The organism is Arthrobacter sp. 05N428_2 (genome assembly GCF_056397065.1).
The window spans coordinates 113,353-168,506 of the sequence record NZ_JBFTMR010000001.1 but is presented as its reverse complement, the minus strand read 5'-3'; the positions used below and the strand labels follow the sequence as shown (position 1 = coordinate 168,506).

Sequence of the window (55,154 nt, the reverse complement as noted above, 5' to 3'; positions counted from 1 at the left end):
TCAAAGGTTAAATCCGGCGCGGCTGCCGCGCTGCAGGACGTGCTGCAGGACGGCATGACCCTCGCGGTCGGCGGCTTCGGCCTCAGCGGAATCCCAGCGGACCTGATCGAGGCCGTGAGGGACTCCGGCGTCAAGAACCTCACGGTCGTCTCCAACAACATGGGCGTGGACGGCAAGGGCCTCGGCGTGCTGATCGAGGCGGGCCAGGTCCGCAAGGTCATCGCCTCCTACGTCGGGGAAAACAAGCTCTTCGCCGAGCAATACCTCGCCGGCAAACTCGAGGTCGAGTTCACCCCGCAGGGCACCCTCGCCGAACGCCTCCGCGCAGGCGGGGCCGGTATCCCGGCGTTCTATACCAAGACCGGCGTCGGCACCCTGGTCGCCGAAGGCAAACCGCTGGCGGAGTTCGACGGCGAGACCTACGTCCAGGAACGCGCCATCAAGGCCGACGTCGCTTTGGTGCACGCGCACACCGCCGATACCGACGGCAACCTGATCTACCGCTACACCGCGCAGAACTTCAACCCGGTGGTCGCCACAGCCGGCGCCGTCACCGTCGCGGAGGCCGAGGTGATCGTAGAACCGGGCCAGCTGGACCCGAACCACATCGTCACCCCCGGAGTCTTCGTCCAACGCCTGGTCCAGGCCAGCGACCGGATCAAGGACATCGAACAGCGCACCGTCCGGCCCCGCGCCGAAGCGATCGAAACGAGCGACGCGGCCGATGCCGCGTCCGTCGTCGCCGTCTAAATCCGGCCTGAGCGCCGCCCCACAAACTGTCAGGAGAAACACCATGGCTTGGACCCGGAATGAAATGGCTGCCATCGCGGCCGAAGAACTCAACGACGGCGATTACGTCAACCTCGGCATAGGCATCCCCACGCTGGTCGCCAACAACCTGCGTGAGGGCGTCCGCGTCGTGCTGCAGAGCGAGAACGGCCTGCTCGGCATGGGCCCATTCCCGTTCGAGGGCGAGGAGGACGCCGACCTGATCAACGCCGGAAAGCAGACCGTCACGGTGCTGCCCGGCGGCAGCATCTTCGACTCCGCCACCTCTTTCGGCATGATCCGCGGCGGTCATGTCAAGGTCGCTATCCTGGGCGCCATGCAGGTCTCCGGAGACGGCGACCTCGCCAACTGGACCATCCCCGGCAAGATGGTCAAGGGCATGGGCGGGGCCATGGACCTGGTCGCCGGAACCCCCCGCGTCCTGGTCCTCACCGAGCACAACGCGAAGGACGGAACCGCCAAGATCGTCAAGGAATGCACCCTTCCGCTGACCGGGTTGAGCTGTGTGGATCGCATCATCAGCGACCTTGCGGTGTTCGATCTGGCGAAGCCGGAACACGAAACAGGCGCCGGCCGCCGGCTCACGCTCACGCGCCTCGCCCCCGGCGTCACAGTGGCGGAGATCCGCGAGAAGACGGAGGCGGAGTTCGACGTCGACCCCTCCCTCGAGGGCAGCAGCCTGGAAGGAGCCAGGGCATGAGCCTGAAGGACCAGTTCGGCAAGGATGTGCTGCTCACCGGCTGGGGCCACAGCCGGTTCGGCAAACTCACGGAGGAGACCCTCGAGTCCCTGATCGTGCAGGTCGCGACCGAGGCGATCGGCAACGCCGGGATCGAAGCGGGCCAGATCGACGAGATCTACTTGGGCCAGTTCAACTCCGGCATGATGCCGCTGGCCTTCCCCTCCTCGCTGGCGCTCCAGGTCTCCGAGCAGCTGGCCAACGTGCCGTCCACTCGGGTGGAAAACGCCTGCGCGTCCGGCTCGGCCGCGTTCCAGCAGGGCACCAAATCGCTGCTGGCGGGAACCGCCAGGACGGTCCTGGTGATCGGCGCCGAGAAGATGACCCAGGCCGGCGCCGACGTCGTGGGCGCCGCGCTGCTCGGCGCGGACTACGACATGGCCGGCAAGCCCTCCACCACCGGGTTCACCGGGCTGTTCGCCGAGGTGGCCAAACACTACGAGAAACGCTACGGCGCCGGCGCTGGGAACCTGGGGGACGTCCTCGGCACCATCGCGGCGAAGAACCACCGCAACGGCGTGGACAACCCTTACGCACAGCTCCGCAAGGACCTCGGCGAGGCGTTCTGCCAGACGGTCTCGGAGAAGAACCCGATGGTCGCCGATCCGCTGCGCCGTACCGACTGCTCGCCGGTCTCGGACGGCGCCGCCGCCGTCGTGCTCAGCGTTGCCCCCACCGGCGGCGCCACCGCGCCGGTCCGCCTCGCCGGCTTCGGCCAGGCGAACGACTTCTTCCCGGCCGACCGCCGCGACCCGACCGCCTTCGCCGCGACCCGCGTCTCCTGGCAGCGAGCCCTGGGCATGGCCGGCGTCGGGCTGGAAGACCTGGACTTCGCCGAGGTGCACGACTGCTTCACGATCGCCGAACTGCTGATGTACGAGGCGATGGGTCTGACCGAACCGGGCCAGGGCGCCCGGGCGGTCCAGGAAGGCTGGGTCTTCAAGGACGGCAAGCTCCCCATCAACGTCTCGGGCGGGCTCAAGGCCAAGGGCCACCCGGTCGGCGCCACCGGCGTGTCTCAGCACGTCGTCGCCGCGATGCAGCTCACGGGCACGGCCGGCGCCATGCAGCTGGCCGCCCCGCGCCGCGCCGCGGTGCAGAACATGGGCGGCGTCGGCATCGCGAACTACGTCAGCGTGCTCGAAGCGCTCTGAGAAGCAACGCGAGGTTAGGAGTAGTCGTTGTAGAAGCCGCGGCCGCTCTTGACTCCCAGCCAGCCCTTGTTGATGTATTCCTGCAGCATGGGGGCCGACTTGTTCTCGACCCCGGCCAGCTCGCAGTAATGGTTTTCGATGTCCAGGACGACGTCCAGGCCCACCTCGTCCATGAATCGGAACGGGGTGGTTTCGGACTTGAAGATATCGGAGAAGAGGGCGTCCACGTCCTGCGGGTCCGCGACGCCCTCGGCGACGACCTGCAGGGATTCACGCTTGATCGCGGCCCAGATCCTGTTGAAGATGAAGCCGGTGCTCTCCTTGCGCACCAGGTGCGGTTTCAGCGCGTACTTGGGCAGCTGGGCCATGAGCAGTTCGATGACCCGCGGATCGGTGTGGCCGCTGGACATCAGCTCCACCGAACGCACCGCCGGCGGCATGTAGAAGTGCATGTTCAGGACACGCTCCGGGCTGCTCACGCCGCCGATAAATTCGGAGGAGGCAAACGAGGAGGAGTTGCTGGCCAGCACGGCGTCCGGGGCTGCCAACTGGTCAAGGTCAGCGAAGATCGCCTGCTTGAGCCCAAGCTTCTCCGGGACTGCCTCGACCACGAGCCACGAATCCCGGAGGGCGTCGGCGAAATCGTCCTTCGCCGCGAGCCGGACCGCCGGAGTGCCGCCGAGCTCTTCCACGGCGCGGTGGCGCTGCGTCGCGATGAACTCCACGGCGGCCTTGGCCACGGCGAGGTCCGTGTCGTAGACGCGGACTTCGCCGCCTTGGAGCGAAAGCATCAAGGCGATGCGCCGGCCCAGGGTGCCGCCGCCGATGACGGTGATGGGCCGGTCCCCGATGTTGGCGTGGGGCGTGTAAGTCATATGGATTCCTTTCAGGAGGCGGCTGATGGTTCAGCTGCCAGATGAGGGCGGTTCGTGCGCGTGCCCTTGGCGATCAATACAAGGACAGGGACGGCAGCGAGCACAAGGGCCACCCCGCAGATCAGGCAAGTGTTCTAAACTCGATCCCAGCCCATCCACCACCATGCGAGGAGCCCCCATGCGCGCCACCATCATCCACGGCCCCGGCGACATCCGAGTCGAAGACCGCGACTACCCCACCATCCAGCAGCCTACTGACGTGGTCGTGAAGGTCACCGCCGCCTGTGTCTGCGGCTCCGACCTGTGGCCCTACCGCGGAGTGCGCCCCACCCACAAGCCCTCCGCGATCGGCCACGAATTCATCGGCCTGGTCGAAAGCATCGGCGACGCGGTGACCGAATTGGCCGTGGGCGACCTGGTAATTGCACCGTTCGTGGTCAGCTGCGGAAAATGCCCGCAGTGTCTCAACGGCGTGACCGTGGCTTGTGACCACCTGGCCGGCTGGGGCGGCAAGGACGACGCCGGACTGCCGATCGACGGCGGCCAGGGCCACGCGGTCCGCGTTCCGCTTGCCGAGTCCACCCTCGTCAAGGTGCCGGGCATCACCGATCCCGACGACGCCCTCCGCGCCAGCCTGCTCACGCTCTCCGATGTGATGGCCACCGGCCACCACGCGGCCCTCGCCGCGCAGGTGGGCCCGGGCCGGACCGTCGTGGTCGTCGGTGACGGCGCCGTCGGCCTCTGCGGCGTGCTCGCCGCCAAGCGGCTGGGTGCGGAGCGGATCATCGCAATGTCCCGGCACGCCGACCGGCAGGCCATCGCCCGGGAGTTCGGCGCCACGGACATCGTGGCCGAACGCGGGGAGGACGGCGTCGCTAAGGTCCGGGAACTGCTCGGCGGGGTGTTGGCCGATTCCGTACTGGAATGCGTTGGCACCCAGGAATCGATGGACCAGGCGCTGCACAGCGTCCGCCCGGGCGGCGCCCTCGGCTTTGTGGGCGTGCCGACCGGCGCCGGCGGTGTTCCGCTGCGCTACCTCTTCGACACCAACATCAGCATCGGCGGCGGCATGGCCCCGGCCCGGACCTACATCCCGGAGCTGCTCGCCGACGTGCTTGACGGCACCATCAACCCGGGCCGTGTGTTCGACGTCGTTATGCCGCTTGAGGAGGCGGCCGAAGCCTACCGGGCAATGGACGAACGGCGCGCCATCAAGGTCCTGCTGACCCCCTGACCGGACATCCCGGGCGGCCCCCGGGCGCCAGCCGCGCGGCTGGCACCCGGGGCGGCCGCGGCGGGCCGCCCCGGGGCTTTCGCGAACTCTTGCACCGCCGCGGGAGCGGGTCTAGCGTGATGCGCATCAGCACCCGCAGCCCTCAAGGAGCCGTCATGGCCAGGTTTGTGCAGATCATCGAATACCAGTCCTCCCGCATCGACGAGATCGAGGCCCTCGGCAGACCCTCCCGGACCGAAGGGGAGACCACGCCGACATTCCGCCGGATCCTGAACACGGCGGACCGCGACCGGCCCGGGACGTACCTCACCATTGTCGAATTCGACTCGTACGAATCGGCCATGGAAAATTCGCGGCGGCCGGAGACCTCCGAGTTCGCGGCGCAGATGGCCGCGCTGTGTGATTCTCCTCCGGTGTTCCGCAATTTGGACCTGCAGTGGGAGGACACCGGTGACGGCACGACCGCCTAGGCGGTAGGCGATGCGCTCGGACCCGGATGTCTCCCCGCCCGACGGCGACGCGCCCGACGGCTCCCCGCCCGACGGCTATGTGTTGGACCTTGCCCGGGCCGGCTCCGAGTCCCTGCGGCTGGTCGGCGGCAAGGCCCTGAACCTCGGGAAGCTCATCGCGGCGGGCTTTCCCGTGCCGCAGGGCTTTTGCCTGACCACAGACGCGTACCGTCTGGCGGCGCCCGCGGACCTGGACGTAATGGCCGCCCGCGGGCTGATCCTCGCCACGGCGGTGCCGCCCGACGTCGAGGCTGCCGTCCGGGCGGCCTACGCGGCGCTGGGCCCACAGCCGGCCGTGGCGGTACGCTCGTCCGCCACCGCCGAGGACCTGCCGTTCGCCAGCTTCGCCGGCCAGCAGGATTCGTACACCGGCGTCACCGGCGCGGATGCCGTCATCGATGCCGTCCGCCGCTGCTGGGCGTCGCTGTGGAGCGACCGGGCCGTGGCCTACCGTTCCGCCAACGGAATCAGCAACCGCGAGGTGGGGCTCGCCGTCGTCGTCCAGGTCATGGTGGACGCCGCCGCCGCCGGCGTGCTGTTCACGGCCAACCCGGTGACGGGTACACGGACCGAGACAGTGATCAACGCCAGTCCCGGGGCGGGGCAGGCCGTGGTGTCCGGCGCCGTGAATCCGGACCAGTTCACCGTGGACACGGCGACGGCAACGGTCGTTCGCCGCGTCCCCGGGGACGACAATCCGGTGCGGGGCTGGAGCCTGAACGACGCCGAAATTACCGAGTTAACCCACTTGGGCGACGCCGCCCAAGACCTTCTTGGCATGCCGCAGGATGTGGAGTGGGTCCTCGACGCCGGTGGGAAAGCCTGGCTGACGCAATCCCGCGCAATCACCACCCTGTATCCGTTGGACGATCCGTTCTCCGGTGGACCGTCCGCGATCGGCGCCGATCCTTCCGCCGGAGTCCGGGTCTATCTGTGCGGAACGCTAATGCAGGGGCTGACGCGCCCGATGACGCCGATGGGGCTTACGGCACTCGGCCTGGTGGGAAACCGGAAAGGCCCCTGGCGCTACGTCAATCCCGGGCTGAGGATGTATGTGGATATAACGCCGGCCGTGCGGAACAAATGGGGCCGGCGCTACCTGGCGCGGATCCTGCCGCTGGCGGACGGCAGATCGGCCGCCGTCTTTCCCGAGCTGCTGGCCGACCCGAGGTTCGCGGTCATGAAGCGACCCCGGAAGGACACGCTCGAGGCACTGAAGGCCGGCCGCAGAGAGCGGTCCCGCAACCCGGCGCCGGGCGCCGGACCGGGAATCTTCCTGCGGCTGCTCCCGTCGCTCATCGGGGCCGCGCTCCGGCCCCACGCGGAGCTCCGCCGGGCCGAGGCCTACGGACAGCGCCTCGAAGCAGAGTTGCTGCTGTCAGAGCCGGCGTCCGCCGTGCAGCGCCTCGACTACGCCGAGCAGCTCCTGAACCGGAAGGTCGACGGGCTGATGCGCGCCACCCTGGCCGGACCGTCCGTGGGCTACATCATGCTGGCGGTGGGCCGCCGGTTGCTGCGCGGCATCGCAGCTCCCCGCGAGCTCGAGGCGGTCCTGCGCGGACTGCCGCACAATGTGACCACCGAAATGGACCTGGTTCTCTGGCAACTGGCGGTCCGCATCGGCGCCGATCCGGCGTCTCGGGACGCATTCCTGTCGCAGGACCCGGACCGCCTCGCGGCCGCCTACCGGGCCGGCACGCTCCCCGTGGCGGCGCAGGCCGGGGTTCAGGATTTTCTGGCCAGGTACGGCCACCGCGCGGTGGCTGAGATCGATCTCGGCATGCCGCGCTGGTCCGAAGATCCGGACCACATCCTCGGCATGATCTCCAACTACCTGCGCGTGGATGACCCTGAGCTGGCACCGGACCGGCAGTTCCGCCGGGCGGCCGAGCATGCAGAGCACAGGATCCGGAGCCTGGTGGACCTAGCCGGCGCCCGCAGCCGATGGCGCGCGCGGCTGCTCGAACGCTGCCTGCGGCAGGTCCGGGAACTGTCGGGCCTGCGCGAACTGCCCAAGTTCCATGTGGTGAAAATCCTCGGCGAAATGCGCCGCCAGTTGCTGCTGGTCGGCGCCGAACTGGTGCGCGCCGGCGTCGTAGCGGCCGCCGGAGATGTGTTCTTCCTCGACTTCGACGAGCTCCGCGTGGGCCTCCGCGGAGCCGAAATGCAGGGCCTCGTTGCCCGCCGCCGCCGCTTGTACGACGTCGAACTCCGGCGCCGCCGCATCCCGCGACTGCTGCTCTCCGACGGGACCGACGTCGAAGCCGCCATGATGGCGCCGGCCCCCTCGACCGGTGCCCTGGCCGGGACGCCGGCGTCGGCCGGCACCGCCACGGGGACAGTCAGGGTGATCCTGGACCCGGTGGGCGCGCGCCTGGAGCCCGGGGAAATCCTGGTGGCGCCCTCCACAGACCCCGGCTGGACCCCGCTCTTCATGACGGCCGGCGCCCTGGTCATGGAGATGGGCGGCGTCATCTCGCACGGCGCCGTGGTGGCGCGCGAGTACGGGATCCCCGCCGTGGTGGGCGTGCCGGACGCCACCGTCAGGCTCCGCACCGGCCAGCGCGTCACCGTGGACGGCGCCGCCGGAACCATCCGCGAGGTGCCCGGCTGGGGCCCGATCACGGCCCTCCGGAACCCCCTGCCTCAGCGTCATCAGGATTAACTCCAGCGCTTAGACCCTTGCACCCGAGGCCGCCGCCCCGTACGTTGGGGACAGCGGACGAATGTCTCCGCAGCCGTTGGCCTCCGTGGCCGTCGGAGATCAGCAGCGTTTCAGAAGGATAATGGCATGGCTACAGGCACAGTTAAATGGTTCAACGCCGAAAAGGGTTTTGGCTTCATTGCCCCGGATGACGGGTCAGCCGACGTTTTCGCCCACTACTCGGCAATCGCCTCCAGCGGCTACCGCTCGCTGGACGAGAACCAGAAGGTCGAGTTCGACGTCACCCAGGGCCCGAAGGGCCCGCAGGCTGAGAACATCCGCCCGCTCTAGACTTTCAGGAAAGCCCGGCCTGCCGGAAAACTTCTCCTAGAAGACACAGCAGCCCCTCCGGAATTTTCCGGCGGGGCTGCTGCTGCGTTCCGAGCCTTGCGCCCCGACAGCCCGGGCTACACTTGGCCGAAGATCCATTCCTCCGGAAGCAGTCCTTGATGGTCGAACAACTGATGGCCTTTGCCTTGACCTGTGTTGTCGTGGTCGTCGTCCCCGGCCCTGATTTTGCGCTCGTGTTGAAGAACGCCCACGGCGGCCCCGGGTCAGCGGCATCAACGGCGATCGGGATCATGGTCGGCAACACAATTCTTGCCCTGCTGGCAGTGCTCGGTATCACGGCGCTCTTAGGGGCTTCAGAAATACTCGGCGCCGCGATCAGGATCGCCGGTGCCGCCTACTTGCTGGTCCTTGGGATTAGCGCCCTCCGGGAGGCCTTTGGGCGTCCCCGCAGTCAGCCGGCGGCGGCCGAACCCAGGCTGCGGCTGGGCGGAGGGTCCCCGTTCCTGCAAGGGATGGTGAGCAACTTGCTCAACCCCAAGGTCGCCGTCTTCTATCTGTCCCTTTTCCCGCAGTTCAATCTCGGCCCGCTCCCTCCTCTGGAGCAGCACGCTTTGATGGCCGGCATCTTTCTGCTCACCGCGTTGGCGTGGTACATCCTGCTGGTACAGGCGCTGAAGAAGGTCTCCACGGCGCTGGCCCGTCCGCAGGTGAAACGGATCGTCACCGGCGGATCCGGTACCGTCCTGGTCGGGGTTGGCGGGACAATCCTGACCAAATCCCTGATGTCCGCTTAGAGGGCCACGATTTGCCGGCCGCTGCAGCCGGCGCGCCCGTCGGGAATTGCCACTGGCTCCTCCGCTCCGGGTGAGCGGGATCCAGCGAGTGCCCCGCGTCGTGCACATTAGGATTACGCAAACTTTGGGCCCTCATGCGTAAGGAATTCGTTAGGGCCCGTTCCGCTGAGACCCGGCGGGTGGTGTCATGAAGGAAGAGGACCCTGCGGCTACCGTGGCGGCAGTCCGGTCCTCGGCAGGAGCCAACCACAATGAACACCACCCCCCGCCCGCAACCGGACACGCCAGGCAGTCCGGCGAGCGCCGGTGACATCCGTGATTTCGTCGCCGTCGATGACAGCGGGGACTTTTCCTTTCACCGGTCCGAACAGGATCTTTTGGCGGCCTTTGAGTACGTCGCGGAAGCTGCGTGCATCATCGACCGCAGCGGCGGCGCCTACCGCCTGGCCCTCGATCCGAACCGTCACCTGATTCTTGCCCCCTCGCTCGGACCAGTGGAGTTCCACTGGCTCCGCCAGGCATGGCTGGACGCCCAAAATGCCCACCCCGAATCCCACCGGCTCCGGCGCTTTTTTCCCATCACTCTGGTACAGGTGGTGTCGGCACTATTCGAAACTCTCACCCTTGAGCACGGGCCGGGGGCAGCCGCAGGTTCATGGACTCTCGAGATGAACGGCAGCGCATCACACCCAGCGAACCTGGATGRCATCGACCGGATGCTCGCACACCAGGACCTTACGAAGCATGTCCGCGTGAAGGACCCCTTCGGACACACCTACCGGCCGGTGCGGCACCGCAGGCACTGGTACCTGCCCGAATCCGCGGGATCCAACCTCTATATGGAAATCCCGGCCACGGCCGTGTCTACCTGACGAAAACGCCAACTCGGAGCTGCGGCCCGGCCCCTGCATCGATCAGGCGTTAAGGATCCATCAAGATCGGCGCAGGACTGCGATCAACGCGAGAAGCCGCTGTTAGTGTCGCAGTGGACGCGATGGCTGGCATCGTGTGGAGAGGCACGAATGACCACGATGAGCAGGCCGCCGGCGGATCCTTCGGCCGCACGCCCGGCCGCCGGTGACAACTTCAAGAGCTGGCTGCTGTTCGGACTTCAGGATGCCAAGGGCTCCCATCAGGGGCCCGGAGCGGTGGGCGACTCGCACCTGAAGAAGCATCAGTGGTGGCAGGTGATGTGCCTGACCGGCGTCGACTACTTCTCCACCCTCGGGTACCAGCCGGCCATCGCCGCCCTGGCCGCAGGCGTGATCTCCCCGCTGGCGACCATGGTCCTAGTGGCTGTCACCCTGCTGGGCGCACTCCCGGTCTACCGCCGCGTGGCCGGCGAAAGCCACCGCGGCGAAGGGTCCATCGCCATGCTGGAACGCCTGATGCCGCGATGGGGCGGAAAACTCTTCGTCCTGGTCCTGCTGGGCTTCGCCGCGACGGACTTCATGATCACCATGACGCTATCGGCAGCCGATGCCACCGCCCACGCGCTCCAGAACCCGTTCACCCCGGGCTGGTTGCAGGGCCAGAACATCCCGGTCACGCTCTTCCTGCTCGCGATGCTGGCCGCGGTGTTCCTGCGCGGATTTAAGGAGGCAATCGGCGTCGCCGTCGTCCTGGTGGGGCTCTACCTTGGACTGAACGTCATCGTGGTCGTGACCACAATCCTCGAGGTCATGGGCCGCCCGGTCGCCGTCGGGGACTGGTGGCAGGCCCTGTCCACCTCCCACGGCAACCCGCTGATGGTCGTAGGCATCGCCTTGCTGGTGTTCCCCAAACTCGCCCTTGGCCTCTCCGGATTCGAAACCGGTGTGGCCGTGATGCCGCAGATCAAGGGCCGCCCTGGTGACACTGAAGAGCACCCTGCGGGCCGGATCGACGGCGCCCGCCGACTCCTAACAACCGCCGCCGTTATCATGAGCGCCTTCCTCATCACCACCAGTTTCACCACGGTGATCCTGATACCGGAGCAGGAATTTCAGCCGGGCGGCCAGGCCAATGGCCGGGCTCTGGCGTTCCTCGCCCACGAGTATCTCGGCACCGGCTTCGGCACGGTCTATGACATCAGCACTATCGCCATCCTGTGGTTCGCCGGCGCCTCCGCCATGGCGGGGCTGCTGAACCTCGTGCCCCGGTACCTGCCCCGCTACGGCATGGCCCCGGGGTGGGCCCGGGCCGTCCGCCCCCTGGTGCTGGTATTCACCCTCATCGGATTCCTGATCACCTGGCTGTTCAACGCCGACGTCGATGCTCAGGGCGGGGCCTACGCCACAGGCGTCCTGGTGCTGATGACCTCCGCCGCGGTGGCCGTGACATTTTCCGCGCGGCGGGGAAAGCAGCACAAGCGCACAGTCGGTTTCGGTGTCATCGCCGTCGTGTTCATTTACACCACCGTAGCCAACGTCATTGAACGGCCCGAAGGCATCCGGATCGCGGCTTTCTTCATCGTCGGAATCATCGTGATTTCGCTGCTTTCACGAATCCGGCGTTCCTTTGAACTCCACGCCACCCATGTCCATCTGGACCGGCAGGCGCTGGAGTTCGTCTCCGAGGTACTCGACGGACCTCTGGGCATCATCTCCCATGAACCTCTCCGCCTCACCGCGGAGGCGTACCGGAACAAGCTGGACTCTGCCATCGAGGTCAGCCACCTGCCCCTGGACCAACAAGCGTTGTTTCTGGAAGTGATCGTGGACGATTCCTCCGACTTCGAAACCGAGCTCGAAGTGAAGGGCGTAACCCGGCACGGGTACCGGATCCTGGAAGTGCACGGGCCGGTCGTGCCGAACACCATCGCTTCCGTGTTGCTCCATATACGGGACGTCACCGGGCTGATGCCGCACATCTACTTCCGCTGGACCGAAGGAAACCCCGTCACCAACCTGCTGCGCTTCCTCGCCTTTGGGGAAGGCGAGATCGCACCCGTCACCCGCGAAGTGCTCCGCGAAGCCGAACCCGATGTAACCAGACGCCCCTGGGTCCACGTCGGCTGATCGCTCCCGGGCCCTCTGTGCCGCCGACTTCTGTTGCCGGGCCCCGCCACTTTCCGCGCGCGTTAGGGCGGCGTCAAGGTCGTCCCACAAGGTGTTAAGAATCCATCAGGAACCGGCTATTCGACTCTGGAGGGGAGTTGACTGTCTGTAGTCCCGCAAACGGGGCGCAGACGAAAGGAACCTGCAATGGCCGATCTGGCTGTTATCGGAATCCTCATGGTATCCATGGGGTTCGTCATGTGGATTGGCCACATCCTGGCCGGGATGGTCGGCGCGGCCGGGGACCGGCCCGAGGGCGGGCGATGAGCGCCGACGCGATCATGTGGCTTGTCCTGCTGTTCGCCGGGCTGGCCCTTTTCGGCTACCTGCTCGCGGTCCTGATCCACCCGGAAAAGTGGTGAGCGGATCATGAGTTTCAACACCGTGTCGTTCGTTGTCCAAGCGGGCACAATTGTCATTGTCCTGGCCGCCATCCACAAACCCTTCGGGATCTACCTGGCCAGGGTCTTCGAGGGCACGGCCTCCAGCCGGCCCGAACGTCTGTTCTACCGGCTCTCCGGGGTTGACGCCGCCACCGACCAGACTTGGGCGGTGTACCTGCGCAGCGTGCTGGTGTTCTCCGCCGTCTCGATCCTGGCCGTGTTCGGCCTGCAGCGGTTCCAGGGCGTCCTGCCGGGCAGCGGATCGCTGCCCGGCGTTGACCCATGGGTGGCCATGAATACGGCGATTTCCTTCGTGACCAACACGGACTGGCAGACCTACGTACCCGAGACGACAGTCGGGATCTTCGTACAGATGACCTCGCTGGCCGTGCAGAACTTCCTCTCCGCCGCGGTCGGCATCGTCGTCGTCGTCGCTCTCATCCGGGGCATTGCCCGCACCAGGACGCAGCGGCTGGGCAATTTCTGGGTGGACCTGGCCAGGACCTCCTTCCGGATCCTGCTGCCGATCGCGTTCGTCGCGGCAGTGGTGCTGGTCCTTGGCGGCGTGGTGCAGAATTTTTGGCCGACCAACCTCACCAACCAGGTTTCCGGGGTCAGCCAGAGCATTCCCGGCGGACCTGTCGCGTCCCAGGAAGCCATCAAGGAACTCGGGACCAACGGCGGCGGCTACTTCAATGCCAACTCCGCCCACCCGTTCGAGAACCCCAATGCCTTCACCAACCTCTTTGAGGTAATCCTGCTCCTGCTCATCCCCTCGGCGCTCCCCTACGCCTTCGGCCGGATGGTCGGGGACCAGAAACAGGGCTACACGGTCGCCGCTGTCATGGGCACCCTGTGGCTGGCATCGGTTTCCCTGATGGGTTGGGCCCTCTCCACCGGCCAGGGAACCGCGACGACGGCGGCCGGCGGACTGGGCGAGGGCTTTGAACAGCGCTTCGGCCCCGCGCCAAGCGCGATCTTCGCCACCTCCACCACGCTGACCTCCACCGGGGCGGTCAACGTCGCCCACGATTCGCTGCCGCCGCTGGCTGGCGGGGTGGCCATGGTCAACATGATGCTCGGCGAAATCGCCCCCGGCGGGACCGGATCCGGGCTCTACGGCATGCTGATCCTGGCCATCATTTCCGTGTTCATCGCCGGCCTCATGGTCGGGCGCACCCCCGAGTACCTGGGCAAGAAGATCGGCCCGATGGAAATGAAGCTGGCCGCGATGTACATCCTCGTCACCCCGACCGTTGTCCTGGCCCTGTCCGGCATCACCGTCCTGTTACCGGATGCCATGGCAAACGCACCAGCCACGGGGCCGCACCAGTTCAGCGAAGTGCTCTACGCCTTCACCTCCGGGGCCAACAACAACGGCTCCGCTTTCGGCGGCATCACCACGTCGGGGCCCTTCCTATCCACAATGATGAGCCTGGCGATGCTCCTGGGCCGCTTCCTCCCGATTGTCCTGGTGCTCGCTCTCGCCGGCTCCCTCGCCCGACAGGGCAAGATTCCCGTCTCCGCCGGCACCGTCCCCACCCACGGCCCGCTGTTCACCGGATTGCTGCTCGGCGTCACAGTGATCCTGACCGCTCTGAGCTATTTTCCGGCCGTCGCCCTTGGACCCCTTGCAGAAGGACTCGTCAAATGACCCCGTCCCGGACGGACACCGCCGCCCAAACCTACGCCGACGGCAACCCGCTCGGCACCCCCGGCGAACACAAACACCACACCAAAGCCCCGGCGAAACTGACGCTCGCGTCCGTCGCCGCGGCGCTGCCGCTGGCCGTAAGGAAGCTCGCGCCCCGGCAGATGGTCCATTCCCCGGTCATGTTCACCGTATTGGTGGGGGCGGCCCTATGCACGGCGATTTCCCTGTACCAGCCTTCAGTCTTCGGCATCGCCGTCACCGCGTGGCTGTGGCTCACCGTCCTCTTCGGCACTCTGTCCGAGGCCATCGCCGAGGGCCGCGGCAAAGCCCAGGCTGACAGCCTCCGCGCCAGCCGCAAGGGTGTGATGGCCCGGCTCCGGTTGCCCGACGGCACTACCAGGGACGTCCCGGGGACGGAGCTGAGGCTCAATGACGTTGTAGTCTGCGAAGCCGGGGATGTCATCCCCTCGGACGGCGAAATCATCGAAGGCCTGGCCAGCGTCGATGAATCGACCATCACCGGCGAATCGGCGCCTGTCATCCGCGAATCCGGCGGCGACCGCTGCTCCGTCACCGGCGGCACGAAGGTCCTCTCGGACCGGATCGTTATCCGGATCACAGCGGCCCCCGGCGAGACGTTCATTGACCGAATGATCAAGCTGGTCGAGGGCGCAGTCCGGCAGAAGACCCCCAACGAGATCGCGCTTCACGTGTTGCTCGTATCCCTGACCATCGTGTTCCTGGCCGTGAGCATGTCGCTGGCCCCGTTTGCCGCCTTGGCCGGCGCCACGCCGTCCCCGATCGTGCTGGTGGCCCTGCTGGTCTGCCTGATCCCCACCACCATCGGCGCGCTGGTCCCGGCAATCGGCATCGCCGGGATGGACCGGCTGGTCCAGCACAACGTGCTCGCCACCTCCGGCCGCGCCGTGGAAACCGCCGGAGACATCACCACCCTCCTGCTCGACAAGACGGGGACCATCACGTACGGCAACCGCCGCGCCGTCAATTTCTTCCCCGCCGACCATGTCGAGCGGACCCGGCTCATCGAAGCGGCCCGGGTCTGCAGCCTGGCCGACGACACCCCCGAGGGCCGTTCGATCGTGGACCTTGCCGCCGACAAGGGCGTAACGGGGCAGGATCTGGCCACCCTTGAACGCAGCTCTGGCGATTTTGCGGTGGTTGCGTTCAGCGCCAGCACGCGCATGAGCGGGCTGGACCTGGACGGGCTCCAAATCCGAAAAGGCGCAGCCTCCGCGGTGATGGCATTCGTTGCCGAATACGGCGGACACTCCCCGGCGGAGGTCGACCACAGGGTCAACGAAATTTCCGCCCAGGGCGGCACACCTCTGCTCGTCGCCCAGGTGGGCAAGGATGGCCGCGCGGACATCCTGGGAACCATCCACCTCGCCGACGTCGTCAAACCCGGCATGCACGCCCGCTTCGCCGAACTGCGGCAAATGGGCATCCGGACCGTGATGATCACCGGCGACAACCCCATCACCGCCAAGGCCATAGCCGCCGAGGCCGGGGTGGACGACTTCCTGGCCGAAGCAACTCCGGAGGACAAACTCGCGGTCATCAAAAAGGAACAGGCCGCAGGCCGGCTCGTGGCCATGACCGGAGACGGCACCAACGACGCCCCGGCCCTGGCCGCGGCCGACGTCGGCGTCGCCATGAACTCCGGCACCCCGGCCGCCAAGGACGCCGCCAACATGGTGGACCTCGACTCCGACCCCACCAAGCTCATCAACATCGTCGGCATCGGCAAGCAGCTCCTCATCACCCGCGGCGCCCTGACCACGTTCTCGGTGGCCAACGACGTCGCCAAGTACTTCGCGATCGTCCCGGCCCTCTTCACGGCCACCTTCCCCGGGCTCGGGCTGCTGAATATCATGGGCCTCGCCACACCGTCCTCAGCCATCCTCTCGGCGGTGATCTTCAACGCCCTGATCATCATCGCCCTGGTGCCGCTCGCGCTCCGCGGCGTCAAATACCGTGCCGTGTCCGCCAACCAGGCACTGGCCCGGAACCTGTTGATCTACGGGCTCGGCGGGCTCATCGCCCCCTTCATCGGCATCAAGATCATCGACCTCCTGATCTCCCTCATCCCCGGAATTGGCTAGGAGCGTCCCATGAACATTCTCACCGGCTACCTCCGACAGCTCGGAACAGCCGTCCGGTTCCTGCTTTTCGCCACGATCGTCCTTGGCGTGGCCTATCCCTTGGCCGTATTCGGCGTCGGGCAGCTGATCGCCCCCCACCAGGCCAACGGCTCCATCATCAAGGACAGCGCCGGCGCGCCGGCGGCCTCCGCCCTGATCGTCCAGGCCTCCGCCAACGATGCGGGAGCCCAGGACCCTCGGTGGTTCCACGCCCGGCCTTCCGCCGTCAAGTGGGACCCGGCGTCGTCCTCGGCGTCGAATCTGGGCCCCAACGATCCGACACTGCTCGCCGCCGTGGCCGCGAACCGGGCCGCCGTCGCCGCCGCCGAACGGGTCAGCGAGGCCGAGGTGCCCGCAGACGCCGTGACGTCCAGCGGGTCAGGACTGGACCCTGACATCTCCCCTGCGTACGCCCGGCTTCAGGTTCCGCGGGTGGCGGCGGCACAGGGCCTGAGCACCGACGTCGTCGGGTCGCTGGTCGGCCGGCACACCAGCGACGGCCTTGAGGCCTTCCTCGGCCAGCCATCCGTCAATGTGACCGCCTTGAACCTCGATGTGGCCGCTGCCGCCCAGGCGTCGAAGTCGCCGCGATCCAAGTGAAAGAATGACGGCATGGCACGTGGAACGCTGCGCATCTTCCTAGGGGCAGCGCCTGGGGTCGGCAAGACCTACGAGATGCTCGAAGAAGCGCATCGGCTGGGCAAGCGCGGGACGGACGTCGTCGTCGCGTTCGCCATGGACCACGGGCGCAGCGAAACGCGCGCGCTCCTGGACGGTCTCGAAGTCATCCCGCCCAAGCGCCTGCCCTACCGGGGTACTGCGTTTGAAGAGATGGACCTGGACGCCGTCCTGGCCCGGGCACCGGGCACCGCGGTGGTGGACGAATACGCCCACTCCAACATCCCCGGCAGCCGCAATCCCAAACGCTGGCAGGATGTCGACGCGCTGCTGGACGCGGGGATCGACGTCCTGTCCACCGTCAATATCCAGCATCTCGCATCCCTGGGCGACGTCGTCAGCGCCATCACCGACGTCCACCAAGCGGAGACGGTCCCTGACGATGTCGTCCGCCGGGCGGACCAGATCCACCTCGTGGACATCTCCCCCGAACTGCTCCGCCAGCGTCTGGGCGACGGGAAGATCTACGCGCCCGAAAAGATCGACGCCGCCCTCTCGAACTACTTCCGGCTGGGCAACCTCACCGCCTTGCGGGAGCTGGCGCTCCTGTGGCTGGCGGACCGTGTGGACGAGGGCCTGGCCAAATACCGGGCCGAAAACGGCATCGAGGAAAGCTGGCCGGCCCGCGAGCGCATCGTGGTGGGACTGACCGGCGGCCCGGAAGGAGACGTCCTCATCCGACGGGGCGCCAGGATCCTCAACCGGGTCAACGGTGGTGACCTGCTGGCGGTGCATGTCCGGGTGGCGGACGGGGTGGCCAACGAGTCCCCGCAGGCGCTCGAAGCCCAACGCCATTTGATCCAGGACCTCGGCGGCAGCTACCACATTGTGACCGGCGAGGATCCTGCGGCCGCGTTGCTGGACTTCGCCCGCAGCGTCAACGCTACCCAAATCGTCGTGGGAATCTCCCGGCGTAACAAGGTGTCCGCCCTGCTGGAAAACCTTCTTGGCGGAGGCGTCGGCACGCGGGTGGTCCGGGATTCCGGCGACATCGACGTCCACATGGTCTCGCACCCGCTCGGAGGGCGTGGCTCGCGACCATCCCGGCAACGGGATCTCGGCCGTGTCCGGGTGACGGTGGGATTCGCCCTGGCCGTCGTGCTCCCGGCCGTCCTGCAGCTCTTCCTGCTGTTCCTCAACCCGGGACGGAACGTTGCCACCGTGATGCTGGTGCAGCTTAGCGGGTCGATTGCCGTAGCCCTCGTCGGAGGCCTCTGGCCTGCCATCCTCGCCGCGCTCTGGAGCAGCCTCCTGGTGAACTACTTCTCTACCCCGCCCCTCGGCAACTTGACTATCAGGGATCCGCAGAACTTCCTCGCCCTGCTGGTGTTCGTGGGCGTTTCGGCAGCCGTTGCGGTCGTCGTCGACCTTTCTGCCCGCCGTTCCAAGGAGGCGGCCCGAGCCCGTGCCGAGGCCACGACGCTGGGTGATTTGACCCGCGGCGCCGCCGGGTCGGAGGACACCGTCCAGGCGCTGTTGGAGCAGGCGCTGGACGTCTTCCAAGTCAGGGGCACCGCGTTGTTCACCCGTGAGTCCGACGGCGGTGCCGGCACCGCGGGCGCGGGCAGCGGACCACCATGGCGGTTGCTCGCCACGGCGGGCGAGGTCCCGGCTGATGTGGAGGGAGTGCGGGGCGGCGACGCAAGGGGTGAGAACGTCGAGGAGATCGATGCCTCCACGCGCGTGGTGCTGTTCGGGCGGATCCTGCCGGCGAGTGACCGGCGACTCTTGGGGGTCTTTGGCGTCCATTTGGCGGCCCAGCTTGAGCGCCAGCAGCTCGTTGCCAGCCGCCGGGAGATGCTGCGCCTGGCCGAGAGCAACACGATGCGGACCTCCATCCTGCGCGCCGTATCCCACGACCTGCGCACCCCGCTGGCCGGGATTAAGCTCGCCGTCGGCGGCCTTCGCCATGACGGCACCCGGTACACGCCGGATGAGCAGCAGGAGCTGCTGGCAACGATCGAGGAGTGCTCGGACCGCCTGGACGCCCTTGTCGGCAACCTGCTGGACATGTCCCGGATCACCTCGGATGCCGTGAATCCATTGCTCAGGCCGGTGCGCTGGTTCGAGGTGATCCCGGCAGCCCTCAGCGCCGTCCCAGAGGGCACGGTTCGGGTGGACATGCCCGCCAACATGCCCGAGATCGAAGCGGACCCGGGAATGCTGGAAAGGGTCATCGCGAACATCGTCGAAAACGCGGTGAAATACGCCCCGGATTCAGATATTGTCCTGGTAGGGACGGCCGGCGGCCTCAGCCCAACGATTCTCGACCGGCGTCCTGCTGGCGAGTTGCGGATCATCGACCACGGCCGGGGCGTCCCGGCGGAGAGGGTGGTCGAGATGTTCCGTCCGTTCCAGCGGCTCGATGACACGCAGCAGACCACCGGGATCGGACTCGGACTGGCCGTCGCGAAAGGATTCACCGAAGCCATGGGCGGAAGCCTGGCCGCGGAGGAGTCACCAGGTGGCGGATTGACCATGGTCATCCGGCTTCCCCTGACCGCCGGCACGCCCTTCGACGCACGCCGTGCCCAAGCCCCGGTGGAGCCCCAGTCGGTCCTCGGGCGCCGCCGCCATACACTGCCGCTCACGCCCGGGCCGGACGCCGGATGACCGCCGTCCTGGTGGTCGATGATGACCCGCACCTGCTGAGGGCGCTCCGCATCACGCTCAAGGCCCACGGCTACGACGTGACGACCGCGGCGGACGGCCGTTCCGCCCTGCTGACGGCATCCCAGCGCCCCTTGGCGCTGATCATCCTGGACCTAGGGCTGCCCGACATCGACGGCACCACGGTCCTTCGCGAACTCCGCACCTGGAGCCGGGTACCCGTGCTGGTGTTGTCCGCCCGTCACGGTTCCGAAGACAAAGTCGAGGCCCTCGACGCCGGCGCCGACGACTACATCACGAAGCCGTTCGGGCTGGACGAACTGCTGGCCCGGCTGCGGGCACTCCTGCGCCGCAGTGTTGACCCGGATCCCGAACCGGTGGTCACAACAGATGAGTTCACCGTGGACCTCGGCAAGCACCGCGTCACGCGCGACGGCGAGGACGTCCGCCTGACCCCGACCGAGTGGAACATCCTGGCGGTGCTGGTCCGGAACCCGGAGAAGCTGATCACCCAGCAGCAGCTGCTCTCCGAGGTGTGGGGCCCGGCCTACGCCAAAGAAACCAATTATCTCCGCGTGTACATGGCGCAGCTGCGCCGCAAGCTCGAGCCGGACACCGGCAATCCACGGCACCTGCTCACCGAAGCCGGGATCGGCTACCGCTTCCTGCCCTGAGCCGACCGCGGCGGGTGGGTAGGATGCCGGGCATGAATGAGAAGGAAATTCTGCACCGCTACCTGCGCCTCCGCCGGACAGAACTGCTGGCCAAGCTCGACGGCCTGGACGAGTACAACGTCCGCCGGCCGCTGACGCCCACCGGAACCAACCTGCTGGGCCTGATCAAGCATGTGGCCAGCGTAGAGATCGGCTACTTCGGCGAAGTGTTCGGCCGGCCCCACGGCCAGCCGCTGCCCTGGCTCGAAGACGACGCCGAACCGGATGCCGACCTGTGGGTCACCCCGGACGAGACCCGGGACCAGATCGTGGCACTGCACCGCACCGCACCGCGGCCGCCCTCAGCGACGCCACCATCGACGCGCTTCCGCTCGACGCCGAAGGCGTGGTGCCCTGGTGGCCGGCGGAGCGCCGCCGGGTCACCCTGCAGCAGATCCTCGTTCACATGTGCGTCGAAACGGCCCAGCATCTGGGCCATGCGGACATCCTGCGCGAGCTCATCGACGGGACAGCCGGGAAGGGCCCCGGCGACCCAAACCTGACGCCGCGTACGGCCGAGGATTGGGCTGCGCACCGGGCAAGGATCGAGGCGGCTGCCCGAGCGGCTTCCCCGGTTTCCCGTCCGGCGTCGCCACAATAGATACTGTGGCAATGAATATTCACGGCGCTCTGGCCCGGGAGAACGCACCGCGGCCGTCGCTGCCCGAGGTACCGGCCCAGCTGCGGGCCGTGCTCAACGGCTTCCCGGCGATGGTGGGCTACTGGGACTCCGATCTGCGCAACCGCCTGGCTAACGACGCCTACCGTGAGTGGTTTGGGGTCACCGCAGAGGAACTGCACGGCATCCACCTTCGCGACCTGCTCAGCGACGCCGTGTACGAGGCGAACTACCCCCACATCTCCAAGGCACTCGACGGCGAGCCGCAGTTCTTCAAGCGCACGCTCACGAACGCCGCCGGAGTCACGCGGTTCGCTGAGGTCTCCTACATGCCGGACGTTCCCGAAGGCGGGGACGGCGGGAACGGCGGGGTTCAGGGGTTCTTCGTGATGGTCACCGACATCACGGAGCGGGTGCTGGCCGAACGACGGCAGCAACGCGATACGGACCGCTACCGGGCGCTGGCCCGCAGCGTCCCGGGCGTCTTTGTCCTGCTCTTCGATTCAGAGCTGCGCTATTTGATCGCCGAAGGCCAAGAGCTGGAATCCTTCGGCTACCGTTCCGCCGAGCTGGAAGGACGGCGCATCCACGACGTGCTCGACGGCGCGCTGGCGAACGAGCTGGAACCCCGCTACCGCGCCGCGCTGTCCGGCCGGGAGGTCTCCTGGAGCCGGCGGATCGGACCCCGGACCTACCAGCTGAAGGCCGGCCCGGTTTACTCCGACGACGACGCAACCGCCGGCATGGTGGTGGCGGTCGACGTCACCGACCGGCTCCAGCAGGAACAGACGTGGGCTGCGCTGCACGAGATCGCCACCGCCGTCGCCCGCAACGCCGCCCCTGCGGCCATTTCGGAGCAAGTTGCTTCGATCGTGAGGGACCTCTTCCACGTGGATTCGGCCGCCGTCGTCCGTTTCACCGGGGCGCTCTCAGCGGAAATCGTGGCGATGGCACCCGCCCTGCCGCCCACCCTGAGCCGCGCCCATGTTTTCGCACGCACAGACAGCTCGGCCACCGTCCGCGTCGCGGTCACCGGGAAGCCCGCGCTGGTGGTCYACGGAACGGAAGGCGGACCCGCCGCCGAGCAGATGCGGGCCGGCGGTTTCAAGTCCGCGGCGGGCGCCCCCATCCGGGTGCACGGCAGCCTGTGGGGCGTGGTAACCCTGACCTCGAAGTCCACCACAGGCGTCACCGAGGCCATGCTGGAACGCCTGGCCCAGTTCGCCGAACTCGTGGAAATCGCCATCGGCAACACGGAGGCCCGCGCCAGCCTGGAACTGCAGGCCATCACCGACCAGCTCACCGGCCTGCCCAACCGGCGCGCCCTCGAGCAGCACCTCTCACACGAGATCGAACTGGCGGTTTTCCGCGGAAGCAGCCTGAGCGCCGTCGTCCTGGACATCGACCACTTCAAGAGGGTCAATGACACCTTCGGTCACCTCACTGGCGATATGGTGCTGGCCGACGTCGCGGCACGGCTCCGCGGCGTCGCCCGGCAGGACGAGATCGTCGCCCGCTTCGGCGGCGAGGAATTCGTCTGGCTGCTGCCCGGAACCGACGGTGCGGAGGCCCTGCTCGCCGCGGAACGGGCCCGCGCCGCCATCGAGGCAGAGCCGTACGGCGACGTCGGCTCACTCACGGTCTCGGCCGGCGTCTGCGAACTCCGCGACGCCGGCAGCCACAGCCTCCTGGCCTGCGCGGACCGGGCGCTGTATGCGGCCAAGCACGCCGGCCGGAACCGCAGCGAGCGCTACGCGGCAGGCTAACTGCCGGCGGCCGACGCTGACTAAACGAAGGCGGACTTCCCGGTCACGGCCCGGGCCACGATCAACGAGTTGATCTCGTAGCTACCCTCGTAGGTGTAGAGGATTTCGGCGTCGCCGAAGAGCTTGCCCATCTCGTAGTCGGTGCTGATCCCGTTGCCGCCCAACAGCGAGCGCCCCATCGCGACGGAGGCCCGTGCCAGCCGGGTGGTGGTGGACTTCGCCATGGCGGCTTGGACCATCTCGAGCTTGCCCTCCTGCTGGATCCGCGCCAGCTGCGCCATCAGCGACAGCGAGGCGCTGGCGTTGCCCAGGATTTCGGCGAGCTGCTGCTGGACTAGCTGGAAGCGGGCCAGCTCCTTGCCAAACTGCCGCCGTTCCAGCGCGTAAGCCCGGGCGACGTCGAACGCGGCCAGCTGAATCCCGGCGCCCTGCCAGCCGACCCAGGCCCGGGAGTCGCGCAGCAGGTCGTTGGCGCGCGAAAACGACGTGGCGCCAGGCAGCAGGTTGGCTGCCGGGATCCGGACCTCGTCCAGGACGATGTCCGCGTTCTGCATGATCCGCAGCCCGATCTTGTTCTCGATCTTGGTCGCGGTGTAGCCGGGCCGGTCCGTCTCCACAATGAAGCCCTTGATCTGCTGGTCCGCGACGTCGCGGGCCCAGACCAGCGCGAAGTCTGCGATGGTGCCGGCGCCGATCCAGCGCTTGGCCCCGGTGATGACCCATTCGCCGTTCTCCAGCCGCGCGGTGGTGGACAGTCCCCCGGCGATGTCCGAGCCGTGCTCCGGCTCGGTCAGGGCGAAGGCGCCAAGCTGGGTGAACGCGCAGAGTCCCGGGAGCCAGCGGGCCTTTTGCTCCTCCGAACCGAGCTCGTCGATCATCCCGACGATCAACTCGTTGTGGATCCCCACCAGGGCCGAGAGCGAGACGTCGGCGCGGGCCACCTCGACATACATGAGGCCTTTGAAGAGCTTGGACGTGCCGTCCGTCTGCAGCCCGCCCAGACCGTACTCGCCCAGCTCCCCGAGCAGGCCGAAGGGGAATTCCTCGCGGTTCCAGTAGTCGATCGACGCCGCCCGGATCCGGGTCTGCAGGAACTCCCGGATCTCCTGGTACCGGGCCCGCTCAGCCGCGGGCAGCAGGTCCACGATGTACATCAGGTCCGCGTCCGGGAACGGCGGCGCCGCCGGCACAGGTGCCAAAATTTCCTCGTCGCCGCCGCGGTCTGCCACAGCCTCGCTGGCGGTCTGACCGACGGCACTTCCTTGTGTCTGCACGGGCACGCATCCCTTCGTAATGTGCCGCGCCTGGGCAGCAACATCGACTCTTCCAAACCCTTGGATGTCCTAGTATATTGCACAGTGATATGGATCACTAGGCCAGTGGCGGCCGCTCCGGACCGCCTGGCTGCTACCGGCTGCGAAGGGTGCACCATGACCGTCACTGAGGAATTCCGCGCCGCGAGGGACCGGCTGCTGGCTCTCCGCGAGGACTACGCCGCCGCCCGCCAGGAATTCGAATGGCCCCGGTTCCGGGAGTTCAACTTTGCCCTGGACTGGTTCGACCAGATCGCGGCGGACCCCGCCAAGGCCGACCGGCCGGCCCTGGTGATCGTCGAGCAGGACGGCACCGCCACGCGGCGCAGCTTCGCGGACCTTTCGGCGCGCTCCGGGCAGGTGGCCAACTGGCTCCGCAGCAACGGCGTGCGGCGCGGGGACCGGATGATCATCATGCTCGGCAACCAGGTGGAGCTGTGGGAACTGATGCTGGCCGGCATCAAGCTGGGGATCGTGATGATCCCCACCACCACCCTGATGGGTCCGGCGGACCTGCAGGACCGGGTGGAACGCGGCGGGGCCAACTGGGCCGCCGTCGGGAGCGACAACATTGCCAAGTTTGCCGGCGTCCCGGGCGACTACACGCTGATCGAGATCACCGACGCCGGACCCGGCGCCGGCGGCCGCGGGGGCACGGACTCCGGCGCGCTGCAGTACACCGAGGCGGCTGACGCCCCGTACGACTTCACCCCGGACGCACCGACCCTGGCCGACGAGACCCTGCTGCTGTACTTCACCTCGGGGACCACGTCCAAGGCCAAGCTCGTGGAGCACACCCACACCTCCTACCCGGTGGGTCACCTGTCCACGATGTTCTGGATCGGGATGGAACCCGGCGATGTGCACCTCAACGTAGCCTCCCCGGGGTGGGCCAAACACGCCTGGTCCAACGTATTCACGCCCTGGATCGCCGAGGCCTGCGTGTTCATCTACAACTACGAACGCTTCGACGCCAAGGCGCTCATGGAGCAGATGGACCGCGAACGGGTCACGAGCTTCTGCGCCCCGCCGACCGTCTGGCGGATGCTGATTCAGGCCGACCTGACCCTGCTGAAGAACCCGCCCACCAAGGTGGTCTCGGCCGGCGAGCCGCTCAACGCGGAGGTCATCGACCAGGTCAACCGTGCCTGGGGCCAGACCATCCGGGACGGGTTCGGCCAGACCGAAACCACCGTGCAGATCGCCAACACCCCCGGCCAGCCGATCAAGATCGGCGCCATGGGCAAACCCCTGCCCGGCTACGACGTCGTCCTCGTCGATCCCGCCACCGGCGAGGAGGCCGACGACGGCGAGCTCTGCCTCCGCCTGGACCCGCGGCCCGTCGGGCTGATGAAGGCCTACTACGGGGACCCGGAAAAGACCGCGGAGGCCTTCCGCGACGGGTACTACCACACCGGGGACATGGCCAGCCGGGACGAACGCGGCATCATCACCTATGTGGGCCGCGGCGACGACGTCTTCAAGTCCTCCGACTACCGGCTCTCCCCGTTCGAACTGGAAAGCGTTCTTATCGAGCACCCGGCGGTGGCCGAGGCCGCCGTCGTCCCGTCGCCGGACCCGCTCAAGCTGTCCGTACCCAAGGCCTTTGTGGTCCTGGCCGCCGGTCACGAGCCCGGCCCGGAGCTGGCCGAGGACATCCTGCGCTACTGCCGCGAGCATCTAGCCCCGTTCAAACGGATCCGCCGGCTCGAGTTCGCCGAGCTGCCCAAGACCATTTCCGGCAAGATCCGGCGGGTGGAACTGCGGCACAACGAGGAGCTGCGCCACGGGGCCGGCGACGTCCCGGAGGGGCTGGGCATCGAGTACTCGGAAGCCGACTTCCCCGGGCTGAAAGGCCAGGGGTAGGCATGGGAGCCCCGCTGCCGCGCGATCCGATCGCCGACGCCCAGCGGAACTGGGAACGGCACGGCTGGGCCGACGTCGCCGCCCCGATGGCGGCCATCACGGCCGTGATGCGGACCCAGCAGATCCTGCTGGCCCGGATCGAGACGGCGCTCAAGCCGTTCGGACTGACCTTCGCACGCTACGAACTGCTAGCCCTGCTCAGCTTCGCCCGCAGCGGCGCGTTGCCGATGAACAAGGCGAGCGCGTTGCTCCAGGTGCACCCCACCTCGGTGACAAATGCCGTGGACCGGCTGCAGGATGCCGGGCTGGTGATCCGGTCACCGCATCCCACCGACGGGCGGACCACGCTGATCGAGCTCACCTCGGAGGGCCGCACGCTCGCCAAGCGGGCGACGGCGGTGCTCAACTCGGAGGTATTCGGCCGGTCCGGTTTCGAGGAGCCAGACGTGGACCAGCTGATCCGTATCCTGGGCAACTTCCGGCGCAATGCCGGGGACTTCAGCGGCTAAGCCTTACACTGCGAGTGCGGGCCATCTGCGGGACGGCCCGGACACGAGGAGAACAATGATTCCGGAGATCAACATCTGGGCCGTCTTGCTGGCCACGCTCTCCAGCATGGTGGTCGGGTCCCTCTGGTACACGCCCAGGGTGTTCGGCAACTACTGGATGCGCGTCGCCAAGGTCACGCCCAGCGGGGACGCCAAGGACGCAGTCAAACCCATCCTCGTCACGCTGGTGGTCAGCTTCGTCAGCGCCTGGGTGCTGTCCGGTGCCGCCGCCATCTCGCAGCACTTCTACGGCGGAAACTTCCTGGCCAACACCCTGCTCACCGCCCTGATCCTGTGGGCCGGGTTCACCGCCGCCCGCTTCATCACGCACGACGCGTTCGAGGGCCGCCCCGCCGGACTGACGGTCCTGAACTGCGCCCATGAGCTCGTGACCCTGATGGTGATGGCGCTGATCATCGGCCTGTTCGGGATCAGCGCCGCCTGATGTCCTGACCCGGCGGGTCCAGCCACCCCACCCGCGCCGCCCAAAGGAGGACCTGATGGATTTTGACGAAGCGTTCTGGGACGAACGGTACCGCGAGCACGGCGAGCACCAAGCCGTGTGGAGCGGGCAGCCCAACGCCCAGCTGGTGGCCGAGGCCGCCGACCTCGCGCCCGGATCCGCACTGGATGTCGGTGCCGGGGAAGGCGCGGATGCCGTCTGGCTCGCCCGCCATGGCTGGCGGGTCACGGCAGTGGACATCTCGTCAGTGGCCCTGGCGCGGGCGGCGGCCGCCGTCGACGATGACCCGGAAACGGCAGCGCGGATCAGCTGGCTGCATCTGGACCTGGTTGCCGCTCAGCCGCCGGAGGGCCCGTTTGACCTGGTCTCGGCCCAGTACCTGCACCTGCCGGCTGCCCAGCGGGACCCGGTGTACGGCGGGCTCGCCGGGTCGGTGGCCGTTGGCGGGACGCTGCTGATCGTGGGCCACCACCCCTCGGACCTGGAAACCAGCGTGCGTCGGCCCTCAGCCCCCGGGCTCCTGTTCACCGCCGAGCAGATCGCGGCGGAACTGGATCCGCGTGACTGGGAGATCCTCACGTGCACTTCCCGGCCTCGGGCCACCAGCGACGCCGACGGCGCCCAGGTCACGGTCCAGGACTCCGTGCTCCGGGCCCGGCGCCGAGCCTGACGCCGGCGCCCTACCCGCCGGCGCCCCAGGGCAGGCCGGAGGCGTACTCGACCATGGCCTGGGCGCGGTCCGTCAGGCGTACGGCCCGCGGCCAGATAATCTGCACGGACAGCGGCCTGACCGCCGGGGTCAGGGGTCTGGCCACCAGGGCCCGTCCCTCATAGCTCGTGTCGACCGCCGGATGCTGGACGAGCAGGGAATACCCCAGGCCCCGCCCCACCAATGAGCGGGTGACTTCGAAGTCGGTGGTGCGGTAGCGGATATTTGGCTCCGCCCCGACCCGCTCAAACAGGGAGAGGCTGTGGTGGCTGCTGGGCGGCGCATCGAGCAGCACCATCGGTTCGGGAGCCAGATCGTGCAGCGAGACTTCGGACTGGGCCGCCAGCCGGTGCGCCGCCGGCAGCAGCGCGTAGGCAGACGTCTTGTACAGCTCCACCGCGCCCAGCGCCGCGGGCAGATCCGTGTCATAGACGACGGCCAAGTCCAGTTCGCCGTCGGACAGGCGGTCCAGAAGCCCGTTCTGTGTCCCCTCCACGGACTCGAGCCGCACCTTCGGGTGGGCGGCCGTGAACCCGTCCAGCAGGGGCGGCAGGACCGTCGGCGCCAGGGTCAGGTAGCAACCAATGACCAGCGGACCGGCCAGCTCCGTGCCTCCGCTGGCAGCGCTGAGCTCCAGCTCCTCGGCGTCGGACAGCAACAGCACTGCGCGCGCATAAAGATGCTTCCCGGCGGGCGTCAACGTCACCCCGTGGGCCTTCCGGCGGACCATGAGCTGGACCTTGAAGATCCGTTCGAGCTCCGTCACCGCCGCGGACACCGCGCCCTGCGAGAGATGCAGCTTCAAGGCCGCAGCCGAAATTGTGCCGGTATCAGCCACGGCAACAAAGTGCGCCAGCTGCCGAAGGGTGTACCGCGCCATGCCATTCCTCAATATTTCTAGGGATATTGGTGATTTTTATGAACTTTACCAATGGTTATGGGGTGTGACACATTGGGGGAAATCCATCCCTGACAGGAGTCAACGATGACCCTCGAGACAACAGTGGCACAGCCGGTCCCGGTAGCGGACTGGGTCACCATTGCCGACCTCCACAAGGACCCGTTCCCCATTTATCGGAGGATGCGGGAAGAAGCGCCCGTGCACTGGGTGCCGGCAGTCGGCCGCTACATGGTGACCAGCTACGAGTCCTGCCACCTGATCGAAAACGACCAGGAAACGTTTTCGGCCGATGAGACCGGCTCGCTGATGAAACGCGCCATGGGACACTCCATGCTGCGCAAGGACGACCCGGAGCACGACGTGGACCGCAAGTCCTACGGTTCCGTGCTGCGCCCCAAGGCCATCAAGGAGACCTGGACGGGGATCTTCGAAAAGAACAGCGCGACCTTCCTCGACCGGCTGCGGGCCGCGGGCCCGGGAGCGGACCTGATCAGCGAATACGCAGCGCCCTACGCCGCCGAAAATCTGCGTCTGATCATGGGGTTCCACAATGCCAGCCAGGAGGACATGCAGCGCTGGTCCCAGACCATGATCAACGGCACCGGCAACTACGCGGACGACCCGGACGTCTGGGCAGCGTCGCAGAAGTCCTACGACGAGGTGGACGACGCCATCGAGGAAATCCTGCCGTACCTGCTCAAGAATCCGGACGGCAGCCTGCTGTCCGGCCTGGCCGCGATGCCGATTCCGCTGGAAGCCATCCGGGCCAACATGAAAATGACCATCGGCGGCGGCCTGAACGAGCCGCGCGACGTGATCGGCGTCGCGGCCTGGGCGCTGATGGAAAACCCGTCCCAGCTGGACCAGGTCAAAGCCGACCCGGCGCTGTTCGCCGTCGCGTTTGAGGAAGCCGTCCGCTGGGTCGCCCCGATCGGCATGTATCCCCGCGAGACCACCAAGGAGACTGTGCTGGAAGGCATCCAGCTGCCGCAGGGCGCGCGGCTCGGCGTCGTCATCGGCGCGGCGAACCGGGACCCGAAGGTCTTCACCGACCCGGAGTCCTTTGACATCAACCGCGAGAAGAAGCCGCACCTGGCGTTCGGGGGCGGCAACCATTTCTGTGCCGGCACCTGGGTGGCCCGGGCATCGGTCGCCGGGGTGGCCCTCCCCCGGCTCTTCGGCGGCCTGCCGAACCTCCGTCTGGACCCCGAGCAGGCAGCGGTCGACGCCGGCTGGGTCTTCCGCGGCATGACGTCCCTTCCCGTGACCTGGGACAAGTAGAAAGAATCCACATCATGACCAAGATCAGCTTCCACCACGCCGGCGGCGCCGTCGACGTCCTCGACGTGGACCCCGGCACCTCCATCATGCGGGCCGCCGTCACCAACGGCGTGGCAGGCATCGTCGGTGAATGCGGCGGGCAGGCCATGTGCGCCACCTGCCACGTCTACGTCCGCCCGGAATACCTCGCGGACCTGGCCGCCATCAGCGACGACGAGGAAGAAATGCTGGACTGCACGGCCGACCCCCGCGACGCGGCCCGAAGCCGCCTCGGCTGCCAGGTCATCCTCGGCAACGGCCTCGAAGACGTCGAAGTCGATGTGCCCGGCAGCCAGGTCTGAAGCCATGGACAACATCGTCATCGTCGGCAACGGCCAGGCCGGCATCCAACTGGTCGATTCCCTGCGCGCCGAGGGCTACACCGGCCGGATCACCGTCATCGGCGAGGAAGCCCACTTCCCCTATCAGCGCCCGCCGCTGTCCAAGGACTACATGTCCGAGGCCAAGAACCCGCTGCCGCTCCCGTTGCGGGCGGAGCAGTTCTTCGCCGGGAACGACGTCGACTCCCGCTTGGGTGTTCGGGTCACCGCCGTCGACCGGGAGCGCCGCACGGCAACGCTCAACAACGGATCGCGGCTGGTGTATTCCAAGCTGGTCCTCGCCACCGGGGCCGCCAACCGTGAACTCAGCGTTCCCGGCAGCGGCCTGGCCGGCATCCACGGGCTGCGGACGCTCTCCGACGCCGAAGCTGTCCACGCCCGGCTGGCCGCAGCGCGCTCCGTCGTCGTGATCGGCGCCGGATTCATCGGCCTGGAATTCGCGGCGGCGGCCCGGCAGCGCGGCATTGACGTGACGGTGCTCGAGTTTGCGGACCGGCCCATGGGCCGCGCGCTGTCCCCGGCCATGTCGGGCTATTTCGCCGAAGCCCACGAGCGGATGGGCGTAAAGCTTCGCTTCGGTGAAGGCATTGCCTCCTTCGAGGGGCGGGACCGGCACGTGCGGGCCGCCGTCAGCACCACCGGGGACGCTTACCCCGCCGACCTGGTCCTGGTCGGTATCGGCGTCACCCCGAGGACGGAACTGGCCGCGGCCGCCGGACTGCCGGTCGAGAACGGGATCATCGTGGACGGCGCCCTGCGCACCCCGGACCCGGACATCTTCGCGCTCGGGGACTGCGCCAGCTACCCCAGCCGCCATGCCGGCGCCCGCACCCGTCTGGAGTCCGTGCAGAACGCAACGGATCAGGCCCGGCACCTGGCCCGGTCCATCCTGGGAAGCAGCGAGAGCTACGCCGGGTTGCCCTGGTTCTGGTCCCAGCAGGGCCCGCTGAAGCTGCAGATTGCCGGCTTGGGCCAGCACGCGGACGAGACGGTGCTCCGCGGGGATCCGGCCTCTGGCAAGTTCTCCATTTTTTGCTACCGGAACGGCGAGCTTGCAGCCGTCGAGTCCGTCAACCACCCGGCGGACCACATGGCGGCCCGGCGGCTGCTAAGCCAGGGCCGTTCGCTCCGGCAGGCGGACGCGGCGGACCCCTGGTTCGACTTCAAGACCCATTCCCGCGAAGTTGCGGTGGCGTAGGACAGGGCGCTCACTTTGCGCCCGTGTTTGCCCGGCGCCGAGCCTGACGCCGGCGCCCTACCCGCCGGCGGCCAGCCGCTCCCGCAGTCCGGCCGCGAGTCCGGCGATGGTCAGGAGATCGAACAGGCCGCCGCCGCTTTCAACGAGACGACGGCGCTTGACCCCGGCCAGCCGGAGACGGAGGTGCACCCGTGTCCCGGCCGCCCGGGGCGACGGACGCAGCACGATTGCCCAGCTGATGGCGAGTGCACCCCGCTGCGAGCGGTGCACCAGGGCCTTCGGCGGATCCACAGCTACGATCTCGAAGGTGGCCTGCCGGCCGCCCCAGTCGGCAATGACGTCTCCGGCGCTGAGGTCCTGAAGTGTCGGGTCAATGGTCCGGAGCGCCCGGCGCGTGGCTGGAATGAGGGCTTCCGCCCAGCGGGGCAGGTACCACCCGGACCGTTCCTTACCCAGCTGGACGATCCACGGCCAGACGGCGCCGGGCGGGGCCGGCAGATCGAACCCGCGGTCCATCACCACATCCGCGATGGGGACCAGCTCGTCACCGGGAAGCCGGGCGCCGAGCTCCTCCGGCGATGCCGCGACCCCAAGGAAGCCGGTGCCCATGACTGCCCGCCTTAGCGGTGGGTGAAGTCGGGCTGCCGTTTTTCGCTGAACGCGGCCATGCCTTCCTTCTGGTCCTCGGTGGCGAAGAGCGAGTGGAACACCCTGCGCTCGAACAGCACACCCTGCGCCAGGCCGGTTTCGAAGGCGGCGTTGACCGCCTCCTTGGCGACCATGGCCACCGGCTTGGACTTGCCGGCGATCACCTCGGCGGCCTTCACGGCTTCCTCGACGACGTCGGCGGCCGGGACCACGCGGGACACCAGTCCGGCCCGTTCGGCTTCCGCGGCGTCCATGAAGCGGCCGGTGAGGATCATGTCCATCGCCTTGGCCTTGCCCACCGCGCGGGTGAGTCGCTGCGAGCCCCCCATCCCCGGAAGCACGCCGAGGTTGATTTCCGGCTGGCCGAACTTGGCGTTGTCCCCCGCGATGATGAAGTCGCACATCATCGCGAGTTCGCAGCCGCCGCCGAGGGCGAAGCCGGAGACCGCCGCGACCACCGGAATGCGCAGCCGGGTGAAGTCTTCCCAGCCGCGGAACCAGTCCGCTGCGTACATCTCCATGTAGCCCTTGGACTGCATCTCCTTGATGTCGGCGCCGGCGGCGAAGGCCTTGGCGGATCCGGTCACCACGACGGCGCCGACGTCCGGGTCCGTGTCCATGGCCGTCACGGCGGCCACCAGTTCGTCCATGGTGGCCTTGTTCAGGGCGTTCAGCGCCTGGGGCCGGTTGAGCGTCACAAGGCCCACCCGGCCGCGGCGCTCCACCAGAATGTTTGTGTAGTCGGTCATGCCTGTCCCCTCGGCTGATGGTCGGATTTGTCCCGGATGTCGGTGATGATGCCGGAAAAGTCGCGGCCGGCACCGCCTTCCGCGGCAAAGCTATCGTAAATTTCGGAGGCGAGCGGCCCCAGTCGGGCGGCGACCCCGGTGCTTTCGAGGGCGTTGAGCGCCAGCTTCAGGTCCTTGGCCATCAGAGCCCCGGCGAAGCCCGGCTGGTAGTCGCGGTTGGCCGGGCTGGTGGGAACCGGTCCGGGCACGGGGCAGTTGGTGGTCAGCGCCCAACACTGTCCGGAGGCGGCCGAGGCGACGTCGAACAGCGCCTGGTGCGTCAGCCCGAGCTTCTCGCCGAGCACGAAGGCCTCGCTGACGGCGATCATCGAGACGCCGAGGATCATGTTGTTGCAGATCTTCGCGGCCTGACCGGCGCCGTGCTCGCCGCAGTGGACCACGCGTTTTCCCATCACTTCCAGCATCGGCCTGACTGCTTCGAAGTCCTCGGCCAGTGCGCCGACCATGAAGGTCAGGGTTCCCGCTTCGGCTCCGACCACGCCGCCGGAGACCGGCGCGTCCACGGCCCGGTGGCCGGAGTCCACCGCCAGCGCGGCGGCCTCGCGGGCCTCGTCCACGTTGATGGTGGAGCAATCCAGGAACATGGTCCCGGGCGCGGCGGTGGCGAGCAGTCCCTGTTGGCCCGGCTGGTTGGGGTCGCCGCGGTACGCGTCCAGCAGGTGTTTGCCGCTGGGCAGCATGGTCAGCACTACGGCGGCGCCCGTGACGGCCTCGGCGGCGGTGTCCGCGGTGGCGATTCCGTGGGCGCGGGCGGCCTCCAGCGCGGCGGGCACCACGTCGTAGCCGGTCACGGTGTAGCCGGCCTTGACCAGGTTGACGGCCATCGGGCCGCCCATGTGGCCCAGGCCCAGGAAGGCGATGGTGCGGGCGTCAGCCGCTCCTGTTTCAGACATTGTCGCGCTCCTTCGAAAGTTTCAGTTCGCGGTCGCCCAGCGGCGCGAAGTAGGCCTCGACGTCGTCGTTGCTGACCTCGGCGAGACTGGCCGGGACCCAGTGCGGGGTGCGGTCCTTGTCCACCACCTGGGCGCGGATGCCCTCGCGGAAATCGGGGCCGGCGAGGAAGCGCAGGCCCACCCGGTACTCCTGTTCCAGGGCTTCGCCCAGGCTGAGTCCGCGGACCCGGCGCAGCGAGGCCAGCGCCACCTTCACCGCGGTCGGGGACTTGGCCTCGATGGTGTCCGCGACACCGACGGCCTCACCGCCCACGGTCCGCAGCCGGTCCACGATCTCCACGGCATCGTCGGACGCGTAGCAGGCGTCAATCCACTCCTGCTGCGCGGCAAGCACCGACGGCGGCGCCGTTCCGGCGAACCGTGCGACGGCGGCCTCCGCCGGTTCGGTCTCCAGCACTGTTGCGAGTTCCCCGAGACGCGCGGAGGGCACAAAGGTGTCGGCGAGCCCCAGGAACAAGGCGTCCGCCCCGCTCAAATGGGCTCCTGTCAGGGCCGCGTGAGTGCCGGTCTCCCCCGGTGAGCGGGACAGCAGCAGCGTCCCGCCGACGTCGGGCACGAAGCCGATGGTGGTTTCGGGCATGCCCATCCGGGTCCGCTCGGTGACGATCCGGACCGAGCCGTGCGCGGAGATGCCCACGCCGCCGCCCAGGACTAGCCCGTCCATAAAGGCCACGTAGGGCTTGGGGTACTCCGAGATCAACAGGTTCAGACGGTACTCGACGGCCCAGAAGTCCGCCGAGGCGTCGCCGCCGTCGAGCATGTCCTGGTAGATGGCCACGATGTCGCCGCCCGCGCAGAGGCCCCGGTCGCCGGCGCCGCGGACCAGCACGGTGGCGACGGCGTCGTCGTCGGCCCAACGGGTGAGCTGGTCCAGCATCGCCGCGGCCATGCCCGCGGTTAGCGCATTGACGGCCTTGGGCCGGTTGAGCGTGGCGATGCCGAGCCGGCCGCGGCGTTCGAACAGGACCTCCGCGGTCCCGCGCGAGGTCTCCTCGGCGGTTGTTTCGGAGGCCCGGTCCGCCATCAGCTGCCTTCCGGCATCACGAAGCTGGCGCCTTGGCGGATGCCGGAAGGCCAGCGGCTGGTGACCGTCTTGGTCTTGGTGTAGAAGCGGAAGGCGTCGGCCCCGTGCTGGTTAAGGTCGCCGAAGCCGGAGGCCTTCCAGCCGCCGAAGGTGTAGTACGCGATCGGCACCGGGATCGGCACGTTGATGCCCACCATGCCCACCTGGACCCGGCTGGCGAAGTCGCGGGCGGCATCGCCGTCGCGGGTGAAGATGGCCACGCCGTTGCCGAACTCGTGTTCGCTGCAGAGCCGGAGGGCTTCGTCGTAGTCTTCGGCGCGGAGCACGCTCAGGACCGGGCCGAAGATCTCCTCCTTGTAGATCTTCATGTCCTTGGTGACGTTGTCGAACAGCGTGGGGCCCACCCAGAAGCCGCCGTCGTAGCCCTCCACCTTCAGGCCGCGGCCGTCCGTCACGAGGCTGGCGCCTTCTTCGACGCCGGAGGCGATGTAGCCCTCGATGCGCTCCTTGGCGGAGGCGGCCACGACCGGTCCGAAGTCCGAATCCTTGGCCAGGCTGTGGCCGACCTTGAGCCCGGCGATCCGCTCCTGCAGCTTCGCCACGAGGGCGTCGGCGGTCCGCTGGCCGACCGGGACGGCGACCGAGATGGCCATGCAGCGTTCGCCGGCGGAGCCGAAGCCAGCGCCGATCAGGGCATCCGCGGCCATGTCCAGGTCCGCGTCCGGCATGATTACCATGTGGTTCTTGGCGCCGCCGAAGCACTGGGCGCGCTTGCCGTGTGCGGCGGCGGTTGCGTAGATGTACTGCGCGATCGGGGTGGAGCCGACGAAGCCGATGGCCTGGACGCGGGGGTCCTCCAGCAGCGCGTCCACGGCCTCCTTATCGCCGTTGACCACGTTGAACACCCCGTCCGGAAGGCCGGCTTCAGTGAACAGCTCGGCCAGGCGCAGCGGCACCGAGGGGTCGCGCTCGGAGGGCTTGAGAATGAACGAGTTGCCGGCGGCCAGAGCCGGGCCGGACTTCCAGAGCGGAATCATGGCCGGGAAGTTGAACGGCGTGATGCCGGCGACGACGCCGAGCGGCTGCCGCATCGAGTGGACATCGACTCCGGTTCCGGCGTTGTCGGAGAACTCACCCTTGAGCAGGTGCGGGGCGCCGGCGGCGAACTCCACTACTTCGATGCCGCGCTGGATGTCGCCCTTGGCGTCCAGGAAGGTCTTGCCGTGCTCGGAGGACAGCAGGGTGGCAAGTTCGTCCATGTTCTGGTTGACCAGATCCACAAATTTGAGCAGGATCCGGCCGCGGCGCTGCGGGTTCATGGCAGCCCATTCCAGCTGGCCCTTCTCCGCGTTGGCGACGACGTTGCGGACTTCCTCGGCGCTGGCCAGCGGAAGGCGGGCCTGGACCTCGCCGGTGCAGGGGTCATAGACATCGCTGAAGCGCCCGGAGGTGCCCTCCACGTGCTGTCCGCCGACGTAATGGGAAAGCTCACGAACCATGATGGAATGCTCCTTTGCATGTGACCTAGATCATCTGCACCCGAATATACTCGGACTTCCTACTAATTTCCAGAGCGGGCCGGCGCCGCGGGCGGGCCCCGCGGATCACCGGCWGGGCGTCACCAGCCCGTGACCCTTGACACACATAAGCGACTCTGCCACTCACAACGTCAGCGGGGTGGCTGGCGAACCGGCCGGTGGCTATCGCTTCTGGTTTTTCCATTTCCAAGAACCAGATCCTGACATAGGGTGAAGCGCACCACACGCAACGCGGGTGTGGCGCAGAATCAGCACTTCCATCCGCAGACAAACAAGGGAGACTCTCATGTTGCTTTGGATAGCCATCATCATTGCTGTTCTCTGGCTTCTCGGCTTGATCGGCGGCATCGGTGGCGGGTTCATTCACCTGCTCTTGGTTATCGCCGTCGTGGTCCTGATCTTCCACTTCCTTCGAGGCAGGTCCCGCGCGTAAACAACGGCACAACGCGACCCTCGCGGACGCCGCGGCCACTGCCTGGCGGGCCCCGTGCCGCGGCCCGCACCTACGGGCAGCGGTCGGCGTGGCGGCGTCTGAATTCGAGTATCTGCTACTCGTGCCCGGCCCGTAGCAGCCGCCATAAAATGGCTATGGTTCTCAAGCTACCGGTTGTCGACACGGGCCCTCCCTGCTCAACCGGTGCTGAGAACCGCCACGTTGTGAGGTGGTTGCTATGCCTGCTTTAGTTGCCAACAGGTGCGGGTCCCGGGTTGGCATCCGCGCCGGCTGCCGCGTGGGGGCCGTGCGATGAAGAAGAAGCTCCTCGCACCCGCGATCCTTGTAATAGGGTTGGCCGTCGTGGGTCTCTCCACTGCGCCGGCTGCGCTGGCAGCCTCACCGGCCCCGTCGCCGGCGGCGCCGAATCCGTCCGTCAAGGTCATCGACTCGACCAGCGCCATTGGTAACCCCGCGTGGTTTGCCAGCGCCTACGCCGCCGGTTTCAGGCTCTACGTCATGCATTCAACCGCCTGGGGCACCTGCACTCCTTGGGGCAACACGCCGGCCCAGCTCGGGATGGCCCTCGCCGCCGGCCTCAAGATCGCCGTCTACACCAGGGATCCGGGGTGCTGGCAGGGCGGAATCAGCGCGGCCGGTCCGTACCAGTCCCAGCTACAGTTCTTTGCCCTCGATGTGGAGCCAGGCGGCCCGGTGGTCACCCAGGCCATGATCGACGGCGTCACATCGATGGGGGTCCGGCCGGTCATCTACACCGGATCCGCGATGTGGCCGCAGATGACCAACGGCAGCACGGCATTCGCCCACATCCCGCTCTGGGACACCCACGCCGGCAACCTCGACTACAACCAGTGGGACGCCGACTACCTCTCCCCGGCCCCGGTGGGATACGGAGGCTGGAACACCCCCACCACCATGCGGGTGGGGGTCCAGCAAAAGCTGGAGCACAGCTTCGCAGGGGTTGCGGTCGATCTGAGTTCCTTCAACGCTTCCTTCCTCAAGTAGGCGACCGGGCGCGGGCCGTGCGTGCCCGCCGTCGGCTCCCCCGCCGGGCCAAGTTCGGTAAGTTAGGACTTGTGAAGATTGCTACCTGGAATGTGAACTCGCTCCGTGCCCGTGCCGACCGCGTTGAGGCTTGGCTTCAACGCACCGACTGTGACGTCCTGGCCATCCAGGAAACCAAATGCAAGGACGACAATTTTCCGTGGGAGCTGTTCGAGCGCATGGGCTACGAGGTCGCCCATTTCGGCCTGAGCCAGTGGAACGGGGTGGCCATCGCCTCTCGGGTGGGGCTCGACAACGTCGAACGCGCCTTCATGAACCAGCCCGCCTTCGGCAAGGGCGGCAGGGACGAGGTCCAGGAAGCCCGCGCGATCGGCGCAAGCTGCGGCGGGATCCGGGTCTGGAGCCTGTACGTGCCCAATGGCCGGGCGCTCGATGACGAGCACATGCCTTACAAGCTCAGCTGGCTGGACTCCCTCCGCTCCCACGCCGAGGGCTGGGTCCAGGCAGACCCCGACGCGCAGATCGCGCTGATGGGCGACTGGAATATCGCCCCGAGGGACGAGGACGTCTGGGACATCGACTACTTCCGCACCGCGGGCCTGACCCACGTCAGCGAACCGGAACGCGCGGCCTTCCACGCCTTCGAAGCCGCCGGATTTGCCGACGTCGTCCGCCCGTACACGCCGGGACCCGGGGTGTATACCTACTGGGACTACACCCAGTTGCGCTTCCCGAAGAAGGAGGGGATGCGGATCGACTTCGCACTGGCCTCCCCCGCGCTGGCCGCCAGGGTGACGGGCGCATCGATTGACCGCGAGGAGCGCAAGGGTAAGGGCGCCTCGGACCACGCCCCGGTGATCGTGGAGTTGGCCGACTGATGGACGCCCGCCGGGGAAGCGCAGGCCAGCGATGACGGGGAACCTTTACCGCGGCCAGGCCGGACTGCCGTTTTCCTCGACGCTGCGGGTCTATGAGCCACTGGAGGCCTTCCCCGCCGAGCAGCAGGAGAGCCTGCGGGCCGCCGGCGCCCGCTCCGAGTCCCGCGCCGCCGTGGAGAACGCCGAGCTGCTCGCCTCGCTGGGCCGGATCACCCGCCCGGGCGGGGATCCATTCCCCACCGGCCACACCGACCTGGTCCGGGTGCTGGCCGTCAGCGGTTCCGACGCCGGCGCGTCCGGCGCGGCCGGCACCGGGAACTCCAGCCCCGAAAGCGCTGGCACCGAAGACTCCGGTTCCGACCGCAAGGTGCTGCCGGCCAGGCTGCTCTACTGCCCCAGCCAGCTGGTGCTCCGGGCCGGGCTGGCCGCCAACGCCTTGATGGAGGGCATCCACGGCCCGCTCGCCCAGCTGTTGATCCCCGAGGAACAGCGCGACCGGCACCAGGAACGCATCGACCAGGTGAAGGCCCGCGAGGGTACCCGCCGCGTGCACACCCGCGCGTCCACCTGGGGGATCCCGTTCAGCTGGTTCTGCCTCTTCCAGGAGTCCGATCCCACTGATGTGGTGGAGGCCGGCGGCCGGATCGTCACCGTGCGCATCCGGGCCTCGATCGGTGCCGCCCTGAACCGGGTCCGGCACGCCGTCGCCCATCTGGCCCTCGCGGCCCCTGACCTGGACATGCTGGAGGACCTGACCCAGCTCACCGAGTGGCTCGAACTCTTCCACCGGGACTCTGTCGTGGAGCTCGATTACGGCGCGGTGGCGGACAAGGTCTACCCCGACGAGTCCCCGCTGGACGTGCGGCTGGGGATCGAGTGCCTCGCCGAGGGCGACATGACCGGAGCGGCCGCCGCCTACCGTCGGCTGGCTTCCCGCTGGATCCCGATCCGGCAGCTCGCCCGCGCTTCCTGAGGCCGCGTGCCTGAAGCCGCGACGCCGGGACCTTAGGTCCGGCGCAGGCCCGATACCGGCGCGAGCGGTTCCGCGAGCCGCGGGGCCGCCGTCGTACGCCGTACGATCAGCCGGTGCGGGGCCACGGCGGAACGCACCGCCCCGGCGATTCCGTCGAGTTCATCGAGCAGCATCTTGGTGCCGAGCTCGGCCTGCTCGTCCGGGCGTTGCCCGACCGTGGTGAGCCCGACGGCGGCTGCGAACTCGTGGTCATCGATCCCCACCACCGAGAGCTCCTCCGGAATCCGGACCCCCGCGCGGCGGGCCTCGAATAGCACCCCCATGGCCATCTCATCGGAGGCGCAGAAGATCGCGGTGGGCTTCGGACCGGGCAGGTCCCAGAGTCGCTGGAACGCGTCCTGCCCGCTTTGGACGGTGAAGTCCCCCCACTGGTCCCACTCCGGCCGGACGTCCAGCGCGGCCTGGGCCATCACGTCCTGGAAGGCCTTGATCCGCACCCGCGGAACATCGAAGTTCAGGTCCGTCTCGTCGTCGCCGTGCAGCAGCGCGATGTCCCGGTGGCCCAGGTCGATGAGGTGGCGCACCGCGGTGGAGGCGGCGGCGTAGTCGTCGATCCCGATGTAGGCGCACCCTTCGACGTGGCCGCCGACCACGACCAGCGGGATGTCAATCTTATGCAGGTGCTCCAGTTCCTCACGGGTCAAGGCCATGCAGAGGACCAGGAGCGCGTCGATCTGCTTGTAAACCATGGTCTTGCTGAACAGCCGCTCGCGGTGGCTGCCGTGGCCGCCCAAATTGAACAGCGACAGGTTGTATTGGCGTCCGTGCAGTTCCCGGTCCGCGCCTTCGATGGCCTTGGAGAAGAACCAGCGGCTGACGAAGGGCGCCAGCACCCCGATGGTCCGGGTACGGCCGGTGGCCAGCCCGGAGGCCGAGGACGAGGCCACGTACCCGAGGTCGGCCGCGATTTCGAGGATTTTCTCCCGGGTGGCGGGTGAAACCCGCGGCAGCCCTCGCACCGCCCGGGAAACGGTGGCGGTGGAGACGCCCGCGGCGGTCGCCACGTCCTCGATGCTGACGCCGGAATGGCCTCCGCGTTGCGCCCTGTCAGTTGTCCGTGCCACCATGTCCCCTTGTCGGCCGGCCGTAGCAACACGGCCGGCGTGCCGCCCCCGCAGCGCCGCTTCATCCTACAATCGACCGGACCCGGCACCGCACTTCGTGACGCGCTGCTGACGCGCCGCTACCGCCGCCTGGTGGCAGTCCGCCCTGGCAGACGACGGCGGAGCCGGACCATGCCGTAGAGGGCCAGCAGGGTCACAAGCAGCCCGAGGGCCCAGCCGACAGCCGGCTGCGCGGTGATTTCCATCCAGACGGTGACCGCCAGCAGGACCAGCGCCCAGAATCCGAGGAACCCGATAATGATGTCGAAATCCTCGCCCGAGCGCACCCTGCGATGCGGCCTGCGGACCTCGCCCCGGTTCTGTCCTGCTGCCATCACGGAGCCGTCACTTCACGGCGCCGGCCGTCAGGCCTGCGACGATCTTGCGCTGGAAGACCAACACCAGGATGACCAGTGGAATGGTCACGATGGTTCCGGCCGCCATGATCGCCGTGTACGGGATCTGGTTGGGCTGTGCGCCCGCGAAGCTCGCGATCGCAACGGTGACCGGCTGGGTCTTATCGGACGAGAGCTGGCTGGCGATCAGGAACTCGTTCCACGAGGAGATGAACGCCAGGATGGCGGTGGTGAAGATGGCCGGAGCCGCGAGCGGCATGATCACCTTCCGGAAGGCCTGGCCCTGGGTGCAGCCGTCCACCCTGGCCGATTCCTCGAGCTCCCACGGCATTTCGCGGAAGAACGACGTCATGGTGTAGACGGTCAGCGGCAGCACGAACGAGATGTTCGGGATGATCAGGGCCTGGTACGTTCCCATCCAGCCGATGTTGGTGAACAGCTGGAACAGCGGGGTGATGAGGGCGACGCCGGGAAACATCGAAGCACCCAGGATGAAGCCCAGCACGAGGTACTTGAACCGGAAGTTCAGGCGGGCCAGGGCGTAGGCGGCGAATACGCCGATCAGCAGCGACACCACAGTGACCACGCCGCCGATGAACACACTGTTCAGCAGCGCTTGGCCGAAGTGGTTGCCGAACGAGGTATCGAACGCGGTCATGAAGTTGTCCAGCGTGACGTGCGTCGGCAGGACCGAGGTGTCGTACGTGAAGCCAACCTCGCGGAATGCCGTCACCACCATCCAGTAGGCCGGGGCCAGGCACCAGATGAGGATCACCACGGCGCTGATGTAGGTCCGCCCCTGGGCCCATTTCTCCCGGTTCTGGGCGGTCTTGCGGCCCTGGTCCTGCTGCGCGCGCAGCTCGGTAGCGGCGGCGGTCATTTCTTCCCCTTACTAGCGCCGGTCTGCTGCTCCACGACATTCGCGCCCAGGAAGCGCACGAAGATGAAGGCGACAAGGAAAATGATGATGAACGTGATGGTGGACAGCGCTGCCGCCACGTTGAAGCCCTGCCTGATCTGGCTGATAACCAGGATGGACAGCGTGGTGGTGTTGTTTGCCCCGCCGGTCAGGATGTAGGGCAGGTCGAACATCCGCAGCGCGTCAAGGGTGCGGAAGAGGATGGCCACCATCAGCGCAGGCTTGACCAGCGGCAAGGTGATCATCCGGAACCGCTGCCAGGCCGAGGCGCCGTCGACCTTGGCGGCCTCGTATACCTCGGCCGGAATCATCTGCAGCCCGGCCAGGATCAGCAGCGCCATGAACGGCGTCGTCTTCCAGACGTCGGCGATGATGACCGCCCACTTGGCCGGCCACTCGCTGCCGGTCCACAGGATGGATGCGTTGAAGAGCTTGTTGGCGATCCCCTCAAACGCGAAGATGAACAGCCACAGCTTGGCCGTCACGGCGGTGGGGATGGCCCACGGCACGAGTACTGCGGCGCGGATCAGGCTGCGGCCGCGGAAGGTGCGGGCCATGATGATGGCCATCCAGAAGCCGAGCACGGTCTCGAGGCTCACGGTCACGATGGTGAAGAAGAACGTGGTGGCTGTCGCGGACCAGAACTGGGAGCCGAGGGTGCCGGGCGGGCAGGCTACGGTTCCGCCGCCGGGGGAAGCGCACTGCTGGGCGATCCAGTTGACGTAGTTGGTGAGACCCGCCGGACCGCCCTCGGCGAAGAGGCCGGTGGCGGGATCCAAGCCAGCGTCGGCCTGGAAGGACATCACGATGGCGCTGACAATCGGGTAAACGATGACGACGGCCAGCGCGATGACGGTGGGGGCCAACAGCCACGATGCCCACTTGCCCTGGCTCGCGATGACATTGTCCTCCCCCACCCCCTTGGGTGCATGGTGGAGTTCGGTCCCGCCCGACGCCGGCTTCTTTACCGGCGTCGGGCCCAATTCAGTTGCCATTTTGGACTACTTTGACTGGGTTTCGATGGACTTCTGCATGTCGGACAGCGCTGCGTCCACTGCCTTCTCGCCCTTGATGGCCGAGTATGCGTTGTCCTGGATGGCCTTGGTAACGGCCGGGTAGAACGGGGTCACCGGACGCGGGACGGCGTTCTCAATCGAGGTCTTCAGCACCGGCAGGTACGGCAGCTTGGCGACGAGGTCCTTGTCGTCGTAAAGCTTGCTCAGCACCGGAGCGAGCGACCCTTGCGTGGCGAAGAACTTCTGCGTTTCCTCGGTGGTGAGGAACTTCAGGAAGTCCGAAGCGGTGGCCTTGTTCTTGGAGTAGACGCTCATGCCGGCGCTGTGGCCGCCGAGCGACGAGGCACCGGGGCCGGACTTGCCCGGAAGCGCCGTCATGCCCAGCACGTCCTTGACCTTGGAGGATCCTTCGGTGACGGCCAGGTTGTAGACGTACGGCCAGTTGCGCAGGAAGAGGAGCTTGCCGTCCTGGAAAGCCTGCCGGGATTCCTCTTCCTTGTAGGTGATGGCTTCCTTGGGGATATTGCCGTCCGCGTAGGCCTTGGCAAGGTTGGCCAGGCCGGCCTTGGCCTCATCAGTGTTCAGGCTCGGCTTGCCGTCCTTGTCCAGCACGGAACCGCCGGCGGAGTTGATCGCCTCGGAGGCGTTGACCGTGAGTCCCTCGTACTTCGAGAACTGGCCGGAGTAGCAGCCGATGTTGTTGGTCTTGGCGATCGAGCACATGCTCATCATTTCGTCCCACGTCTTGGGCGGCGTGGGGACCAGGTCCTTGCGGTAGTACAGGATGCCGCCGTCGGAAGATTCCGGCGCGGCGTAGAGGGTGCCCTTGTAGGAGGCGGCGTCGAGGGTCGGCTTCAGCATCCCGGCCGTGTCGAGCGCCGTCTTGTCCTTGAGCGGCTGGAGCCAGCCCTTGGCGGCGAATTCCGCGGTCCAGACGACGTCGACACTGACCACGTCGTAGTTAGAGTCCTTGGCCTGGAAGTGCTGGACGAGGTCGTCGTGCTGCTGATCGGCCTGGTCGGTCTGCTCCTTGAACGTCACTTTCTCGTTCGGGTGCGCGGCATTCCACTTGTCGATCAGCGGCCGGACCACGTTGCTGTTGTCTTTGCCCTGCACGTACGTGATCGGACCCCTGCCGTCCAGGTTGGCTGCCGCATCGCCGCCACCCGTGCTGCTGCTGCCGCCTCCGCCACCTCCACAGGCCGACAGGGAAAGGGCCAGTACCCCGGCCGCGGCCACGGGAAGTAGATACTTACGGGTTTTCATGCAGGTGCTCCTCGCTGAGTACCGGATGGGACCGGTGGTGCAGTTGGTGTGGTGGGCATCACACTAGCGAGCAGATGGCAGGTAATGCAAGCGTTTACATCAACGTTTTCCCAACGGATCCCTGTTGCGGGGACACCCAACACCCCGGCGGGCGCGGCCCGGCGCGGAACCAAGACCCGTGGGGCTCATGTTTCAGCTGGGGCGAATGGTCGAAATGCTCACCGACCGGCGTGTCGTCCCCTGGCGCCGGTCCGCGTCAGCGGACGCGTTCGGCGCGGCCGAACCTGGACCGGGCACCGGAACCGATGTGAATCAGTACGGGGGTGCGTTTGCCGATCACGGCGTCCAGTGCCTCCACCAGGGCGGAAACCTCCGCGGCGAGGGTATGCGGGGCCACACCCTGGCGCGGTTGCACCCGGATCCGCAGGGCCGGCTCGCCGCCAAAGTCATAGGTGGCCACCATGGCGCCAGCCAAGTCCGGGCGGTCGGCCAGCGCCGCCTTAAGTGCCTGTTCGGCCACGCTGCCGCCGATCCGGACGCTGCCGGGCACCTCGCCGGCGTCGTCCTCGGCGACCAGCAGGTTGGCGCGGCCTTTGCCTTGTTGCGCCAGCCAGGCCACCATGACCCCGATGACGACCACCAGCAGGACCACCATGACAATCCATAGCCAGCTCTCCGGCCGTCCTGGGAAGCGGGTGCGTTCGAACAGGCCGCGGATGTCGGTCCACACCTGGCCGGACCAGCCCTGCCACCAGTTCCCGACCGCGGGCACCGTGGCCAGCAGCACAAGCAGGGTCCCGATGACCAGGAGCTTGGCGCCGAGGATGCCGAGCAGAATCCGGTTGAGAAGCCGGGGGGTGCCGTTCACGCTCCGATCACCCCCGAGGAGGCCAGGTTGACCCGGACCTCGGGCATCGGCGAAGGGGCCATTTCACGAAGCTCGGCTTCAACGGCGGCCAGCACCTCCGCCTCGCGGAGCGGCACGCCGGAGGTCGGCCGGATGTTGACCAGCACCTGGCGCCGGGAGACCACCACCATCACCTGATCCCGGGTCACGTTGGCAGCCAGCCTGGCACGCCGCGCCAGCGCCGAGGCGATCACTTCGTCGTCGACCACGACGGCGGCACGCGGGTCGGCGAGCACGTGCCGGGCGCGTCGGCCGGGCAGTATTGCGTTGAGGAAGAAGTAGAGCCCGGCTGCCATCAGCACCGCACCGATGACGCCGAGCAGCAGCGGGGCGATTCCGGCCGGGAGTGCGGTGAGCCGGTCCGCGGCAGTTTGCGGATCAACCAGCCATGGCGGCTGCCCGACGGCCCGGACAGCGGTTTCAAGCAGGGCGTAGCCGCACAGCACAATGACAAGGACTGCCGCGATGACGGAGGCCGTCGCCCGGGACGAGCTGGTCTCCCGCGCGAGGACTTTCTCCATTCCGGCCGCGCCGGAGTCCGGGCCGGGGACGGTCCCGGCTTCGCGGGGGCTACTGCCGGCGCCGGTGGTGCTGGGACCGTGGGCGTGGGAGCCTGGTTCGTGGAACCCGGCGTCGCGGTGGTGTCGTTCGGCGGCGTGGCTCATCGAACCCGCCCTCCATCACTGACGCTGGCCCCGCTGATGCGGATGTCCACCCGGCTCAACTGGGCGCCGCTGAGTTCGGTCACGCGCTGGAGGATCCGCGCCTTCGCGGCCACCGCCCGGTCCCAGATGGGGCCGCCGAAGCCGGCTACGCGTGCGGGATCCCGCAGCACCGAGGTGAGCGAGGGGACCGCGATTGGCGTGACGAGGGACAGCGCCAGCAGGCCGTCGTCATCGGTCCAGTCGGCCCGCACGTCCTGCGGCGGCACGCCGAGAGCCTCGGCCGCGGCGGCCCGGGCGACGCTGGTGAGGGCCTGGGTGCTGATCCGGTTATGTCCGGCCAGCAGGCGGCCGGCGGCGATGCTCATGAGGACGAACGCCGGCCGGTGATGGCATCGAACACGCTGCGCAGATCCAGTTTCCCTTCCGCCGCACGGCCCAGCAGGGCTCCGACGGCCATGAAGAGCAGGGACCCCAGGAAACCCCAAACTCCGAACGCGAAGGACATGAAGGCCAGGAAGGCGCCGGCGGCAATGCCGACTACTGTCAGGTTCACTGAAGCCCCTCCCTTGCCGGCCGGGTCTCGACGGCGGCCGGCAGTTTGGGCGGGCCGGGGACGAAGACGTCGTGGATCTCGATGTTCACTTCAATGACCTGGAGCCCGACGAGCTCCTCCACGGCGGCGTAGACGGCAGCGCGGATCTGGTCGGCCAGGGGATGCAAGGGGGTGCCGTACAGCGCCACCAGGTCAATATCCACGGCCACCTGGGTCTCGCCGACCTCGGCGCGCACCCCGGCTGCGTGGTCCGAACTGCCGACCGCGTCGCGGAAGGCGCCCAGTGCCCTTGAGGGCCCCGTGCCCAGGGAGTACACCCCCGGGACGGCGCGGGCGGCGATGCCGGCAACCTTGGCGACGGCGGCTTCGGAGATGACGGTGCGGCCGGTCGCGGCGCGGAGCGTCCCCGGCAGGGCGGTCTCCGGGCCCGGTGCGGACTGAGGATTCTGGTACTCCATGAGGCACTCCCCTTCTCTTTGACACCACCCTAGCCCTTGGGGCCGACCGCGGGGGCAGATCACGAGGATATCCGCCGTAAGCGAGGGCCTGCTGGGGCGCCCGGGCCAGAGCAGCAGCAGCGAGGCTCCGAAGTGGTCTTGCAGGCTTCGGCGGCCGTGGGGAAGCCGCCTTATGGGCTAGATGACTTGGTCGGGCTTGCGCCGCGGACCCGCCAGGGACGGTTCGCAGCAATGGCGTTCGTCCCGGCGTGCGAGTCTAGCGGCGGTCTCGGGCGTGTCCCCAAACCGCACCTGCCGCCGTCGTCCGCCGCCCTATATCTCGCCTACTGCTTCAGAACGGCCCGCTTGGCGGATGAAAGGTCCGGTGGTGGCTGCAACTTTTTGGGCAACTACGGCGGGAGCAATTTGGTGAACTCTGGTTGGCTGTCGAAGCCGAGAGTGGGGCGGAGCCGGTTGTTGCGGCTATCTGTGCGCCGTTTGCCACAGGCGGCCGTTATGAATCCCCGAGGGCGGCCAATATTGGCGAATGGCGCGACTGCGGCGCCCGGCAGCGTCGGGTGACTGCGACTGCGCCCACTGACGGACCCACATCCGCTGCTCCAAAACTGCCGTTCTCAGCCCTCAAAAGGGCCGCTATGGAGCAGTCGACGGGGTGAGCGGTCTGCGTTAAAGAAGAAAAGCACCAGTTCGTAAGAACTGATGCTTCCCAGTGGTGGCTCCGACCGGCGTCGATCCGGTGACCTTTCGATTTTCAGTCGAACGCTCTACCAACTGAGCTACAGAGCCTAGGTGACATGTCACCATGACGGCCGGAATTTCTTCTGGCAATCAGAGCGACCCTGACGGGACTTGAACCCGCGACCTCCGCCGTGACAGGGCGGCGCGCTAACCAACTGCGCTACAGGGCCTTACTTTTACTACTGTTTCTTGCTGCCTGCAGTATCGCTACCGCATTTTTTCAAGGACTCTAGCTTACCAGACATTTTCATCCGGCCTGACCAGTTCCTTGCGTACCCCCAACGGGATTCGAACCCGTGCCGCCGCCGTGAAAGGGCGGTGTCCTAGGCCGCTAGACGATGGGGGCCAGGACGCCATCCGGTAAAACCCGCTGCTGCAAGGGCAAAAATTTAGGGCCGAAGCCTTCCGTTTTTGCTCCCTTCGGGTTCCTCCGAACTGGACCTATAAAACTATAGGGGCAACTCCCGGAATCTCCAAAATCCAATCCACAACCCCGGGATAGGCTCTGGACAAGCTCCGTACTGCTGTGCGGATGATGGTCAGATGGACGCCACCGCAGCCCTTAATGAGATCGCTTTCTGGCTCGAACGCGATCGCGCCACCACCTTCAAGGTGCAGGCCTTCCGCAAAGCGGCCGACATCATTGCCGGCCTCTCCCCCGAGGAACTGGCGGCGCGAAGAGGCGACGGCCGGCTCAAGCGCACGAAGGGGATCGGCGACCGGACGTTCGAGGTGATCGCCCAGGCGGTCGACGGCGGGATCCCCGACTACCTCGCCGGCCTGCGGGAACGCGGCGCCGAGCCGCTGGTGGAAGGCGGCCGCGAGCTGCTGGCGAGCCTGCGCGGGGACCTGCACCTGCACAGCAATTGGTCCGACGGCGGTTCGCCGATCGAAGCCATGGTGGACGCGGCGGGAATGCTGGGCCGCGAGTACGTGGCCCTGACCGACCACTCCCCCACGTTGAAGATCGCCAACGGGCTGAGCCCCGAACGCCTCCGAGAGCAGCTGGACCTCATCGCCGGGATCGAAGCGGCTCGGACCAAGGCGGGCCGGACCGAAGCGGCCCGGCCGCGGCCCCGCCTGCTCGCCGGCATCGAGGTCGACATCCTGGAGGACGGCACACTGGACCAGGCCCCCGAACTGCTGGACCGGCTGGACGTGGTGGTGGCGAGCGTGCACTCGAAGCTCCGTTCGGACAGCCGGACCATGACGCGGCGGATGCTCGGCGGCATCGAAGACCCGCACACCAGGGTGCTGGGCCACTGCACCGGCCGGCTCCTGAACGGCTCGCGGGGGACGCGTCCGCCGTCGGAGTTCGACGCGAAACAGGTGTTTGCGGCGTGCGCGGAACACGGGGTCGCCGTCGAGATCAACGCCCGGCCGGAGCGCCAGGACCCGCCGGACGAGCTGATCCAGCTGGCCCTCGACGCGGGCTGCCTCTTCAGCATCGACAGCGACGCGCACGCCCCGGGCCAGCTCGACTTCCTGCAGTACGGTGCAGAGCGGGCCGCGCGGAACGGCGTGCCGCCGGAGCGGATCATCACCACCTGGCCGCTCGACCGGCTGCTGGAGTGGTCCGGCCGCGGCCAGTAGCGGTTGGCCTAGCCCCGGGACGACTCCGCCCCCTGGGCCCGCCACGGCGTGAGCCTGGGCAGCCAGCGCGGGACGTTACGGCGGTACTCCTCGTAGGCCGCCCCGAACTTCCGGGCCAGGGCCGGCTCCTCGTACAGCCGGACGAAGGCCACCACCGGGATTGCGCCGAGGCCCAGTGCCGCGAAGAGCTTCGGCTGGCCCAGCAGGAGGCCCTGTCCGGCGACGGCCGCCGCGATCGACACGTACATCGGATTCCGCACGTACCGGTAGAGCCCGCCAACCACCAGCCGGGTGGGAGGGGCAAACGGCGCAGGGGTCCCGATGCCCTCGACGGCGAAGTGGACAAAGGAGTTCGCGATCACCGCCGCGCCCGCGCCGATCAGCACGGCGCCGGTGAGCTGCGCAGGCATGCCACCCGGGACCGGGGCCTCCACCTCCCAGCGGGTCAACAGCCACGGCACCACGCCGGCGGCCGTTGCGGGGGCGATCGCAAAGACGGCTGTGCCGATGGCTGCACGCTTTCGTTCGCGGGCCGAAGCTGGGGATGCTGTCATACCGGCAATCGTGAACCCGCCACATCGAACGGGCAAGGGCCGACCGGCCCCTGACCCGCGCCGGCCCCCGCCGGGATCAGGCGACCAGCAGCACGGCCAACGTCAGCATCACGACGGCGATTCCGGCGTCGAGCACCCGCCACGCCGTCCGGCGTCGGAACAGGGACGTCAGGAACCGCGCCCCCGCGCCGAGGGCGGTGAACCAGGCGATGCTTCCAAGGCCGGCCCCCGCGGCGAACCACCAGCGCCCGGACTCGCCCTGGGCGGCGGCCAGGGACCCAAGCAGCAGCACCGTGTCCAAGTACACGTGCGGGTTCAGCCACGTGAAGGCCAGGCAGGTCCCCAATACGGCCGCCCTGCTGACGGCCGGCTTGTCCGCCACGTCCTCCAACTGTTCCCCGCGGACGGCACGCCGTGCCGCGAGCGCTCCATAGGTGAGGAGGAAGGCGGCCCCGGCCCACCGGATCACCACGAGCGCGGCGGGTGCCCGGTCCAGGAGGACCCCGATCCCGACGACGCCCAACAGGATCAGCAGCAGGTCCGAACCAGCGCAGACCGCTACCACCATGGCAACGTGCGAGCGCCGGATGCCCTGGCGAAGGACGAACGCGTTCTGCGCGCCGATGGCAACAATGAGCGACAGGCCGGTAGATAAGCCTGAAAACAAGGGAAGCATCACCCTTCCCACGGTAGGGCGCAGCCCAAGATGAAACCAGTTAATCTTTCTTCTCTGCCATAAGATGAGCTAATGATCGACGTTTCCCCCGAGCAGGCCCGGACGCTGGCCGCAATCGTCACGCATGGAAGCTTCGACGCCGCAGCCGCCCACTTATCCGTGACGCCCTCGGCGGTCAGCCAGCGGATCCGCGCGCTTGAGGCCGCCGTCGGCCGGCCGGTGCTGACCCGGGCACGGCCGGTAGGGCTCACGGAGTCCGGCCAGGCCGTGGTGCGGTTCGCCCGGCAATTGGAACTGCTCTCGGCAGACCTCACCGAAGAGCTACAGCCGGCGGACCGCCACGGGCGGACGCGCCTGACGCTGGTGATCAACAGCGATTCCTTGCACACCTGGGCCCTGGCCGGCCTGGCAGCCGCCGGCGAGAGCGTCCAGCTGGAGATCCTCCGCGAGGACCAGGAGCACTCCCTGGACCTCCTGCGGGCGGGCGCCGCGGCCGCGGCAATCACGGTGACGGCTGCGCCAGTACCAGGATGTTCCTCCCGCCGGCTCGGCACCATGCGCTACCTGCCCGTTTGCGCGCCGGAGTTCTCCCGCCGCTGGTTTGAGTCGGGCGTCACCGCGGCGGCGCTATCCAAGGCCCCGGTGCTGGTCTTTGACCGCAAGGACGATCTGCAGGACCGCTGGCTGCGCCGTTTCAGCCGCTCACCCAGCCGAGCGCCGCGCCACTACGTGCCGGCCGCCCAGGAGTTTGGCGATGCGATCCGCCGCAGCATGGGTTGGGGAATGATGCCCGAAATCGAAATCACCGAGGACCTCCGGACCGGAACACTGCAGACGCTCGCTCCCGGGGAGCAGGTGGATGTCACCCTCTACTGGCAGCAATGGCGGCGCGGCTCGGCGGCGCTCAGCGTCGTTGCGGAGGCTGTCCAGGCGGCGGCACGCGTGCTTCGGTAAAGGGGTTGGGAACGCCCGCTGCAGATTGGCAGGAACTCGACTAGACCTGACCGATTTCCGCCAGCCGCCGGCCGGCCGCACGGGATAAATTGGCAGCATGGCAACAACCGCAAAGACTGGCTCCGCCCATCCGGACAACACGCATCCGGAGAGTCCACACACCGACAACGCCCACCAAGCGCCCTCCCCCGCCGTGCGGCCTCGGGCGTCGCAGCCATCCCCCGCCCCTCCGGCCCTCCGGCCCGGGCAGATCAGCCGGCTCGGGATCGCCGCCGTCGTCGTCACCGTGGTGCTCTGGGCATCGGCCTTCGTGGGCATCCGCGCGGTCGGGCCCAGCTTCTCGCCCGGACCGCTGGCCCTGGGCCGCCTTTCCGTGGCCGCCGTCGTCCTGGGCCTGGTGGTGCTGCCGCAGTTCCGCAAGGCCGCCGCGTTCCCCAAAGGCCGCGAGTGGTGGCCCATCCTGGCCTACGGCGTGATGTGGTTTGGCGGCTACAACGTGGCACTGAACGCTGCCGAGCACATGCTGGACGCAGGCACAGCAGCCCTGCTGATCAACGTCAACCCAATCCTCGTGGCTGTCATGGCCGGGATCATCCTCAAGGAAGGATTCCCGCGCTGGCTGATCATCGGCAGCCTGGTCGCGTTCGGCGGCGTCGCCGTCATTGCCCTCGGTTCCGGCCAGCGGTCGACGGCGGACGTCGCAGGCGTGCTGCTGTGCCTGCTCGCGGCCGCCCTCGCGGCGGTGAGCGTGATTGTGCAAAAGCCGGTGCTCCGGAAGTTCCCCGCGGCCCAGGCCACCTGGTTCGGCATCATGGTGGGCGCAGTGTGCTGCCTGCCGTTCAGCGGCCAGCTCGTGGCGGAACTGCAGGCCGCGCCGCTGCCCGCGACGCTGGCACTGGTCTATCTCGGCGTGTTCCCGACCGCGATCGCATTTACCACCTGGGCGTACGCGCTCTCACTGATCGACGCCGGCAGGCTCGCCGCCACCACGTATCTGGTGCCCGGCACCACGATCTTGATCTCCTGGCTGGTATTGGGCGAGATTCCCACCATCTGGGGCCTGGTGGGCGGTGTGATCTGCCTCGCCGGCGTCGCCCTGACCCGGCGCCGTTCGCGGCCCCGGCCGGTCACGACTGCGGCCCCGACGGCGGCCCCGACGGCGGGATCGAACCCAGGCCCGAATCCGGGCGCATAGGGTTCTGCTATGACCCCTTCCCTGCCTCCCGGCCTGCCGATCGTGCCCGGCGGAACTGACCACGACGACGACGCCAGCGGCACCGGACCGTTTCCGATGTCCGAGGACGAGTTCGAAGCAGCGGTGAGCGACGCCCTGGACCGGATCCCGCCGGACCTGGCGCAGACCATGAGCAACGTGGCCGTCTTCATCGAGGACGACTACACCCCGCGACCCGGCGAGGACCCGGACACCGTGCTGCTGGGTCTCTACGAGGGCGTCCCGCTGACCGAGCGGGACTCCTGGTGGGACGCCGGCTCGCTCCCGGACCGGATCACCATCTACCGCGAGCCGATCCTGGACCTGTGCGCCACCCGCGAAGACGTGGTGGAGGAAGTGACGGTGACCGTGGTCCACGAGGTCGCACACCACTTCGGCATCAGCGACGAGCGGCTGCACGAGCTCGGCTGGGGCTAGCCGCCCCTGTTGGGACTAGCCTTGGACACATGGGACACGACCACAGCCACTCGCACGGCCTTCCGGCCACCGGCACGGCAAAGCACCGCAAGCGACTGGTCGCCGTCCTGCTGATCACGCTCGCAGTCGTCCTGATCCAGGTCGCCGGCGCCCTGGTTTCCGGGTCGCTGGCACTGCTGGCCGACGCCGGTCACATGCTCTCCGACGCCGCCGGCGTATTTATCGCACTGCTGGCCGCCTGGATCGCCACGAGGCCGGCAAGTGACCAGCGGACCTACGGCTACCAGCGGGCCGAGGTCCTGGCCGCCCTGGCCAATGCCTTGGTCCTGATCATCATCTCCGTGGTCATCTTCACCGAGGCGATCCGGCGGCTCGGCTCGGCCCTCGAGGTGCAGACCGGCGTCATGCTCTTCGCAGCCGTCCTCGGCGCCGTCGCCAACCTGGTCTCGCTGCTGATCCTGCGCGGGGCCCAAAAGGAAAGCCTGAACGTGCGCGGCGCCTACCTCGAGGTCCTGGGCGACCTGCTGGGCTCAATCGCCGTCATTGTCGCCGCCATCGTCATCATGGTCACCGGATACCAGGCCGCGGACACCATCGCCTCGATCTTGATCGCCCTGATGATCCTGCCCCGGGCCTGGCACCTGCTCCGCGACGTCGTGGACGTGCTCCTCGAAGCTACCCCGAAGGGCGTGGACGTCCGGATGATCCGCGAACACATCCTTGCCGTGGAGGGGGTGGTGTCCGTCCACGACATCCACATCTGGACCATCACCTCCGGGGTTCCGGTGTTCTCCGCCCATGTGGTGGTGGAAGACACGGCGATGGGGGCACGCGGGACGGACCGGGTGCTGGACAAGCTGGTGACCTGCCTCGGCTCGCACTTCGATACCGAGCACTGCACCTTCCAGCTCGAACCGGCCAGCCATGCAGAGCACGAGAGCCATCAGCACGCCTGAGCCCCGGCCTCCCCGCGTTGCGCGACACGCCGGTGAGCCTGCCCACCAAATGACATTGATGTTGTTTATGTTATTGATGTGACTCGTGTTGCCAAAGTGGTATTTGGCACGTAGCCTCGTCCCTGCTGGGCGATCCGCAGAGGGGCACTTCTTTGTGCCACAATTCCTACCTCGCTCGTGCCAGCCTGACTGCAGCGAGGTTTTCCATGAGTTGGACCGGACCCGGCGGCAGGGCCGCAGCCCTGTGCACCGCCGTCGTACTGCTCGGCACACTGGCGATCCCGGCCCAGGCCGCCCCCGCGGTGGCGGTAGCCGTTCCCGGCCTGAGGATCCCGGCCACACAGGACCTCCCCTCGCCCGAGGAGATCGCCGCGGCAAAGTCCAGTGAAAGCGCGACGGCGGACCAGGTCACCCGGATCGACCACATCCTGGCGGACGCCTCCGCGGCCCAAGAGGACGGGCTGGCCACCTCGCTCGCCGCCAACAACGCCTACGCGGATGCCTTGGTGGAGCTCCAGATCCGCCGGGACGCAGCCGCACTGGCGGCCGCCAAGGCAGCCGCGGCCGAGACCGAGCAGGCGAAGACGCGCAAATTGATCGGCCAACTGGCCGGAGATCTCTACCGCAACGGCGGTATGACGCCTGGACTCGGCAGCCTGATGGGCGGAGACGGCCAGTCGCTGCAGCAAGCCGCCACACTCGAGGCGTTGGCTGCCAGTCGCACCCGCGCATTCCAGGCCGCGGAAAACGCCGCCGCCGCCGCAAAGTCCTCCAAGGACGCCGCGGCCGAAGCGGACCGCGCGGCCGACGACGCCGCACGGACTGCGGACTCGCGCAAGGCCGATGCCAAGCGCGCCGACGAGGCCCGACAGCAGGCCGTGTCCGACGCCGCGGCACAGCGGACGATCCTGGTGGACCAGCTGGCCACGCTGCGGAACACTACCGTGGCGCTGGAGTCGGCGCGGGTTGATGCCCTGGACCAGCAGCGCCAGCAGGCACGGCTCGCGGCCCTCACGGCAGCGCCGGGAAACGGCCCGCAGCCGGTGGCCGGGCTGCCGGCGGGCGGCGGGCAACCG

54 protein-coding genes, 3 tRNA genes and 1 pseudogene (2 of these 58 only partly in view) are annotated in these 55,154 nt (G+C 67.9%); 35 read left to right on the top strand and 23 right to left on the bottom strand.

The window, feature by feature from the left end; all coding sequences use genetic code 11:
• The 3 genes in view from AC1DGI_RS00815 to AC1DGI_RS00805 are tightly spaced (at most 43 nt apart) and all read left to right on the top strand, a layout consistent with a single transcriptional unit that may run on beyond the window.
• Window positions 1-750, top strand: partial view of a CoA transferase subunit A gene (locus tag AC1DGI_RS00815; protein ID WP_476897400.1) — the 3' portion only. It extends 3 nt beyond the left edge of the window; 750 of the gene's 753 nt are visible here — the last part of the coding sequence; the start codon falls outside the window, past its left edge; its stop codon occupies window positions 748-750.
• Window positions 751-793: 43 nt separating this feature from the next.
• Entirely contained in the window at window positions 794-1,489 is a 696-nt protein-coding gene (locus AC1DGI_RS00810; protein WP_476897399.1) for a CoA transferase subunit B, read from the top strand.
• On the top strand, window positions 1,486-2,682 hold the full coding sequence (locus tag AC1DGI_RS00805; protein WP_476897398.1) for an acetyl-CoA acetyltransferase: 1,197 nt from the start codon (window positions 1,486-1,488) through the stop codon (window positions 2,680-2,682). Before AC1DGI_RS00810 ends, AC1DGI_RS00805 begins: the two co-directional genes overlap by 4 nt.
• Before the next feature lie 14 nt (window positions 2,683-2,696).
• On the opposite strand, the gene AC1DGI_RS00800 is transcribed toward AC1DGI_RS00805, so the two are convergent.
• Complete coding sequence (locus tag AC1DGI_RS00800; protein WP_441400583.1) at window positions 2,697-3,557, bottom strand: 3-hydroxyacyl-CoA dehydrogenase family protein; 861 nt, start codon at window positions 3,555-3,557, stop codon at window positions 2,697-2,699.
• Between the two features lie 178 nt (window positions 3,558-3,735).
• Between AC1DGI_RS00800 and AC1DGI_RS00795 the strand changes: the two genes are divergently transcribed.
• The 15 genes and pseudogenes from AC1DGI_RS00795 to AC1DGI_RS00725 all read left to right on the top strand — a co-directional run bounded on the left by AC1DGI_RS00795 (window position 3,736) and on the right by AC1DGI_RS00725 (window position 22,712).
• Window positions 3,736-4,791: a zinc-dependent alcohol dehydrogenase family protein gene (locus AC1DGI_RS00795; RefSeq protein WP_476897397.1), complete on the top strand. Its 1,056-nt coding sequence runs from the start codon at window positions 3,736-3,738 to the stop codon at window positions 4,789-4,791.
• Between the two features lie 155 nt (window positions 4,792-4,946).
• A complete protein-coding gene (locus AC1DGI_RS00790; RefSeq protein WP_476897396.1) occupies window positions 4,947-5,261 on the top strand; it encodes a hypothetical protein in 315 nt (104 codons plus the stop codon).
• 10 nt (window positions 5,262-5,271) lie between these two features.
• Window positions 5,272-7,965 carry a PEP/pyruvate-binding domain-containing protein gene (locus tag AC1DGI_RS00785; protein WP_476897395.1) on the top strand — a complete coding sequence of 898 codons (2,694 nt, stop codon included), beginning with the start codon at window positions 5,272-5,274 and terminating at the stop codon, window positions 7,963-7,965.
• Between the two features lie 126 nt (window positions 7,966-8,091).
• Window positions 8,092-8,295 carry a cold-shock protein gene (locus AC1DGI_RS00780; protein WP_013599688.1) on the top strand — a complete coding sequence of 68 codons (204 nt, stop codon included), beginning with the start codon at window positions 8,092-8,094 and terminating at the stop codon, window positions 8,293-8,295.
• A gap of 158 nt (window positions 8,296-8,453) precedes the next feature.
• Window positions 8,454-9,089 carry a LysE family translocator gene (locus AC1DGI_RS00775; protein ID WP_441400574.1) on the top strand — a complete coding sequence of 212 codons (636 nt, stop codon included), beginning with the start codon at window positions 8,454-8,456 and terminating at the stop codon, window positions 9,087-9,089.
• A 251-nt stretch (window positions 9,090-9,340) separates the two neighbouring features.
• Window positions 9,341-9,961 carry a hypothetical protein gene (locus tag AC1DGI_RS00770; protein WP_476897394.1) on the top strand — a complete coding sequence of 207 codons (621 nt, stop codon included), beginning with the start codon at window positions 9,341-9,343 and terminating at the stop codon, window positions 9,959-9,961.
• A 150-nt stretch (window positions 9,962-10,111) separates the two neighbouring features.
• A complete protein-coding gene (locus tag AC1DGI_RS00765) occupies window positions 10,112-12,088 on the top strand; it encodes an APC family permease (RefSeq protein ID WP_476897393.1) in 1,977 nt (658 codons plus the stop codon).
• 302 nt (window positions 12,089-12,390) lie between these two features.
• Window positions 12,391-12,489, top strand: a complete 99-nt coding sequence (locus AC1DGI_RS00760) for a potassium-transporting ATPase subunit F (protein WP_476897392.1) — start codon at window positions 12,391-12,393, stop codon at window positions 12,487-12,489.
• A gap of 7 nt (window positions 12,490-12,496) precedes the next feature.
• Window positions 12,497-14,164 carry a potassium-transporting ATPase subunit KdpA gene (gene kdpA, locus AC1DGI_RS00755; RefSeq protein ID WP_476897391.1) on the top strand — a complete coding sequence of 556 codons (1,668 nt, stop codon included), beginning with the start codon at window positions 12,497-12,499 and terminating at the stop codon, window positions 14,162-14,164.
• Window positions 14,161-16,287 (top strand): potassium-transporting ATPase subunit KdpB, encoded by a 2,127-nt coding sequence (gene kdpB / locus AC1DGI_RS00750; protein WP_476897390.1) that lies wholly within the window; start codon window positions 14,161-14,163, stop codon window positions 16,285-16,287. The genes kdpA and kdpB overlap by 4 nt, the downstream gene beginning before the upstream one ends.
• Before the next feature lie 9 nt (window positions 16,288-16,296).
• A complete protein-coding gene (gene kdpC, locus AC1DGI_RS00745) occupies window positions 16,297-16,926 on the top strand; it encodes a K(+)-transporting ATPase subunit C (protein WP_476897389.1) in 630 nt (209 codons plus the stop codon).
• Between the two features lie 12 nt (window positions 16,927-16,938).
• Complete coding sequence (locus tag AC1DGI_RS00740; RefSeq protein ID WP_476897388.1) at window positions 16,939-19,617, top strand: DUF4118 domain-containing protein; 2,679 nt, start codon at window positions 16,939-16,941, stop codon at window positions 19,615-19,617.
• Window positions 19,614-20,288: a response regulator gene (locus tag AC1DGI_RS00735; protein WP_476897387.1), complete on the top strand. Its 675-nt coding sequence runs from the start codon at window positions 19,614-19,616 to the stop codon at window positions 20,286-20,288. The genes AC1DGI_RS00740 and AC1DGI_RS00735 overlap by 4 nt, the downstream gene beginning before the upstream one ends.
• Before the next feature lie 32 nt (window positions 20,289-20,320).
• Window positions 20,321-20,928 (top strand): annotated as a pseudogene (locus tag AC1DGI_RS00730) (DinB family protein).
• An 11-nt stretch (window positions 20,929-20,939) separates the two neighbouring features.
• The gene (locus AC1DGI_RS00725) at window positions 20,940-22,712 is read left to right on the top strand and encodes a sensor domain-containing diguanylate cyclase (protein WP_476897520.1); all 1,773 of its coding nucleotides are present in this window, start codon (window positions 20,940-20,942) and stop codon (window positions 22,710-22,712) included.
• Between the two features lie 20 nt (window positions 22,713-22,732).
• Here the strand turns inward: AC1DGI_RS00725 and AC1DGI_RS00720 are convergent, their stop codons facing one another.
• Window positions 22,733-23,866 (bottom strand): acyl-CoA dehydrogenase family protein, encoded by a 1,134-nt coding sequence (locus AC1DGI_RS00720; RefSeq protein ID WP_441399436.1) that lies wholly within the window; start codon window positions 23,864-23,866, stop codon window positions 22,733-22,735.
• A gap of 276 nt (window positions 23,867-24,142) precedes the next feature.
• Here AC1DGI_RS00720 and AC1DGI_RS00715 point away from each other — a divergent pair, with 276 nt between their 5' ends.
• The 4 genes from AC1DGI_RS00715 to AC1DGI_RS00700 are packed head-to-tail and all read left to right on the top strand — an operon-like array spanning window position 24,143 to window position 27,572.
• Window positions 24,143-25,891 (top strand): AMP-binding protein, encoded by a 1,749-nt coding sequence (locus tag AC1DGI_RS00715; protein ID WP_476897386.1) that lies wholly within the window; start codon window positions 24,143-24,145, stop codon window positions 25,889-25,891.
• A 2-nt stretch (window positions 25,892-25,893) separates the two neighbouring features.
• A complete protein-coding gene (locus AC1DGI_RS00710) occupies window positions 25,894-26,400 on the top strand; it encodes a MarR family winged helix-turn-helix transcriptional regulator (RefSeq protein ID WP_441399432.1) in 507 nt (168 codons plus the stop codon).
• Between the two features lie 55 nt (window positions 26,401-26,455).
• Window positions 26,456-26,884, top strand: a complete 429-nt coding sequence (locus AC1DGI_RS00705) for a DUF1761 domain-containing protein (RefSeq protein ID WP_476897385.1) — start codon at window positions 26,456-26,458, stop codon at window positions 26,882-26,884.
• Window positions 26,885-26,939: 55 nt separating this feature from the next.
• Window positions 26,940-27,572: a class I SAM-dependent methyltransferase gene (locus tag AC1DGI_RS00700; RefSeq protein ID WP_476897384.1), complete on the top strand. Its 633-nt coding sequence runs from the start codon at window positions 26,940-26,942 to the stop codon at window positions 27,570-27,572.
• Between the two features lie 10 nt (window positions 27,573-27,582).
• Here AC1DGI_RS00700 and AC1DGI_RS00695 read toward each other — a convergent pair whose 3' ends face one another.
• Entirely contained in the window at window positions 27,583-28,491 is a 909-nt protein-coding gene (locus AC1DGI_RS00695) for a LysR substrate-binding domain-containing protein (RefSeq protein ID WP_476897383.1), read from the bottom strand.
• A 105-nt stretch (window positions 28,492-28,596) separates the two neighbouring features.
• Between AC1DGI_RS00695 and AC1DGI_RS00690 the strand changes: the two genes are divergently transcribed.
• From AC1DGI_RS00690 to AC1DGI_RS00680, 3 genes are read left to right on the top strand one after another with little or no spacing between them, the layout of a single operon-like run.
• On the top strand, window positions 28,597-29,793 hold the full coding sequence (locus AC1DGI_RS00690; protein ID WP_476897382.1) for a cytochrome P450: 1,197 nt from the start codon (window positions 28,597-28,599) through the stop codon (window positions 29,791-29,793).
• Window positions 29,794-29,807: 14 nt separating this feature from the next.
• Complete coding sequence (locus AC1DGI_RS00685; protein WP_476897381.1) at window positions 29,808-30,134, top strand: 2Fe-2S iron-sulfur cluster-binding protein; 327 nt, start codon at window positions 29,808-29,810, stop codon at window positions 30,132-30,134.
• Between the two features lie 4 nt (window positions 30,135-30,138).
• A complete protein-coding gene (locus tag AC1DGI_RS00680; protein WP_476897380.1) occupies window positions 30,139-31,371 on the top strand; it encodes an NAD(P)/FAD-dependent oxidoreductase in 1,233 nt (410 codons plus the stop codon).
• Between the two features lie 57 nt (window positions 31,372-31,428).
• Here the strand turns inward: AC1DGI_RS00680 and AC1DGI_RS00675 are convergent, their stop codons facing one another.
• Genes AC1DGI_RS00675 through AC1DGI_RS00655 form a run of 5 tightly spaced genes read right to left on the bottom strand, consistent with a single transcriptional unit; the run spans window position 31,429 to window position 36,304 of the window.
• Entirely contained in the window at window positions 31,429-31,980 is a 552-nt protein-coding gene (locus tag AC1DGI_RS00675) for a hypothetical protein (protein ID WP_476897379.1), read from the bottom strand.
• Between the two features lie 11 nt (window positions 31,981-31,991).
• The gene (locus tag AC1DGI_RS00670; RefSeq protein WP_476897378.1) at window positions 31,992-32,768 is read right to left on the bottom strand and encodes an enoyl-CoA hydratase; all 777 of its coding nucleotides are present in this window, start codon (window positions 32,766-32,768) and stop codon (window positions 31,992-31,994) included.
• Window positions 32,765-33,721, bottom strand: coding sequence for a 3-hydroxyisobutyrate dehydrogenase (mmsB, locus tag AC1DGI_RS00665; protein ID WP_476897377.1), 957 nt, complete (start codon window positions 33,719-33,721; stop codon window positions 32,765-32,767). The genes AC1DGI_RS00670 and mmsB overlap by 4 nt, the downstream gene beginning before the upstream one ends.
• Window positions 33,714-34,805 carry an enoyl-CoA hydratase/isomerase family protein gene (locus AC1DGI_RS00660; RefSeq protein WP_476897376.1) on the bottom strand — a complete coding sequence of 364 codons (1,092 nt, stop codon included), beginning with the start codon at window positions 34,803-34,805 and terminating at the stop codon, window positions 33,714-33,716. Before AC1DGI_RS00660 ends, mmsB begins: the two co-directional genes overlap by 8 nt.
• The gene (locus tag AC1DGI_RS00655) at window positions 34,805-36,304 is read right to left on the bottom strand and encodes a CoA-acylating methylmalonate-semialdehyde dehydrogenase (protein WP_476897375.1); all 1,500 of its coding nucleotides are present in this window, start codon (window positions 36,302-36,304) and stop codon (window positions 34,805-34,807) included. Before AC1DGI_RS00655 ends, AC1DGI_RS00660 begins: the two co-directional genes overlap by 1 nt.
• A gap of 325 nt (window positions 36,305-36,629) precedes the next feature.
• Here AC1DGI_RS00655 and AC1DGI_RS00650 point away from each other — a divergent pair, with 325 nt between their 5' ends.
• The 4 genes from AC1DGI_RS00650 to AC1DGI_RS00635 all read left to right on the top strand — a co-directional run bounded on the left by AC1DGI_RS00650 (window position 36,630) and on the right by AC1DGI_RS00635 (window position 39,653).
• A complete protein-coding gene (locus AC1DGI_RS00650; RefSeq protein ID WP_441399420.1) occupies window positions 36,630-36,776 on the top strand; it encodes a lmo0937 family membrane protein in 147 nt (48 codons plus the stop codon).
• Window positions 36,777-37,088: 312 nt separating this feature from the next.
• Window positions 37,089-37,802 carry a glycoside hydrolase family 25 domain-containing protein gene (locus AC1DGI_RS00645; protein ID WP_476897374.1) on the top strand — a complete coding sequence of 238 codons (714 nt, stop codon included), beginning with the start codon at window positions 37,089-37,091 and terminating at the stop codon, window positions 37,800-37,802.
• A gap of 71 nt (window positions 37,803-37,873) precedes the next feature.
• Window positions 37,874-38,680 carry an exodeoxyribonuclease III gene (locus AC1DGI_RS00640; RefSeq protein WP_441399418.1) on the top strand — a complete coding sequence of 269 codons (807 nt, stop codon included), beginning with the start codon at window positions 37,874-37,876 and terminating at the stop codon, window positions 38,678-38,680.
• A gap of 31 nt (window positions 38,681-38,711) precedes the next feature.
• The gene (locus tag AC1DGI_RS00635) at window positions 38,712-39,653 is read left to right on the top strand and encodes a DUF8083 family protein (protein WP_476897373.1); all 942 of its coding nucleotides are present in this window, start codon (window positions 38,712-38,714) and stop codon (window positions 39,651-39,653) included.
• 32 nt (window positions 39,654-39,685) lie between these two features.
• Here the strand turns inward: AC1DGI_RS00635 and AC1DGI_RS00630 are convergent, their stop codons facing one another.
• The 13 genes from AC1DGI_RS00630 to AC1DGI_RS00570 form a co-directional block, all read right to left on the bottom strand.
• A complete protein-coding gene (locus tag AC1DGI_RS00630; RefSeq protein WP_441399416.1) occupies window positions 39,686-40,777 on the bottom strand; it encodes a LacI family DNA-binding transcriptional regulator in 1,092 nt (363 codons plus the stop codon).
• A gap of 119 nt (window positions 40,778-40,896) precedes the next feature.
• The gene (locus AC1DGI_RS00625; protein ID WP_441399415.1) at window positions 40,897-41,151 is read right to left on the bottom strand and encodes a hypothetical protein; all 255 of its coding nucleotides are present in this window, start codon (window positions 41,149-41,151) and stop codon (window positions 40,897-40,899) included.
• Window positions 41,152-41,161: 10 nt separating this feature from the next.
• Entirely contained in the window at window positions 41,162-42,052 is an 891-nt protein-coding gene (locus AC1DGI_RS00620) for a carbohydrate ABC transporter permease (protein WP_476897372.1), read from the bottom strand.
• Window positions 42,049-43,086: a carbohydrate ABC transporter permease gene (locus AC1DGI_RS00615; RefSeq protein ID WP_441403320.1), complete on the bottom strand. Its 1,038-nt coding sequence runs from the start codon at window positions 43,084-43,086 to the stop codon at window positions 42,049-42,051. The genes AC1DGI_RS00620 and AC1DGI_RS00615 overlap by 4 nt, the downstream gene beginning before the upstream one ends.
• Before the next feature lie 6 nt (window positions 43,087-43,092).
• Window positions 43,093-44,373 (bottom strand): ABC transporter substrate-binding protein, encoded by a 1,281-nt coding sequence (locus AC1DGI_RS00610; protein ID WP_476897371.1) that lies wholly within the window; start codon window positions 44,371-44,373, stop codon window positions 43,093-43,095.
• Between the two features lie 256 nt (window positions 44,374-44,629).
• The gene (locus tag AC1DGI_RS00605) at window positions 44,630-45,241 is read right to left on the bottom strand and encodes a hypothetical protein (RefSeq protein ID WP_441402769.1); all 612 of its coding nucleotides are present in this window, start codon (window positions 45,239-45,241) and stop codon (window positions 44,630-44,632) included.
• Window positions 45,238-45,945, bottom strand: coding sequence for a hypothetical protein (locus tag AC1DGI_RS00600; RefSeq protein ID WP_476897370.1), 708 nt, complete (start codon window positions 45,943-45,945; stop codon window positions 45,238-45,240). Before AC1DGI_RS00600 ends, AC1DGI_RS00605 begins: the two co-directional genes overlap by 4 nt.
• Entirely contained in the window at window positions 45,942-46,310 is a 369-nt protein-coding gene (locus tag AC1DGI_RS00595) for a hypothetical protein (protein ID WP_476897369.1), read from the bottom strand. Before AC1DGI_RS00595 ends, AC1DGI_RS00600 begins: the two co-directional genes overlap by 4 nt.
• Complete coding sequence (locus tag AC1DGI_RS00590; protein ID WP_441402766.1) at window positions 46,307-46,498, bottom strand: hypothetical protein; 192 nt, start codon at window positions 46,496-46,498, stop codon at window positions 46,307-46,309. The genes AC1DGI_RS00595 and AC1DGI_RS00590 overlap by 4 nt, the downstream gene beginning before the upstream one ends.
• The gene (locus AC1DGI_RS00585; RefSeq protein WP_476897368.1) at window positions 46,495-46,956 is read right to left on the bottom strand and encodes an Asp23/Gls24 family envelope stress response protein; all 462 of its coding nucleotides are present in this window, start codon (window positions 46,954-46,956) and stop codon (window positions 46,495-46,497) included. Before AC1DGI_RS00585 ends, AC1DGI_RS00590 begins: the two co-directional genes overlap by 4 nt.
• A gap of 710 nt (window positions 46,957-47,666) precedes the next feature.
• Window positions 47,667-47,742: transfer RNA gene (locus AC1DGI_RS00580), tRNA-Phe, on the bottom strand.
• 48 nt (window positions 47,743-47,790) lie between these two features.
• A tRNA-Asp gene (locus AC1DGI_RS00575) sits at window positions 47,791-47,864 on the bottom strand.
• Window positions 47,865-47,967: 103 nt separating this feature from the next.
• Window positions 47,968-48,040, bottom strand: a tRNA-Glu gene (locus AC1DGI_RS00570).
• Window positions 48,041-48,237: 197 nt separating this feature from the next.
• Between AC1DGI_RS00570 and AC1DGI_RS00565 the strand changes: the two genes are divergently transcribed.
• Window positions 48,238-49,287, top strand: coding sequence for a PHP domain-containing protein (locus tag AC1DGI_RS00565; RefSeq protein ID WP_476897367.1), 1,050 nt, complete (start codon window positions 48,238-48,240; stop codon window positions 49,285-49,287).
• Window positions 49,288-49,295: 8 nt separating this feature from the next.
• Here AC1DGI_RS00565 and AC1DGI_RS00560 read toward each other — a convergent pair whose 3' ends face one another.
• Together AC1DGI_RS00560 and AC1DGI_RS00555 are read right to left on the bottom strand one after the other, a co-directional pair.
• The gene (locus AC1DGI_RS00560; RefSeq protein ID WP_476897366.1) at window positions 49,296-49,841 is read right to left on the bottom strand and encodes a methyltransferase family protein; all 546 of its coding nucleotides are present in this window, start codon (window positions 49,839-49,841) and stop codon (window positions 49,296-49,298) included.
• 76 nt (window positions 49,842-49,917) lie between these two features.
• Window positions 49,918-50,517 (bottom strand): LysE/ArgO family amino acid transporter, encoded by a 600-nt coding sequence (locus AC1DGI_RS00555; protein ID WP_476897365.1) that lies wholly within the window; start codon window positions 50,515-50,517, stop codon window positions 49,918-49,920.
• Between the two features lie 72 nt (window positions 50,518-50,589).
• Here AC1DGI_RS00555 and AC1DGI_RS00550 point away from each other — a divergent pair, with 72 nt between their 5' ends.
• The 5 genes from AC1DGI_RS00550 to AC1DGI_RS00530 form a co-directional block, all read left to right on the top strand.
• A complete protein-coding gene (locus AC1DGI_RS00550; protein ID WP_476897364.1) occupies window positions 50,590-51,471 on the top strand; it encodes an ArgP/LysG family DNA-binding transcriptional regulator in 882 nt (293 codons plus the stop codon).
• Window positions 51,472-51,568: 97 nt separating this feature from the next.
• The gene (locus AC1DGI_RS00545; RefSeq protein WP_476897363.1) at window positions 51,569-52,666 is read left to right on the top strand and encodes a DMT family transporter; all 1,098 of its coding nucleotides are present in this window, start codon (window positions 51,569-51,571) and stop codon (window positions 52,664-52,666) included.
• A gap of 9 nt (window positions 52,667-52,675) precedes the next feature.
• Entirely contained in the window at window positions 52,676-53,122 is a 447-nt protein-coding gene (locus AC1DGI_RS00540) for a metallopeptidase family protein (RefSeq protein WP_441401158.1), read from the top strand.
• A gap of 29 nt (window positions 53,123-53,151) precedes the next feature.
• Window positions 53,152-54,078 carry a cation diffusion facilitator family transporter gene (locus tag AC1DGI_RS00535; protein ID WP_476897362.1) on the top strand — a complete coding sequence of 309 codons (927 nt, stop codon included), beginning with the start codon at window positions 53,152-53,154 and terminating at the stop codon, window positions 54,076-54,078.
• 206 nt (window positions 54,079-54,284) lie between these two features.
• Window positions 54,285-55,154, top strand: the 5' portion of a protein-coding gene (locus tag AC1DGI_RS00530; protein ID WP_476897361.1) for a C40 family peptidase. Its footprint extends 564 nt past the window's final position; 870 of the gene's 1,434 nt are visible here — the first part of the coding sequence; its start codon is at window positions 54,285-54,287; the stop codon falls past the right edge of the window.

Excerpts from the sequence above, each read along its gene's own strand:
- AC1DGI_RS00810 (WP_476897399.1), top strand. The coding sequence starts at position 794 with ATGGCTTGGACCCGGAATGAAATGGCTGCCATCGCGGCCGAAGAACTC.
- AC1DGI_RS00805 (WP_476897398.1), top strand. The coding sequence starts at position 1,486 with ATGAGCCTGAAGGACCAGTTCGGCAAGGATGTGCTGCTCACCGGCTGG.
- AC1DGI_RS00800 (WP_441400583.1), bottom strand. The coding sequence starts at position 3,557 with ATGACTTACACGCCCCACGCCAACATCGGGGACCGGCCCATCACCGTC.
- AC1DGI_RS00795 (WP_476897397.1), top strand. The coding sequence starts at position 3,736 with ATGCGCGCCACCATCATCCACGGCCCCGGCGACATCCGAGTCGAAGAC.
- AC1DGI_RS00790 (WP_476897396.1), top strand. The coding sequence starts at position 4,947 with ATGGCCAGGTTTGTGCAGATCATCGAATACCAGTCCTCCCGCATCGAC.
- AC1DGI_RS00785 (WP_476897395.1), top strand. The coding sequence starts at position 5,272 with ATGCGCTCGGACCCGGATGTCTCCCCGCCCGACGGCGACGCGCCCGAC.
- AC1DGI_RS00780 (WP_013599688.1), top strand. The coding sequence starts at position 8,092 with ATGGCTACAGGCACAGTTAAATGGTTCAACGCCGAAAAGGGTTTTGGC.
- AC1DGI_RS00775 (WP_441400574.1), top strand. The coding sequence starts at position 8,454 with ATGGTCGAACAACTGATGGCCTTTGCCTTGACCTGTGTTGTCGTGGTC.
- AC1DGI_RS00765 (WP_476897393.1), top strand. The coding sequence starts at position 10,112 with ATGACCACGATGAGCAGGCCGCCGGCGGATCCTTCGGCCGCACGCCCG.
- AC1DGI_RS00760 (WP_476897392.1), top strand. The coding sequence starts at position 12,391 with ATGAGCGCCGACGCGATCATGTGGCTTGTCCTGCTGTTCGCCGGGCTG.
- kdpA (WP_476897391.1), top strand. The coding sequence starts at position 12,497 with ATGAGTTTCAACACCGTGTCGTTCGTTGTCCAAGCGGGCACAATTGTC.
- kdpB (WP_476897390.1), top strand. The coding sequence starts at position 14,161 with ATGACCCCGTCCCGGACGGACACCGCCGCCCAAACCTACGCCGACGGC.
- kdpC (WP_476897389.1), top strand. The coding sequence starts at position 16,297 with ATGAACATTCTCACCGGCTACCTCCGACAGCTCGGAACAGCCGTCCGG.
- AC1DGI_RS00740 (WP_476897388.1), top strand. The coding sequence starts at position 16,939 with ATGGCACGTGGAACGCTGCGCATCTTCCTAGGGGCAGCGCCTGGGGTC.
- AC1DGI_RS00735 (WP_476897387.1), top strand. The coding sequence starts at position 19,614 with ATGACCGCCGTCCTGGTGGTCGATGATGACCCGCACCTGCTGAGGGCG.
- AC1DGI_RS00720 (WP_441399436.1), bottom strand. The coding sequence starts at position 23,866 with ATGTACATCGTGGACCTGCTGCCCGCGGCTGAGCGGGCCCGGTACCAG.
- AC1DGI_RS00715 (WP_476897386.1), top strand. The coding sequence starts at position 24,143 with ATGACCGTCACTGAGGAATTCCGCGCCGCGAGGGACCGGCTGCTGGCT.
- AC1DGI_RS00710 (WP_441399432.1), top strand. The coding sequence starts at position 25,894 with ATGGGAGCCCCGCTGCCGCGCGATCCGATCGCCGACGCCCAGCGGAAC.
- AC1DGI_RS00705 (WP_476897385.1), top strand. The coding sequence starts at position 26,456 with ATGATTCCGGAGATCAACATCTGGGCCGTCTTGCTGGCCACGCTCTCC.
- AC1DGI_RS00700 (WP_476897384.1), top strand. The coding sequence starts at position 26,940 with ATGGATTTTGACGAAGCGTTCTGGGACGAACGGTACCGCGAGCACGGC.
- AC1DGI_RS00695 (WP_476897383.1), bottom strand. The coding sequence starts at position 28,491 with ATGGCGCGGTACACCCTTCGGCAGCTGGCGCACTTTGTTGCCGTGGCT.
- AC1DGI_RS00690 (WP_476897382.1), top strand. The coding sequence starts at position 28,597 with ATGACCCTCGAGACAACAGTGGCACAGCCGGTCCCGGTAGCGGACTGG.
- AC1DGI_RS00685 (WP_476897381.1), top strand. The coding sequence starts at position 29,808 with ATGACCAAGATCAGCTTCCACCACGCCGGCGGCGCCGTCGACGTCCTC.
- AC1DGI_RS00680 (WP_476897380.1), top strand. The coding sequence starts at position 30,139 with ATGGACAACATCGTCATCGTCGGCAACGGCCAGGCCGGCATCCAACTG.
- AC1DGI_RS00675 (WP_476897379.1), bottom strand. The coding sequence starts at position 31,980 with ATGGGCACCGGCTTCCTTGGGGTCGCGGCATCGCCGGAGGAGCTCGGC.
- AC1DGI_RS00670 (WP_476897378.1), bottom strand. The coding sequence starts at position 32,768 with ATGACCGACTACACAAACATTCTGGTGGAGCGCCGCGGCCGGGTGGGC.
- mmsB (WP_476897377.1), bottom strand. The coding sequence starts at position 33,721 with ATGTCTGAAACAGGAGCGGCTGACGCCCGCACCATCGCCTTCCTGGGC.
- AC1DGI_RS00660 (WP_476897376.1), bottom strand. The coding sequence starts at position 34,805 with ATGGCGGACCGGGCCTCCGAAACAACCGCCGAGGAGACCTCGCGCGGG.
- AC1DGI_RS00655 (WP_476897375.1), bottom strand. The coding sequence starts at position 36,304 with ATGGTTCGTGAGCTTTCCCATTACGTCGGCGGACAGCACGTGGAGGGC.
- AC1DGI_RS00650 (WP_441399420.1), top strand. The coding sequence starts at position 36,630 with ATGTTGCTTTGGATAGCCATCATCATTGCTGTTCTCTGGCTTCTCGGC.
- AC1DGI_RS00645 (WP_476897374.1), top strand. The coding sequence starts at position 37,089 with ATGAAGAAGAAGCTCCTCGCACCCGCGATCCTTGTAATAGGGTTGGCC.
- AC1DGI_RS00635 (WP_476897373.1), top strand. The coding sequence starts at position 38,712 with ATGACGGGGAACCTTTACCGCGGCCAGGCCGGACTGCCGTTTTCCTCG.
- AC1DGI_RS00625 (WP_441399415.1), bottom strand. The coding sequence starts at position 41,151 with ATGGCAGCAGGACAGAACCGGGGCGAGGTCCGCAGGCCGCATCGCAGG.
- AC1DGI_RS00620 (WP_476897372.1), bottom strand. The coding sequence starts at position 42,052 with ATGACCGCCGCCGCTACCGAGCTGCGCGCGCAGCAGGACCAGGGCCGC.
- AC1DGI_RS00615 (WP_441403320.1), bottom strand. The coding sequence starts at position 43,086 with ATGGCAACTGAATTGGGCCCGACGCCGGTAAAGAAGCCGGCGTCGGGC.
- AC1DGI_RS00610 (WP_476897371.1), bottom strand. The coding sequence starts at position 44,373 with ATGAAAACCCGTAAGTATCTACTTCCCGTGGCCGCGGCCGGGGTACTG.
- AC1DGI_RS00600 (WP_476897370.1), bottom strand. The coding sequence starts at position 45,945 with ATGAGCCACGCCGCCGAACGACACCACCGCGACGCCGGGTTCCACGAA.
- AC1DGI_RS00595 (WP_476897369.1), bottom strand. The coding sequence starts at position 46,310 with ATGAGCATCGCCGCCGGCCGCCTGCTGGCCGGACATAACCGGATCAGC.
- AC1DGI_RS00585 (WP_476897368.1), bottom strand. The coding sequence starts at position 46,956 with ATGGAGTACCAGAATCCTCAGTCCGCACCGGGCCCGGAGACCGCCCTG.
- AC1DGI_RS00565 (WP_476897367.1), top strand. The coding sequence starts at position 48,238 with ATGGACGCCACCGCAGCCCTTAATGAGATCGCTTTCTGGCTCGAACGC.
- AC1DGI_RS00560 (WP_476897366.1), bottom strand. The coding sequence starts at position 49,841 with ATGACAGCATCCCCAGCTTCGGCCCGCGAACGAAAGCGTGCAGCCATC.
- AC1DGI_RS00555 (WP_476897365.1), bottom strand. The coding sequence starts at position 50,517 with ATGCTTCCCTTGTTTTCAGGCTTATCTACCGGCCTGTCGCTCATTGTT.
- AC1DGI_RS00550 (WP_476897364.1), top strand. The coding sequence starts at position 50,590 with ATGATCGACGTTTCCCCCGAGCAGGCCCGGACGCTGGCCGCAATCGTC.
- AC1DGI_RS00545 (WP_476897363.1), top strand. The coding sequence starts at position 51,569 with ATGGCAACAACCGCAAAGACTGGCTCCGCCCATCCGGACAACACGCAT.
- AC1DGI_RS00540 (WP_441401158.1), top strand. The coding sequence starts at position 52,676 with ATGACCCCTTCCCTGCCTCCCGGCCTGCCGATCGTGCCCGGCGGAACT.
- AC1DGI_RS00535 (WP_476897362.1), top strand. The coding sequence starts at position 53,152 with ATGGGACACGACCACAGCCACTCGCACGGCCTTCCGGCCACCGGCACG.